This window comes from Myxacorys chilensis (genome assembly GCF_059505265.1).
In genome coordinates this window covers 1-57,671 of record NZ_JCACKG010000225.1, presented here as the reverse complement: position 1 = coordinate 57,671, position 57,671 = coordinate 1, and the positions used below count along the sequence as shown (strand labels likewise).

48 protein-coding genes and 1 tRNA gene (1 of these 49 running past the window's edge) are annotated in these 57,671 nt (G+C 48.5%); 28 read left to right on the top strand and 21 right to left on the bottom strand.

Translation table 11 applies throughout. The annotated features are described in order from the left end of the window. Positions 1 to 937, bottom strand: the 5' portion of a protein-coding gene (locus AC5JLB_RS22855) for an IS110 family RNA-guided transposase (protein ID WP_495876128.1). The gene continues 503 nt to the left of window position 1, outside the view; 937 of the gene's 1,440 nt are visible here — the first part of the coding sequence; it begins with the start codon at positions 935 to 937; its stop codon lies off the left edge, out of view. Between the two features lie 415 nt (positions 938 to 1,352). Between AC5JLB_RS22855 and AC5JLB_RS22850 the strand changes: the two genes are divergently transcribed. From AC5JLB_RS22850 to AC5JLB_RS22830, 5 genes are all read left to right on the top strand, one after another. Beyond that, positions 1,353 to 1,814 carry a hypothetical protein gene (locus AC5JLB_RS22850; RefSeq protein WP_495876127.1) on the top strand — a complete coding sequence of 154 codons (462 nt, stop codon included), beginning with the start codon at positions 1,353 to 1,355 and terminating at the stop codon, positions 1,812 to 1,814. Positions 1,815 to 2,354: 540 nt separating this feature from the next. Continuing rightward, the gene (gene der, locus AC5JLB_RS22845) at positions 2,355 to 3,722 is read left to right on the top strand and encodes a ribosome biogenesis GTPase Der (protein WP_495876126.1); all 1,368 of its coding nucleotides are present in this window, start codon (positions 2,355 to 2,357) and stop codon (positions 3,720 to 3,722) included. Between the two features lie 99 nt (positions 3,723 to 3,821). After that, positions 3,822 to 4,832, top strand: coding sequence for an energy-coupling factor transporter transmembrane component T family protein (locus AC5JLB_RS22840; protein ID WP_495876125.1), 1,011 nt, complete (start codon positions 3,822 to 3,824; stop codon positions 4,830 to 4,832). Positions 4,833 to 4,837: 5 nt separating this feature from the next. Then, positions 4,838 to 6,313 carry an anthranilate synthase component I gene (locus AC5JLB_RS22835; RefSeq protein ID WP_495876124.1) on the top strand — a complete coding sequence of 492 codons (1,476 nt, stop codon included), beginning with the start codon at positions 4,838 to 4,840 and terminating at the stop codon, positions 6,311 to 6,313. 199 nt (positions 6,314 to 6,512) lie between these two features. Further along, entirely contained in the window at positions 6,513 to 7,823 is a 1,311-nt protein-coding gene (locus AC5JLB_RS22830; RefSeq protein WP_495876123.1) for a glycosyltransferase family protein, read from the top strand. On the opposite strand, the gene AC5JLB_RS22825 is transcribed toward AC5JLB_RS22830, so the two are convergent. Continuing rightward, positions 7,784 to 8,173, bottom strand: coding sequence for a hypothetical protein (locus AC5JLB_RS22825; protein WP_495876122.1), 390 nt, complete (start codon positions 8,171 to 8,173; stop codon positions 7,784 to 7,786). The genes AC5JLB_RS22830 and AC5JLB_RS22825 overlap by 40 nt on opposite strands. A gap of 166 nt (positions 8,174 to 8,339) precedes the next feature. Continuing rightward, a complete protein-coding gene (gene pdxH, locus AC5JLB_RS22820; RefSeq protein ID WP_495876121.1) occupies positions 8,340 to 9,035 on the bottom strand; it encodes a pyridoxamine 5'-phosphate oxidase in 696 nt (231 codons plus the stop codon). Between pdxH and AC5JLB_RS22815 the strand changes: the two genes are divergently transcribed. Further along, positions 9,034 to 10,086, top strand: a complete 1,053-nt coding sequence (locus tag AC5JLB_RS22815) for a glucokinase (protein ID WP_495876120.1) — start codon at positions 9,034 to 9,036, stop codon at positions 10,084 to 10,086. The genes pdxH and AC5JLB_RS22815 overlap by 2 nt on opposite strands. Here the strand turns inward: AC5JLB_RS22815 and AC5JLB_RS22810 are convergent, their stop codons facing one another. Further along, positions 10,087 to 11,574: an ABC transporter substrate-binding protein gene (locus AC5JLB_RS22810; RefSeq protein ID WP_495876119.1), complete on the bottom strand. Its 1,488-nt coding sequence runs from the start codon at positions 11,572 to 11,574 to the stop codon at positions 10,087 to 10,089. It abuts the gene before it with no gap. A 91-nt stretch (positions 11,575 to 11,665) separates the two neighbouring features. Between AC5JLB_RS22810 and AC5JLB_RS22805 the strand changes: the two genes are divergently transcribed. The 9 genes from AC5JLB_RS22805 (at position 11,666) to rpoD (ending at position 21,428) form a co-directional block, all read left to right on the top strand. After that, positions 11,666 to 12,922 (top strand): ABC transporter substrate-binding protein, encoded by a 1,257-nt coding sequence (locus AC5JLB_RS22805; protein WP_495876118.1) that lies wholly within the window; start codon positions 11,666 to 11,668, stop codon positions 12,920 to 12,922. 2 nt (positions 12,923 to 12,924) lie between these two features. Continuing rightward, positions 12,925 to 13,827 carry a carbohydrate ABC transporter permease gene (locus AC5JLB_RS22800; RefSeq protein WP_495876117.1) on the top strand — a complete coding sequence of 301 codons (903 nt, stop codon included), beginning with the start codon at positions 12,925 to 12,927 and terminating at the stop codon, positions 13,825 to 13,827. A 4-nt stretch (positions 13,828 to 13,831) separates the two neighbouring features. Continuing rightward, a complete protein-coding gene (locus AC5JLB_RS22795) occupies positions 13,832 to 14,662 on the top strand; it encodes a carbohydrate ABC transporter permease (protein WP_495876116.1) in 831 nt (276 codons plus the stop codon). A 71-nt stretch (positions 14,663 to 14,733) separates the two neighbouring features. Continuing rightward, entirely contained in the window at positions 14,734 to 15,540 is an 807-nt protein-coding gene (locus tag AC5JLB_RS22790) for a YebC/PmpR family DNA-binding transcriptional regulator (RefSeq protein WP_495876115.1), read from the top strand. A gap of 152 nt (positions 15,541 to 15,692) precedes the next feature. Next, complete coding sequence (locus AC5JLB_RS22785) at positions 15,693 to 16,940, top strand: FAD-dependent hydroxylase (protein WP_495876114.1); 1,248 nt, start codon at positions 15,693 to 15,695, stop codon at positions 16,938 to 16,940. A gap of 64 nt (positions 16,941 to 17,004) precedes the next feature. Beyond that, positions 17,005 to 17,706, top strand: a complete 702-nt coding sequence (queC, locus tag AC5JLB_RS22780) for a 7-cyano-7-deazaguanine synthase QueC (RefSeq protein WP_495876113.1) — start codon at positions 17,005 to 17,007, stop codon at positions 17,704 to 17,706. A gap of 503 nt (positions 17,707 to 18,209) precedes the next feature. Continuing rightward, on the top strand, positions 18,210 to 18,596 hold the full coding sequence (locus tag AC5JLB_RS22775) for a response regulator (protein WP_495876112.1): 387 nt from the start codon (positions 18,210 to 18,212) through the stop codon (positions 18,594 to 18,596). Between the two features lie 69 nt (positions 18,597 to 18,665). Next, positions 18,666 to 19,343 (top strand): polysaccharide deacetylase family protein, encoded by a 678-nt coding sequence (locus tag AC5JLB_RS22770; RefSeq protein ID WP_495876111.1) that lies wholly within the window; start codon positions 18,666 to 18,668, stop codon positions 19,341 to 19,343. A 948-nt stretch (positions 19,344 to 20,291) separates the two neighbouring features. Beyond that, complete coding sequence (gene rpoD, locus AC5JLB_RS22765; protein WP_495876110.1) at positions 20,292 to 21,428, top strand: RNA polymerase sigma factor RpoD; 1,137 nt, start codon at positions 20,292 to 20,294, stop codon at positions 21,426 to 21,428. Between the two features lie 201 nt (positions 21,429 to 21,629). Here the strand turns inward: rpoD and AC5JLB_RS22760 are convergent, their stop codons facing one another. Beyond that, a complete protein-coding gene (locus AC5JLB_RS22760; RefSeq protein ID WP_495876109.1) occupies positions 21,630 to 21,812 on the bottom strand; it encodes a chlorophyll a/b-binding protein in 183 nt (60 codons plus the stop codon). Between the two features lie 288 nt (positions 21,813 to 22,100). Here AC5JLB_RS22760 and AC5JLB_RS22755 point away from each other — a divergent pair, with 288 nt between their 5' ends. Next, complete coding sequence (locus tag AC5JLB_RS22755) at positions 22,101 to 23,534, top strand: folate/biopterin family MFS transporter (protein ID WP_495876108.1); 1,434 nt, start codon at positions 22,101 to 22,103, stop codon at positions 23,532 to 23,534. 67 nt (positions 23,535 to 23,601) lie between these two features. Beyond that, the gene (locus tag AC5JLB_RS22750) at positions 23,602 to 25,131 is read left to right on the top strand and encodes a carotenoid oxygenase family protein (RefSeq protein WP_495876107.1); all 1,530 of its coding nucleotides are present in this window, start codon (positions 23,602 to 23,604) and stop codon (positions 25,129 to 25,131) included. Here AC5JLB_RS22750 and AC5JLB_RS22745 read toward each other — a convergent pair. The 4 genes from AC5JLB_RS22745 to AC5JLB_RS22730 form a co-directional block, all read right to left on the bottom strand. Continuing rightward, on the bottom strand, positions 25,128 to 26,126 hold the full coding sequence (locus tag AC5JLB_RS22745; RefSeq protein WP_495876106.1) for an NAD(P)-dependent alcohol dehydrogenase: 999 nt from the start codon (positions 26,124 to 26,126) through the stop codon (positions 25,128 to 25,130). The two genes, AC5JLB_RS22750 and AC5JLB_RS22745, sit on opposite strands and share 4 nt — an antisense overlap. Positions 26,127 to 26,207: 81 nt before the next feature. After that, positions 26,208 to 27,089 carry a formyltetrahydrofolate deformylase gene (purU, locus tag AC5JLB_RS22740; RefSeq protein ID WP_495876105.1) on the bottom strand — a complete coding sequence of 294 codons (882 nt, stop codon included), beginning with the start codon at positions 27,087 to 27,089 and terminating at the stop codon, positions 26,208 to 26,210. Between the two features lie 5 nt (positions 27,090 to 27,094). Continuing rightward, a complete protein-coding gene (locus AC5JLB_RS22735) occupies positions 27,095 to 27,898 on the bottom strand; it encodes a DUF4340 domain-containing protein (RefSeq protein ID WP_495876104.1) in 804 nt (267 codons plus the stop codon). Positions 27,899 to 28,277: 379 nt separating this feature from the next. After that, complete coding sequence (locus AC5JLB_RS22730) at positions 28,278 to 28,676, bottom strand: response regulator (RefSeq protein WP_495692018.1); 399 nt, start codon at positions 28,674 to 28,676, stop codon at positions 28,278 to 28,280. 210 nt (positions 28,677 to 28,886) lie between these two features. Here AC5JLB_RS22730 and AC5JLB_RS22725 point away from each other — a divergent pair, with 210 nt between their 5' ends. Both AC5JLB_RS22725 and AC5JLB_RS22720 read left to right on the top strand, forming a co-directional pair. Next, positions 28,887 to 31,460 carry a DNA gyrase/topoisomerase IV subunit A gene (locus tag AC5JLB_RS22725; RefSeq protein WP_495876103.1) on the top strand — a complete coding sequence of 858 codons (2,574 nt, stop codon included), beginning with the start codon at positions 28,887 to 28,889 and terminating at the stop codon, positions 31,458 to 31,460. 196 nt (positions 31,461 to 31,656) lie between these two features. Next, on the top strand, positions 31,657 to 32,277 hold the full coding sequence (locus AC5JLB_RS22720) for a GNAT family N-acetyltransferase (protein WP_495876102.1): 621 nt from the start codon (positions 31,657 to 31,659) through the stop codon (positions 32,275 to 32,277). Positions 32,278 to 32,472: 195 nt separating this feature from the next. Here AC5JLB_RS22720 and infB read toward each other — a convergent pair whose 3' ends face one another. From infB to rimP, 4 genes are all read right to left on the bottom strand, one after another. Further along, positions 32,473 to 35,592, bottom strand: coding sequence for a translation initiation factor IF-2 (gene infB / locus AC5JLB_RS22715; RefSeq protein WP_495876101.1), 3,120 nt, complete (start codon positions 35,590 to 35,592; stop codon positions 32,473 to 32,475). A gap of 343 nt (positions 35,593 to 35,935) precedes the next feature. Further along, positions 35,936 to 36,235: a YlxR family protein gene (locus AC5JLB_RS22710; RefSeq protein WP_495876100.1), complete on the bottom strand. Its 300-nt coding sequence runs from the start codon at positions 36,233 to 36,235 to the stop codon at positions 35,936 to 35,938. Positions 36,236 to 36,403: 168 nt separating this feature from the next. Continuing rightward, entirely contained in the window at positions 36,404 to 37,705 is a 1,302-nt protein-coding gene (gene nusA, locus AC5JLB_RS22705; RefSeq protein ID WP_495876099.1) for a transcription termination factor NusA, read from the bottom strand. A gap of 54 nt (positions 37,706 to 37,759) precedes the next feature. Further along, positions 37,760 to 38,224: a ribosome maturation factor RimP gene (gene rimP / locus AC5JLB_RS22700; RefSeq protein ID WP_495876098.1), complete on the bottom strand. Its 465-nt coding sequence runs from the start codon at positions 38,222 to 38,224 to the stop codon at positions 37,760 to 37,762. A gap of 269 nt (positions 38,225 to 38,493) precedes the next feature. On the opposite strand from rimP, the gene AC5JLB_RS22695 reads away from it, so the two are divergent. Continuing rightward, positions 38,494 to 38,564, top strand: a tRNA-Gly gene (locus tag AC5JLB_RS22695). A gap of 108 nt (positions 38,565 to 38,672) precedes the next feature. On the opposite strand, the gene AC5JLB_RS22690 is transcribed toward AC5JLB_RS22695, so the two are convergent. The 3 genes from AC5JLB_RS22690 to AC5JLB_RS22680 form a co-directional block, all read right to left on the bottom strand. Further along, positions 38,673 to 39,905 carry a BaiN/RdsA family NAD(P)/FAD-dependent oxidoreductase gene (locus AC5JLB_RS22690; RefSeq protein WP_495876097.1) on the bottom strand — a complete coding sequence of 411 codons (1,233 nt, stop codon included), beginning with the start codon at positions 39,903 to 39,905 and terminating at the stop codon, positions 38,673 to 38,675. A gap of 70 nt (positions 39,906 to 39,975) precedes the next feature. Beyond that, the gene (locus AC5JLB_RS22685) at positions 39,976 to 40,740 is read right to left on the bottom strand and encodes an anti-sigma factor (RefSeq protein ID WP_495876096.1); all 765 of its coding nucleotides are present in this window, start codon (positions 40,738 to 40,740) and stop codon (positions 39,976 to 39,978) included. 9 nt (positions 40,741 to 40,749) lie between these two features. Beyond that, positions 40,750 to 41,337 (bottom strand): sigma-70 family RNA polymerase sigma factor, encoded by a 588-nt coding sequence (locus AC5JLB_RS22680; protein ID WP_495876095.1) that lies wholly within the window; start codon positions 41,335 to 41,337, stop codon positions 40,750 to 40,752. A 236-nt stretch (positions 41,338 to 41,573) separates the two neighbouring features. Here AC5JLB_RS22680 and AC5JLB_RS22675 point away from each other — a divergent pair, with 236 nt between their 5' ends. Next, complete coding sequence (locus AC5JLB_RS22675) at positions 41,574 to 42,548, top strand: protochlorophyllide reductase (protein WP_495876094.1); 975 nt, start codon at positions 41,574 to 41,576, stop codon at positions 42,546 to 42,548. Positions 42,549 to 42,604: 56 nt separating this feature from the next. Here the strand turns inward: AC5JLB_RS22675 and AC5JLB_RS22670 are convergent, their stop codons facing one another. Together AC5JLB_RS22670 and AC5JLB_RS22665 are read right to left on the bottom strand one after the other, a co-directional pair. After that, entirely contained in the window at positions 42,605 to 42,901 is a 297-nt protein-coding gene (locus tag AC5JLB_RS22670) for a protealysin inhibitor emfourin (protein ID WP_495876093.1), read from the bottom strand. A 124-nt stretch (positions 42,902 to 43,025) separates the two neighbouring features. Then, complete coding sequence (locus tag AC5JLB_RS22665; RefSeq protein WP_495876092.1) at positions 43,026 to 44,030, bottom strand: M4 family metallopeptidase; 1,005 nt, start codon at positions 44,028 to 44,030, stop codon at positions 43,026 to 43,028. Positions 44,031 to 44,500: 470 nt separating this feature from the next. Here AC5JLB_RS22665 and AC5JLB_RS22660 point away from each other — a divergent pair, with 470 nt between their 5' ends. Then, on the top strand, positions 44,501 to 47,905 hold the full coding sequence (locus AC5JLB_RS22660; protein WP_495876091.1) for a phycobilisome rod-core linker polypeptide: 3,405 nt from the start codon (positions 44,501 to 44,503) through the stop codon (positions 47,903 to 47,905). A 153-nt stretch (positions 47,906 to 48,058) separates the two neighbouring features. Here the strand turns inward: AC5JLB_RS22660 and AC5JLB_RS22655 are convergent, their stop codons facing one another. Further along, positions 48,059 to 49,870: a protein kinase domain-containing protein gene (locus AC5JLB_RS22655; protein WP_495876090.1), complete on the bottom strand. Its 1,812-nt coding sequence runs from the start codon at positions 49,868 to 49,870 to the stop codon at positions 48,059 to 48,061. Positions 49,871 to 50,042: 172 nt separating this feature from the next. On the opposite strand from AC5JLB_RS22655, the gene AC5JLB_RS22650 reads away from it, so the two are divergent. Then, positions 50,043 to 50,321 (top strand): prevent-host-death protein, encoded by a 279-nt coding sequence (locus AC5JLB_RS22650; RefSeq protein WP_495876089.1) that lies wholly within the window; start codon positions 50,043 to 50,045, stop codon positions 50,319 to 50,321. 1 nt (position 50,322) lies between these two features. Beyond that, the gene (locus AC5JLB_RS22645; protein ID WP_495876088.1) at positions 50,323 to 50,604 is read left to right on the top strand and encodes a type II toxin-antitoxin system RelE family toxin; all 282 of its coding nucleotides are present in this window, start codon (positions 50,323 to 50,325) and stop codon (positions 50,602 to 50,604) included. 60 nt (positions 50,605 to 50,664) lie between these two features. Here AC5JLB_RS22645 and AC5JLB_RS22640 read toward each other — a convergent pair whose 3' ends face one another. Next, positions 50,665 to 52,089 carry an NCS2 family permease gene (locus AC5JLB_RS22640; RefSeq protein WP_495876087.1) on the bottom strand — a complete coding sequence of 475 codons (1,425 nt, stop codon included), beginning with the start codon at positions 52,087 to 52,089 and terminating at the stop codon, positions 50,665 to 50,667. A 214-nt stretch (positions 52,090 to 52,303) separates the two neighbouring features. Between AC5JLB_RS22640 and guaD the strand changes: the two genes are divergently transcribed. The 3 genes from guaD to AC5JLB_RS22625 all read left to right on the top strand — a co-directional run bounded on the left by guaD (position 52,304) and on the right by AC5JLB_RS22625 (position 55,703). Next, positions 52,304 to 53,662, top strand: coding sequence for a guanine deaminase (guaD, locus tag AC5JLB_RS22635; RefSeq protein WP_495876086.1), 1,359 nt, complete (start codon positions 52,304 to 52,306; stop codon positions 53,660 to 53,662). Between the two features lie 139 nt (positions 53,663 to 53,801). Next, positions 53,802 to 54,836: a Rieske 2Fe-2S domain-containing protein gene (locus tag AC5JLB_RS22630; RefSeq protein WP_495876085.1), complete on the top strand. Its 1,035-nt coding sequence runs from the start codon at positions 53,802 to 53,804 to the stop codon at positions 54,834 to 54,836. A gap of 120 nt (positions 54,837 to 54,956) precedes the next feature. Next, positions 54,957 to 55,703 (top strand): endonuclease III domain-containing protein, encoded by a 747-nt coding sequence (locus AC5JLB_RS22625; protein WP_495876084.1) that lies wholly within the window; start codon positions 54,957 to 54,959, stop codon positions 55,701 to 55,703. A gap of 12 nt (positions 55,704 to 55,715) precedes the next feature. Here the strand turns inward: AC5JLB_RS22625 and AC5JLB_RS22620 are convergent, their stop codons facing one another. Next, positions 55,716 to 57,092: a hypothetical protein gene (locus tag AC5JLB_RS22620; RefSeq protein WP_495876083.1), complete on the bottom strand. Its 1,377-nt coding sequence runs from the start codon at positions 57,090 to 57,092 to the stop codon at positions 55,716 to 55,718. 283 nt (positions 57,093 to 57,375) lie between these two features. Between AC5JLB_RS22620 and AC5JLB_RS22615 the strand changes: the two genes are divergently transcribed. Continuing rightward, positions 57,376 to 57,663 (top strand): hypothetical protein, encoded by a 288-nt coding sequence (locus AC5JLB_RS22615; protein WP_495876082.1) that lies wholly within the window; start codon positions 57,376 to 57,378, stop codon positions 57,661 to 57,663. Positions 57,664 to 57,671 lie beyond the last annotated feature (8 nt).

Below are 57,671 nucleotides of genomic sequence, written 5' to 3'. Positions count from 1 at the left end.
AATCGACCCCGGCCAACTGGTAAAGCACTCTGCGAAGATCGCCCTTTGGCTGATTCTTTTGAGGGCTACAAGGGCGGCGCTTTGGTGGAGGTAAAGGCTGCTCGTTCAGGTCTACCTGCGGGCTAAACGTGGCAAAGTGCTGTTCAATCTGGAGATCGCAGGCTTGTAATTTCTCGGTATAGACGTCATACAACTCGACTGCCTGTTGCAGGGCAAACACATGCTCGACTCGATAATCGCCGCAAAGCGATTTTGCAATTTCTGCTTGAGATTTGCCGCAGCGCCAGTCCCGGTGCTTGGCTAACTGCTCCGGGTCGCGTACGCCCGCAATGATGTCTCGAATAATCCGGAGGCCGGTCACCCCCGTGACATCGCTCAAAACATTGTTCAGCTTTAGATTCATCTGCTCTAAGGCCTTTTGGATATGCTGGATGTGACTCGCCCGATAGTGCAACAACATTTCACGCTGTCGGACAAACGAGCGTAAGACGCAGATCGAGTTTTCGGGACGAAACGATGCCTGCAAGAGTCCAAACGTGTGCAGTTGCTGAATCCACTGACAATCGAGCACATCCGTTTTCCGTCCGGGCACATTCTTCACCTGATGAGCATTGACCAACACGACGTCAAACCCTCGCGCTTCGAGAATTTGAAAAATGGGAATCCAGTACACGCCGGTTGATTCCATTGCCACCGTGGTGATTCCACAGTTCGCCAACCAATCCGTCAACTGTTGCAAATCAGCGGTAAACGTGGCAAACACGCGCACCGAGTGTTCATCTCGTCCTTGGGGAACACAGGTATAAATCTCGGTTGCCCCCACGTCTAAGCCTGCTGCATTCAGGTTGATCTGCTCAAGGCTATCAGGCTTCGCACTCTTCACAGCACGAGCAGATTTCCGAGCGCGTTCGCTCGAGGCTGAATTCGTGGACTTCATCGCATCACTCCTGTAACAACGACAAAAGAGTTCAGACCCGATGATGTTCTAGGGGTATCTAGTCTGCTAAACGGGGTCGAGGGTTCGCCACCAATAGTTCAACCATGCATCATCGGAACCAGGCTAAATTAACGGGCTAAACAGCACCAAGACTGAGGCGGTTTTGATTGTCTGAACGATTCGAGCCTATCATTAGACTCTGCCACGCACGTCATCAGGTGACGATTCTTCAGTTTCTTTCACACTCAAGACTTGCTTTGCAAAACTGCCCTGCTAAATAATAGTTATGCAGCTAATCCTTAGGCTGGAGTCAGAAAGGTTGATGGCTTGCAATTAGGCTGGTTGAAGATTGTTGATCACGCAAGCGTAATTAAGACAAACTAGTGACGTTGTGAACTTTGCTGGATGAGCCAAGATGCAACGATCAAACGATGCGAATATGCCAGAACCATTGAGCCGAGAACAACGTTGGGAAATCGTACAAACTTTGTTGCAACGAGGCAACCTGCGTAACGAGGCAAAGCAGGCACTCCGCCAAGCTTACCTTAATGCACCAGAGGAGATGCTAGAAACGGCTGTTTTTCATCTCTATGTTGATGGGATCGGAGCCGCAATTGACTGGTTGGTTGACTTAGAGCTATTTCTATGTGAACCCGACCGTAAACTTGATCTTAGTGTTACGTACCACTTGTTGTATCACCTTTACAATTGGTATCAATTTAGTGAACTGCTTGCAGACGGGAAAATAGGTGTGTTAGAACGCCTCAAGAAAATTAAAGAGTTGGTTGCAGATGGAGAGGTAGAGGCAATCCTTGCAACTGTTGAGGAGCTAGAAGCGATGTTTGGAGGCATCCGAAATTATCCTAATTTTCAGTAAGCGGCTGCATAACCAGTCAAACGCAGCGGACAGCCATAAGCTGCTGATAGCGCGTTCAAAGCCTTCTGCTGCCGCTGATTTGGGTCGTTACACATCATCAGAAATTGCTGCATTGTCTAAAACAGGCGTGGAGCTAGTTGCCTATCTGCAGCATGAAGGAATTGTAAATTCGCGACCTAATATTGCTGATGGTCAAGCTTACACCTGAAATCCGCGGAACGAAACCCAAACGAGATCGCAGAACTAAGATCCACGAGTTGTGAATTAAGATCTCAATGCGTAAAACACGGAATTGCGATCGCAGAATTAAGATCCACGGGTTGTGAATTAAGATCCGGGTGCGTGAAACACGGAATTGCGATCGCAGAATTAAGATCCACGGGTTGTGCATCAAGATCTGCGAGTTGTGCATCGTCAGAAGTTGCTGCTTAAAAATAATTGTCAACAGATAGAGAGCCAAACTCGCTACAATGAGACTCTGCTAAAAGCAGGATGCGACAAAACGCGCATTGCTTATTTTCTTCATTCCTTCTCAAATTTATGGCTTTACCGATCGTTGCCATCATTGGTCGTCCCAATGTGGGAAAATCGACCCTCATGAATCGCTTGTCACAAGTGCAGGACGCGATCGTGTATGACGAACCGGGCGTCACCCGCGATCGCCTCTACAAAAAAGCCTTTTGGCGCGATCGCGAGTTTCTCGTCGTCGACACAGGCGGACTCGTGTTTGGCGATGATACCGAATTTTTGCCGCTGATTCGTCAACAGGCGATGTTAGCCTTGTCGGAGTCTAAAGCCGCCATTTTCGTCGTTGACGGTCAGCAAGGGCTAAACGGCGCAGACGAAGAGATCGCTCAATGGCTGCGAGAACAGTCTGTTCCCGTGCTGTTGGCGGTCAACAAATGCGAATCGGTCGATCAAGGTATGGCTCAAGCGGCTGAATTTTGGTCGCTAGGACTCGGTCAGCCGTATGCCGTATCGGGCATTCATGGCAATGGAACCGGAGATTTGCTCGATGCGTTAGTAGAATATTTACCCACATACGACGAGCTAGAAGAAGATTCAGAAATTCGAGTCGCGATCGCGGGTCGCCCAAACGTCGGCAAATCTAGCTTGCTGAATGCTTTTGTGGGTGAAGAGCGCTCGATCGTCAGTCCAATTTCTGGCACAACGCGAGACGCGATCGATATGCTGGTCGAGCGGGCGGGCAAAACCTATCGGTTGATCGATACTGCTGGAATTCGCAAGAAAAAGAACGTTGAATACGGCCCCGAATTCTTCGGCGTTAACCGAGCCTTCCGAGCGATCGAGCGGTCGGATGTCGTGCTGCTGGTGATTGATGCGCTCGATGGCGTTACCGAGCAAGACCAAAAGCTGACCGGACGCATTGCCGATGATGGACGCGCCTGTGTTGTCGTCGTTAACAAATGGGATGCTGTCGAAAAAGATTCCCACACGATCTACGAATTCGAGCAAACCTTGCGGAGTCGGCTGTACTTTGTAGAATGGTCGAACATCATTTTCATCAGCGCCCACACCGGACAGCGCGTTGAAAAAATCTTTGACTTAATCAACACGGCGGCTGAACAGCATAAGCGGCGCGTTTCTACCTCTGTGATCAATGAAGTCATTGAGGAAGCCACAAAATGGTACTCGCCTCCGACCACCCGCCAAGGTCGTCAAGGCAAGATTTACTACGGAACGCAAGTCAGTTCTGGGCCACCCGCGATCGCGCTGTTTGTTAACGATCCAAAACTATTTGGCGACAACTACCGCCGCTATATGGAACGTCAGTTTCGTAAAGCATTAGGGTTTGAGGGCACTCCGATTCGCCTGATGTGGCGAGGTAAGAAACTCCGCGACTTTGAGCGGAACAGTTCGGTAAATCGGGCGACCAAGGTTAAATAAGGGATGAGGGAACCTTCGACCTGCTCCGCGAGGAAGGACGCCTCACGGCAACGATGACCTACCCTCATCCCTCATCCCTCATCCCTCATCCCTTCTCTAATGGATTTACTACGATCGCTGCCCCTCGGTCTGTATCTCGAAAACCCGGTGACTTGGCTTCACCGCCTCGATCCGCGAGTCAAGTTGGCTTGGCTGATGAGCTTTTTAGCGGCTCCCTTGCTGGCAACAGCAACTTGGCGGCTGATCTTGGTGGCGGTGCTGATTTTGCTGACTGTGGCGGCTCGCATTCCACTGCGAATCTGGCGTCAGCAGATGGGCTGGCTGTTGTTTTTAGCAGTTTATGTGTTTGCCTTGGTTGCGATCGCTCCGGATGGTTTAGGAGTAGATTCCCAGCCCCGTTTACCCCCAAACGAATTGGCTTTCACTCAGCAAGCCAGTACGCCTCTACCCTCAACGCCGAGTCCTGCCTGGTACAATCCCTTAAACTTTGGGCAAAAGCCTGATCCAGATCGGCAAGCAGCCGTGGCGAAGCTCAAACGCCCTGACTTGCCCCAGCCGACGGGCTATAGTTACATCGTATTTCAGCGGGGACTATTGAAAGTGTCGCGGCGATCGCTCGATCTCGCCATTCGCATTAGTACGCTCTTGTTTACGCTGATCTACAGTACGACGTTGTATCTGCTGACCACTGCGCCCGAAGAAGTGACCGCAGGATTGGAAGATTTGATGAGTCCGTTGCGACAATTTAATGTTCCAGTCACTGAAATTGCACTGACGTTAACCTTGTCTTTGCGCTTCATTCCGCTTGTCCTGGAAGAGTTTCAGAACCTGGTGCGCTCCATTCAAACTCGTGCCATTAACTGGCGCAAACTAGGATTGCGGCGATCGGCGCAAATCTGGATGTTAGTGGCTGAGCGGTTGCTCGAAAATCTTCTCCTGCGAGCCGAACAAATTGCGAGCGCGATGAAGGTACGCGGGTTTACCAGCCCAAACCGCCACCGGGTTCCGTGGCACGATCTCAAGATTGGTCGCTATGACTGGGTAGCGCTGGGCGTATTGGGCGTACTGTGGGCCGCGAGAGTGGGTTTCGGGCAGATTGGCAGCGGATGATCGGAATGAATACTCCTTCACTACCCCATTCCGTTTCGGCTTGGCATTGGCGATCGCGCCCTCTCAATCATCGGACTGGATCACAGGTGTTTGCGGCTTTGTTTTTGAATCAGGCGATTCCTTCGGAAGCTTGCGGAGCAATCGCAACCCTACTTGAAAGTCCTTATCCTCCATCGCCCGATTATCCACAGTTAGGACGGTATTCGATTTGTGCAGGTTCGCCCCGGTGCATCAATGGTCAGCCTCAGCTGTGGACACCTGCGATCGGGGAGGTGTTGCCCTTTCTAAACCATCTAATATCGCAGGCTGCTTCAAATGCTGAACGCCACGTTGAAGCAACGGCGTCGCTCCCGTTTACGGGAGGCTGGCTCGGCTGGCTTGGCTACGATGTCGCTTGGGAAATTGAGCGATTGCCTTATGTGAATTCTGATCTGTTGCCGTTCCCGATCGCATATTGGTATGAACCAGAGTGCTTTACTGTTTTAGATCACGAACAGCAGATCCTTTGGTTAGCGGCAACAACTCCAGATCAAATCGATCAGATGGAGCAACAGCTAGAAACTAATTCGAGCATTGTTTCTATGGCTGCTCCTTCGCTGATCCCCCAGTTTCAGCTGTCTCAAGCACCCCAGTTTCAACTGTCTCAAGTTCAGCATGAAGCGATCGTTCTCAAGGCGAAGCAACACATCGAAGCGGGTGACATTTTTCAGGCGAATTTGTCGCTGCGATTTGAAGTTGAAACCACGGCAGAGAGTTGGTCAATCTATCGATCGCTACAACAGATCAATCCTTCTCCCTTTGCGAGTTATTGGAAGACGCCTTGGGGCGCGATGATTAGCTGTTCTCCCGAACGATTGGTTCATTCTAGAGATGGCATTGCGCAAACTCGCCCAATTGCAGGCACGCGATCGCGGGGGCGATCGCGAGAGCAAGATCAGCAGCTTGCCGCAGAACTGCTCAGCAATACCAAAGAACGAGCCGAACATATCATGCTGGTTGATTTGGAACGCAATGATTTAGGACGGGTGTGTGAATGGGGATCGGTCGCTGTCAATGAACTGCTAGCGATCGAGCGCTACAGTCATGTGATGCATTTAGTCAGCAATGTTAAAGGCAAACTCCGCTCCGATGTAAATGCCGTCGATCTCATTCGGGCGTTGTTTCCGGGTGGAACGATTACAGGGTGTCCAAAAGTCCGCTGTATGAAGATCATCGAGGAACTGGAACCCGTCCGCCGCAATTTGTTTTATGGCTCGTGCGGCTACTTAGATTGGCGTGGCTATCTTGATCTCAATATTCTAATTAGAACGCTGCTCTATGCCCAGTCTACCCCTCACACCGCTGCCAAAGTTTGGGGGCAAGTTGGTGCAGGCATTGTTGCTGATAGCGATCCTGAACGAGAATGGCATGAGTCGTTACACAAAGCTCAAGCTCAATTGCAGGCGCTAGAGTTAGCGATGTCGAGCCTGATATCTGACTGAGAGAATTTCACCCGATCGCGCTGAGCAGGACAGGCAATCGGCTGTATACTCGCTTGAAACTCTGGGTCTTGAAACTCTGGGTCTTGAAACTCTGGGTCTTGAAACTCTGAGTTCAGTGTGACAGTCTCATACTCTTGATAGTCTAGTGATGGTCTAGTAGGGCGATCACAGCCTTTTGGTTCACTTCTACGTCTTACCTATGGCTCATGAGATTGACATTCTAATTCTCTCCAATGCTCCTGGTGAACTAGCAACTTGGGTAAAGCCTGTAGTGCGGGAATTACGGGCGCTATTGGGCAATGAGCGCGATGCCGTCAGAATCTCTGTCGTCCTGTCACCCTGTCCGAATGCAAGTGGTCAAGAAGCAGACATCGCGAGAAGTTATCCTGAAGTCGATCGCGTTCAAGCCGCCGATAAATTCTTTCCCTTTTTATTATTTGGCAAGACGGCAGAAAATTGGGAGTGGCGCGATCGCGGCGTTGTTATTTTCCTTGGCGGCGACCAGTTCTTTCCGGTAGTGATTGGCAAGCGCTTAGGCTATCGCAGCGTGATTTACGCCGAGTGGGAAGCCCGCTGGCATCGCTGGATCGATCGCTTTGCGGTGATGCGCTCTGAAATTGTCGATCGCGCTCCCCAACAGTATGCCCGCAAGCTAACTGTTGTGGGTGATTTGATGGCAGAAGTCGGAGCCTACGCGCGATCAGAGACTTCCAGTTCTTCTACTCCGCTCATTGGTCTGCTTCCTGGTTCTAAACCCGCCAAGCTCGCTCAAGGCGTTCCTTTTTTAGCCGCGATCGCAGAATGCATTCACGCTCAACGCCCCGACGCGCAATTTATTGTGCCCGTTGCCCCAACGTTAGATTTGCCAACCTTGGCTCAATATGGCGATCCGTCCCAAAACCCAGTCGTGCCTTTGATGGGCAACATTTCTCTAAAGCTGATTCAATCTGAAACAGGGCATGCCCATCTCGAAACCCAAAATGGCCTTTCTATCGAGGTTAAGGTCAATCCAGTAGAGCGAGTCCCGGCCTATGAGGTGTTATCTCAATGTTCTCTCTGCCTTACGACCGTTGGCGCAAACACGGCAGAATTAGGCTCTCTCGCCGTGCCGATGATTGTTCTCCTGCCGACGCAGCAACTTGACGCCATGCGATCGTGGGACGGGTTGCCCGGACTGCTGGTGAACTTGCCAGGGGTTGGCTCCAGTTTCGCCAAGATTGTGAATGGGCTGGCGTTGAAGCGGCTAGGATTACTGGCTTGGCCCAACATTTGGGCGAAAAAAATGATTGTGCCCGAACTCGTGGGAAAGCTTCAAGCGAAAGATGTAGCGGCGTTAGTGATCGATTATCTCGATCATCCAGAAAAGCTAAAAGCCATGCAGGAAGACCTGCGGCGGCTACGAGGAGCGCCAGGAGCCGCGAGGAAATTAGCAGAGATGGTTCAAGAGGAGATCAGCACGCTCGAAGGGAATCATTCTGAAGATCTCCCGTCGCGGCGTCCTAGCTCGTAGATGCCACAGCCAATACAGGCAACAATTCCAACACTGATGGCCCAACTTTGGCCTAAGCTCAACTCGACGCCAAGGCTACAGAGTGTGCCAACACCGAGAAACGGTAAAATGCTTAAAATCGAAGCGTAGAAAGCATTTTGAGATTCTCTAGCAGGGCGAGTTCGCTCAAATTCTTGCTCAGACGTGTAGAGCGATCGCTCAGCGTAATTGAACCAGCGACTCAACTGATGAGTGATCCAATCTCCGACGGGTGAAAACCCCAAATAGAGTGCCAGCGACCACAATCCGGCTCCCGCAATTTCGGTTGCGTCAATGTTAATTGCGAAGAGACCCAGATCGAGCGTGGTCATAGAAATGGTAAGTCAGGGGTTGAAAAATATTGTAACAAGCTAGACAAGCTAGTTTGCAATTCGTAATAGTAGTGTCCTCATCCTAAATCTAATAGTAGTGCCCTCACCCTAGCCACTTTCTGAGGGAGAGGAGACAAGAGAGAGGGAACAAGAGATTTGGCCTAAATTAGGGTGATAAGCGTTCGATGATCCACTGATCTTTATCGCAACGATAGCGTAGTCGATCGTGCAGTCGGTTCGATCGTCCTTGCCAAAATTCGATCTCAGTTGGCTTTACTCGAAAGCCTCCCCAGTGCGGCGGACGGGGAATTTCTTTGTGTTCGTATTGGGTTTTAAGTTGCTCTAATCGCTGCTCTAAAATGGCGCGATCGCGAATCACGTCACTTTGCTCGGATGCCCAAGCCCCAAGCTGGCTGCCCACGGGACGACTGTGAAAGTAAGCGTCCGACTCTTTTGACGCAATTTTTTCGACGGTTCCCACAATCCGGACTTGGCGTTCGAGTTCTTTCCAGAGAAACACGATCGCAGCGTTTGGATTCTCAACAAGCTGTTTGCCTTTGTCGCTGTTGTAGTTGGTGTAGAACACAAATCCGCGATCGTCAAATCCTTTCAGCAGCACAATTCGCGCTGAGGGAATGCCATCTCTACTAGCAGTTGCGACGGTCATTGCATTCGGTTCTGGCAAGCCAGCCTGCATCGCCTGATCAAACCAAATTTGAAATTGCTTCACTGGATTAGGATCAATTTCACTCTCGGTGAGTGCTTGGAGTGTGTAATCTTGTCTAAGATCAGCTATCGAGGTATCCATGCCTGCGCGGTTGAGTTCTAGTTGTATTGTATTTGCTCGGAGTGTTGAAGTCATGACGCTGCTACTTGCTGGTGATATTGGTGGAACAAAAACCATTTTGCGCTTAGTCAGAGCGGCGAACAGCGCAAATCAGGAAGCGGCGCTAGAGTCGCTATATGAGGTGCGCTATTCGAGCCATGAGTTTTTGGGCTTAGAGCCAATGGTGAAAACCTTTCTAAAAGCCGCTGAGCAAGAGTTAGGAGAGCCGTTTGCACCCGAAAAAGCTTGCCTTGCGATCGCGGGTCCCATTCTCAACAACAAATCGAAACTCACCAATCTCACCTGGACTATCGACGCAGATCTGTTTTCAGAGGAGCTTTCCATTCCAAAAGTGGCATTAATCAACGACTTTGCGGCAATTGGCTACGGCGTGCTGGGCTTGAGCGATTTAGATATCCACACGCTGCAAGTAGGCAAACTCGAGAAAAACGCCCCGATCGCTGTGATTGGCGCGGGTACAGGATTAGGTCAATGTTTTCTGGTTCACACGGGAGAAACCTATCAGGTCTTGAGTTCCGAAGGGGGACACGCCGATTTTGCGCCCAAAACAGAATTAGAGTTCCAATTGGCGGGATATTTGTTAGATAAAAATAATATTGAGCGGATTTCGGTAGAACGGGTGGTGTCAGGTCAAGGAATTGTGGCGATCTATCAGTTTTTACGCGATCGCAACTTCGCAACAGAATCTCCTGAAGTCGGGAATGTGGTTCGAGAGTGGGAGTCACAAGCGGGGCGCAGTGAGAAAAGCGCAGATCCAGCGGCGGCAATTTCTCAAGCTGCGTTAGAAGGCAGCGATCGCTTGTCCGTCAAAACGATGCAGATGTTTGTCGAAGCCTATGGCGCAGAGGCGGGTAATCTAGCGCTGAAGCTGTTGCCGTATGGCGGCGTTTATATCGCGGGGGGCATCGCGGCTAAAAATCTTTCGTTGATTAAGGAAGGTAGTTTTCTCTACGCCTTTACTCACAAAGGACGGATGGCTGGACTGATGGAGCGAGTTCCTGTTCATGTGGTGTTAAATCCTCAAGTTGGACTGATCGGAGCCGCTCTTTGTGCCTCTAGGCTGTAGTCACTTAAAGATTAGATCGAGGCGTTGTTGAGAGTCCGACAGCGCTTCTTGCGGAGATTTTCGATTTAATAACGTTGCCTCGATCGCACGTCCTAAGTTATCCGAAATCCGGTTGTAGCCCGGAAAAATTGGACGCGATCGCCCATATTTCGCTTGGCTAAGAAACACATCTACCGCTGGCTGTTTCGCTCTAAAGTCTCGGTAGGCTTGACTCTCTCGTGATTTAAGGTTAGTCGGGAGATACCCAGTCCCGATCGCCCATTCCGTCTGAAAGGCTTCACTCATCACATACTCGGCAAACGTAAACGCGGCGCGTTCTTGCTCTGGTGTTGATTTGAAGATGAACAAATTCTCACCGCCCATTGCTGTGCCTAGCTGCGCACCTTTAGGAATCGGCAGAACGCCAAAATCAGCCTTGCTTGCTTGCAGTTGTCCGAGCGTCCAAGGCCCTGATAGCTGCATGGCGACTTTGCCCGCCAGAAAGCTGTCTAACTCGTAGCCACGTTCGGGCTGAGAGAGAATTGCAGAGCCATCTTGAACGAGATTTTGCCACAGTTGCAGGGCTGCGATCGCGCCTGCATTGGCGATATTGATATCGGTCTGCACAACCGATCCTGAATTGATCGAATTGCCAAACTGGAGGACTGTTTTTTGCTGTGTCAAGTCACCGCCACCGCTCCACATAAACGGTAGCCACATAAACACTGTCCATTCTCCTTTTCCAAGCGGCAGCAGCATTCCGTGTTGATCAGGTCGTCCATCTCCGTTTGTGTCACGAGTTAACTGTTTTGCAACTTGCCGAAACTCACTCCAATCCTTCGGCAGTTTTTCAATTCCTGTGGCTTTGAATAAGCTTGGACGATAATAAATTCCAACATTATTTGTCCCAAATGGAACCGACCATGTTTGACCTTGATATTGAGTAGATTCTTCTAAAGCTGGATCAACTTCTGACTTGAGTGGTGATGCTGCTAACCATTCGTCTAAGGGTTTCAGCGCGTCAAGTTCGACCAGTTGCCCAGTAATCATCGGCGCATACCACAACAGATTTGGGGCAGCATTGCCAACAACAGCCGCCAGAATCTTAGGAATTTGCTGATCGCCTTGTCCCACGTATAGCGACTCGACTTGAATATCTGAATGCTGCTGATTGAATTTATTCACTAAGGCTTGCAACACATCGCGGTTTGGAGGCGGGTTCACGCCTTGCCAAAGCGTCAGATGGGTCACGTTAGAGGCGGGCTGGGGTTGACAGCCGATGAGGAGCAAACTGAGACAGAGGGTAAGAAAACAGCAAATGTGGAGCGCTCCGTTGAAAGGAGTTGTCCTCACCTTTTCCCAGTGGGAGAAGGAACAAGAATTGAATTGGCTCCCCTCTCCCTGTGAGAGAGGGGTTGGGGGTAAGGGCGAAGTTGCATCACTCAGCGAAATCAATACCCAACTTCGAGCGATCGCGCCCAAAAATTTGATCCATTTGTGAACAACCATAACCATTTGTCAGCACTCCACCACAGTTGCAGTCCCAAGAGTCATTATGAAAGATGAATTTACTCTTCTGACGGCGTAGTTCAATTTTGTTATGAAGAAACAGGTTGCAAGGTTGACTTGTCTCGGTTTGCTTTTACTGGTCTCCTCATGTCGCTCAAACTCTAGCGATACAAATGCACCGATCGAAATCACATTAAGTGGATGGCAAAGTAATCCCAACGAATCAAAACTCTTAACAAAGGTTATCAACGAGTTTGAGATCAAAAATCCCAACATTAAAGTTAAACGCGAAGTGATCAACAGCCAGTATATGGATGTGATCAGAACTCGCTTAATTGGAGAAGTTGCTCCAGATGTATTTTATCTAGAAGCATTTGAGGCTCCAACCTTAATGAAAAGCGGAGTCTTAGAACCGCTTGATGGTTACATTAAACCAGACTACGACATCAAAGATTTTGAACCGTCGCTGATCAATGCCTTCAAACGAGACGGAAAACTCTACGCCATTCCGAAAGATTTTTCGACGTTAGCACTCTTCTACAATACGACTGCGTTTCAGAATGCAAACCTTAAACAGCCTCCGGAAACGTGGGCTGAGTTAACCCAATTTGCGAAGCGGTTAACGGTTGATACTAATCGAGACGGCAAGCCCGATCGCTATGGTATGGGCGTCGCACCCGAACTACCGCGTCAGCTATTTATGATTAAAGCCTTTGGTGGAACTCTGGTCGATCAGCAGAATTATGCCAGTTTTGCCAGTCCAAACGGCGTGAAAGGGTTGCAGCTTGTGATTGACCAATATCGCCGAGATCGCACCGTTGCCCAGCCCTCAGATGTTGGCGCAAACTCTAACAGTGAAGCATTTGGACAGGGCAAAGTAGCCATGGCGATCGAAGGCGCGTGGGCAATTCCGTATTTAAAAGACACCTTTCCAGATCTGAAGTTTGCCACCGCAGAAGTTCCAACCATTAATGGTAAAAAAGGCACAATGGCATTCACAGTGGGATACGGAATGAATCGCCAATCGAAACACAAAGATGCCGCTTGGAAACTGATCGAATTTTTGACCAGCAAACAGGGGATGAAATCTTGGGCAACCGAAGGACTCGCGCTCCCGTCTCGCAAATCGGTCGCGGCAGCCCTGAGGTACGATCGCAATCCTCTTTACGCTCCCCTTGCTGCCGGAGCAAAGTACGCCACCATTTGGCAGTCGGGCGAAACGCTACCCACAGTGATGACGAGTTTTGACAACCAGTTTGTCAGCGCATTGTTAGGGCAACAACCTCTGAAAGATGCCATGCAGAAAGCCCAAGACACCGCCAATCGAGAAATTTATTTATCAAATTAGTCATGCTGAAAAGCAAGTTTTTTAATCGACGCAACGTTCGAGAAGCCCTTTCTGGATATTTATTTATGACCCCAACGATCGTTGTCTTGGGCGTCTTTCTGGCATTGCCTGTGTTGTATGCGATCGTGCTTGCCTTTCATAAAGTGAATCTTTTAGGCGACGTTAGCTACCGCTTCACTGGATTGAAAAACTTTGTTCGGATGCAAGATGATGAGCGAGTCTGGATCGCCTTGCAAAATACGGTTCAATATGTTGCGATCGTAGTTCCGATTCAAACTCTACTCGCGCTGGGATTGGCCCTCACTCTCAACACCAAAATCAGAGGTAGAAGCTGGTTTCGCGTCGCTTTCTTCTTACCTACCGTCACATCTTCAGCCGTACTAACGCTGATTTTCATGTGGATTTACAATTCCAATGGCTTACTCAATAGCGTTCTGAGTTTCTTTAGCTTACCGACGTACAACTGGCTTGGCGATCCTGAAGTTGCCCTTAAAGGCATCATGATCATGAATGTCTGGGCGACTGCGCCTCTGTTTATGGTGATTTATCTTGCTGCACTGCAAGATATTCCAGAAAGCTTATACGAAGCGGCGGCAATTGATGGTGCGACAACCTGGGAAAAGTTTTGGCACATCACCTTACCGTTTCTTCGCCCGGTTACATTCTTTGTGATTGTCATGGGTTTGATTGGAACGTTTCAATTATTTGACCAATCTTATATTTTCTCCAATGGTTCCGGCGGCCCCAACAACGCCACTCTTACTATTGTGCTTCTCATCTATCAATATGCGTTCAAAAATTTAGATATGGGATATGCCCTAGCATTAACCTTGATGCTTGCCTTTGTGATTATGACGGCTACTTTAGTGCAACGTCAGTTCTTTGGAGAAGAAAGTTTAGATTAACATTATGAAAAAATCTCTTCACTGGCCGATCGGCTTGCTCTATATTGGATTGATTTTATACGCCGTCATAACATTCATTCCATTTACATGGGCATTATCGGCGTCATTCAAATCGTTGGCAGAAATTTCATCTGGTGGCTCTAATTTCGTTCCTCAAACGTTCACGTTTGACAACTACAAGCAAATTTTCTTGCAAGAGCCATTGTTTGGACGGTGGTTATTTAATAGCGCGATCGTGGCGCTCATCGTGACGTTGTTCAACTTGTTGTTTAACTCAATGGCAGGCTATGCCTTGGCTAGAGTTCAGTTTCCCGGAAATCGCTTTCTGTTTTTCTTGATTCTGGCGGTTCTTGTTGTCCCGGCGCAAATCACGTTACTACCCAAGTTTTTGATCCTAAAATCGTTAGGCTGGCTCAATTCTTACCAAGGGCTGGTCGTTCCAACCGTCGTCAACGCCACGTTCATCTTCATGATGCGACAATTTTTTCTCAACTTTCCAAAAGAATTAGAGGAAGCGGCTGCATTAGATGGGTTAAATCGATTTGAAACGTTTTTTCAGGTGGTGCTTCCACTGGCCAAACCCGCTTTAGCGGCGCAGACCATTTTTATCTTTATGGGATCTTGGAATGAATTTTTACTGCCACTGGTTGTCATGTCAGATCCAACCATGTTTACCCTACCCATTGGCTTGAATGCCTTTAAAGGACAATACATTACCTACTGGAACTACATCATGGCCGCCTCAATGGTCTTTACACTGCCTGCACTGGCGATTTACGCATTTTTCAACCGCTACTTTATTCAAGGCGTCACATTTACTGGCGGCAAAAGCTAATCGACCACAATTTGCCCAACTTTGGATATCCTATATATCGAGCTTTGGTGTAATTTTGATCGGCTTCAGATATGGCAGGACACAGCAAGTGGGCAAACATCAAGCGTCAGAAAGCCAGAGTTGACGCGGTTAAAGGAAAAGTATTTACCAAAATTTCGCGGGAAATTATCGTTGCTGCTCGCAGTGGTGTTCCTGATCCGACGGGCAATTTTCAACTGAGAACAGCGATCGAGAAGGCAAAAGCGGCTGGCATTCCCAACGACAACATTGAGCGCGCGATCGCAAAAGGCGCAGGCAGTTTTGGAGGAAACGACACGCTCGAAGCCATTCGTTACGAAGGGTATGGCTCAGGGGGTGTTGCTGTTCTAATTGAAGCGCTCACCGACAATCGCAACCGGACGGCAGCAACGCTGAGAGAAGCCTTCAGCAAAAACGGCGGAAACTTGGGTGAAACGGGGTGTGTAAGCTGGATGTTTGAGCAAAAAGGCGTTGCCGAAATCTCATTTATTGCCAATGACACCGGACGCGGACGAGGCCGTTCGGCTCAAACCGAAATTGATGAAGAGGCACTGCTTGAAGCGTGTCTCGAAGCGGGCGCAGACACATATGAATTGAGCCACACCGAAACTGGAAAAATTGCAGAAGTCTTTACCGAAGTCGAGAACTTAGAAATGCTGAGCCAAACTCTTCAGGACAAGGGCTACACGGTGACTCAGGCTGAGTTACGGTGGCTCCCTCAAACGACAGTAGACGTTACCGATTCTGATCAGGCGCGATCGCTGCTCAAACTAATGGACGCTCTAGATGATCTCGATGACGTACAGACTGCTACGGCTAACTTTGATATGGCAGAAGAACTCATGTCTGCGGCTGTTTAACTTCATTCCTCAGTAACTATAGAGAAGCCTAACATTGCGCTTTAACCGACAACTGAAGCAGCACAACTCATCATTCAGAAGCGCTCATAGTTGATAGGTTTTAAGGTTTGAGAGAGAATAGGTGTAAAGTTTCGTATCGTTAGTTTAGAAAAATGGCGTTAGAGCAACTAGTCGCAAGCCAATCGGTCAGCCACTGCGATCGCGATGACTTTGACATTGCGATCGTAGGCGGTGGCATCGTCGGAACCCTTTTTGCTTGTGCGCTGAAAGATTCAAACTTAAAAATTGCTCTGATCGAAGCAGAAACCCAATCTCAGGCAGTTGCCAAAGCCCAAGCGTATTCCATCTCGTTACTCTCAAGCCAGATTCTACAAGGGCTTGGCGTCTGGGAAACCATTCGTCCGCAGATTGAAACCTACAAGACCGTCCGCCTGTCCGACGCTAACCATCCCAGCGTTGTCAAGTTTGCGCCAACCGACATTGGCACACAAACGCTAGGCTACGTTGCCGAACATCGAGTGTTACTGACCGCATTACAAGAGAGTCTTGAAACCTGCTCAAACGTCCTGCATCTTTGTCCTGCCAAGGTTTTGAAGACAGAATTTCGGGCAGAAGATGTCATTTTAGACGTTGCCATTTCTGATCAGATTCATTCTATTCAGACTCGGTTAGTCATTGCGGCTGACGGGTCGCGATCGCCGCTTCGCCAGCAAGCGAACATCCGCACCTACGGTTGGAAATACTGGCAAGCCTGCGTCGTTGCCACCTTTCAACTCGGCGCACCTCATAACAACACTGCCTATGAATGGTTTTGGGAAGGCGGACCATCGGGAATTTTGCCGCTTCCTAACAATCGCTGCCGCATCGTGTGGACAGTGCCGAAAACCGAAGCCGAAGCAATGCTGGCTCTCAGCGACAATGAATTTACAGAACGGTTCATTCAACGCTATGGAGCGCACTTGAGCGACCCCAAGCTGGAAGGCGATCGCTACGTCTTCCCCGTGCAATTGCTCCACAGCAGTCGCTATGTTGCCTCGCGATTAGCCTTGATTGGGGACGCGGCTCACTGCTGCCATCCCCTCGGTGGACAAGGCATTAATATGGGCATTCGAGATGCAGCAGCATTAGCGCAAGTCTTGCAAACAGCGCGCGATCGCAACGAAGACATTTCTAGCATTAAAGTTCTCAAGCGCTACGAGCGATGGCGTCAGTGGGAGAATCTCATTATTTTGAGCGTGACTGACGTGCTAAATCGAACGTTTTCTACTCAAATCGCACCTGTTGTCTTTCTCCGTCGGATCGCGCTTTGGATACTTGGAACCGTCCAACCCATCAAATCGCTAACCTTCCGTCTCATGAGCGGATTAGTTGGGCGTACACCAAACCTTGCTCGACGGTAAAGGAAACAGCAATTGGAAAGCGGTGAAACGATGAGAATATCAGAAAGGCGTTTCCTATTTGTTTATGGCTCCTAAAGCAATCGTTCTTTTATCTGGCGGTTTAGACTCTGCAACCTCGGCGGCTCAAGCGATCGCAGACGGATGTGAGGTGATTGCGATCTCGTTTCGCTACGGGCAACGGCACGATCGCGAACTCCTTGCGGCTAAACAAGTCGCTAGCCATTTGGGGATTCAAGAGCATTTCACTGTCGATGTGAATTTGGCTCAGTGGGGTGGTTCTGCCTTAACAGACGAAGCGTTAACCGTGCCAACTGAGGGCGTCAATCCTACTGAAATTCCTATTACCTATGTACCAGGGAGAAATACCGTATTTATTGCGATCGCTCTCTCCCTTGCCGAAGCCAAAGGAGCCGATGCCATCTATCTAGGCATCAACGCCGTCGATTATTCTGGCTACCCCGATTGCCGACCCGAATTTTTAGAGGCATTTCAAGCCTTGGCCAGCGTTTCCTCGAAGGCGGGAATCGAAGGCAGAGCGCCAAAACTCGTTGCTCCACTTGTGATGGATTCTAAAGTTGATATCGTGCATCGCGCCTTGCGCCTTGACGTGCCGATCTCGCTAACTTGGTCATGCTATCAGGGCGGAGAGCAACCTTGCGGCGTCTGTGATTCGTGCCGAATTCGCGATCGCGCTCTAATTGAAGCAGGACAGCCTAAATTAGCCACTCCTCAAGGTAGAGCATTCTATTCTTTGAAGTCGTCTTAATGATCTCGTTAAATTGTCAATGAAATAATCTATGATTTCATGCACAGAACATTAAAGCGATCACTCAAGGCTACTTCACAAATTTCCTTTCAATTCTAAAGAAAATCTATCTCTATTTTTGCTAGAGAAGGATGCTCATTTCGCCTTTAGTTTTGGCTGATAAAAGTATTAAAAATGAAGTAATTTTTAATAATGAGAGTAAGTACTTCAACAACAGTTAATCTTTCTACAACTTTTTCAAATCCTCTTCTAGCCTAGTTTTGGCTATTTCTAAAGATGTTCTTAAAATCTTACAAATCTTCTGCGAAGCATTAAAGGATTTGTGATTTGTTCCAAACATTCAAAGCAAAAAGCCATTTTGATTCAAACCCTAAGAAAAGTGGAAGCACTTAAATGCAAAAGAAGCCTGAAGAAGCAATCAGTGAAGCATTTATAGCGATATTTGCTCTAAAAAACAGCCTTTTGCGGTCGCTATATTAACAAGTAACTTGCTAAGGTTCACTATGATATTTGAATCCAACTACGTTCTGCTGTTATCACAACGGCGCGATGAGTTATACGGACTAGAATCACTTCTAGGACGGCTAAAGTTTCGTGTGCAAATCGCAAACTCGATCGAACACGCTGTTACTACAGTAAGGCAGGCTCCTCCTTGCCTCGTCATTCTGTACGGCAATGACTGGTCTGAGTTGCCTTTGCAACGACTGAGAGCGATCGCAGATTCAGAGAGTATTACACTTGTTGTTTTAACAGACTGTCATATGCCGCGCTGGTTGTATCAAGACCAAAATCCTGGTTTTGATGGCTTCCTGGTTAAACCGCTCAGTAGTGATATTCTCTCTTCTCTAGTTCAGTCTGCTTCCGCACGCCAACAGTGCTTAGCCTCTTAATCTCTATTTCGCTAAATTAACATTTTATTGAATTCGTGTCATTTGCCAGTTCTAGTACAGTTTTAGTAAATGTCCTTTGCTCCGATTTATCCTTTCTTGCATCGTCTTCTAAAGCCTACGTTTCCTCAGTGCCTTTGGTCAGGTCGTGACGATAGCCCTGCGATCGCGCTTACGTTTGATGATGGACCTCACCCGCAGTACACGCCCCTGTTACTAGATGTCCTTGACTATCACAAGATTTCTGCCACGTTCTTTTGGTTAGGGGCTTGTGTTGAAGACCACCCCGATCTAGCTCGCCAGGTTTACCAGCGCGGTCATTGGATTGGATTACACGGCTATGATCATCAAGCCTTCACTGGTTTGACCGCAACCGAGCTTAAAGCAACCCTAAATCTTACAAAAACTGCGATCGCTAAGACGTGTCAAATCAACCCTGAAACCTTGATAGATGTTCGTCCTCCCTATGGTCTGTTCGCTCCCCAAACTCTAAGCTACCTGCAACGCTGGAACTACCGCACTGTGATGTGGAGCATTATTCCTGAGGACTGGGCGCGTCCTGGTTCGTCAATTGTGGTGCAGCGAGTCTTAAACCAGGTTCAAAACGGCTCCATTATCGTTCTTCATGATGGTGCTGACGGTGGCGAAGACGTTGCAGAAACGGTTGATCGTCTCGTTCCTGAACTTCTACAGAAAGGCTATCGTTTTTCTACTATTGATCAGGTTTGGTCAGCATTGCCTCACCTTTAGTGATGCTTTTAGTAATTCTTTTTAAGCAGTTAGTACGACTGCTAATTAAGCCCTTTTAATAATGTACTTCTGAAACCATAAAACATTCTAATTTCTTAACAATCCACCCTGTTGCAGCTTGTATACTTTCGGATGAGGGGTAGGTCTTCTCAAAGCCTATTCAACTTAGGAGATGCAAAGCGGTTTTGCCATTGCCCCCGGTTTGTTTTGGGTCTTCCGACATTATCATCTAACTTAATATTTTCCCTAGTCTGATCCCCTAAATTTGGGCTACCGTATCATCATAGAGCCGTAATTCAGGATTCCGAAACCATCGAAAATGCTTTTGGAGATGCTATCAAGCAGGATGTAACTATGAATTCTGTTTCAGCTATTCCTGATTTGGCTTGCGAAATGGTTGTTTGCTTTGATAAAAGTGCTTCTCTTTCGTTCTCACATCACTGCTGTAATCCCAATATTGCGGAGTCATGTCTTTACTTGATGACTTTTTGTAAAGAAGCCCGGATAGTGATTTGATCGAGGTTTACGCTGCAAATGCGTGGTTCTATCGGCATTACTTTTCAGCCTCAGAGATAAAGGTTCATAAAATAGGTGCAACTTTTGTGAGAAAGGCTACAATCGGGGAGACATTACAACATTTATCAATTAAGATTTGTGCATTGGGACATCTGCCCAACGGTATATTTCCAGGGAAGCAGGATGCCCCATTTGCTTGCACAACTCCCATCAATATGATGAATGTCAGGTTTTGTGGTGCATAGTTCTACTTGTAGGCAATGCAGGCAAACCACGAAATGACCTCAATACTCGCCCTTGAGTCGCTTGATTGCTGACTCACTTAAGGTTGAGGTAATAGTTGGACTAACCAGATACTCCACTAGATACTGTTTCCGCTGCCACATTTTTTCGACTACTTTTTGACTACTTAAGGAGCATGAGGAACGCGGCATGACCCAAGCCAACGACGTACTACTTGAAGCACTCGATAGCACTCCTGCAGAAGATGCGTTTGAGAGTGATTTGGGGGGAGGATACGACGACATCGATGAGGATCAAGAGGATTCTGATGGCGTCGAAGAAGAGGGCAAGTCAGGCAAGGCTCGGGCTACCCGTCGCCGAACACAAGCCAAGAAAAAGCATTATACCGAAGACTCGATTCGGCTTTACCTTCAAGAGATTGGTCGAATTCGGCTCCTGAGAGCAGATGAAGAAATCGAACTTGCTCGTAAAATTGCTGATTTGCTAGAGCTAGAGCGCATCCTGGTCAAAATGACCGAGAAGCTAGACCGCATTCCGTCTGATGCGGAATGGGCAGAAGAAGTGAAGATGCCCTTGCCTCAGTTTCGCTATCGCTTGCACTTGGGTCGCCGCGCCAAAGATAAGATGGTGCAGTCGAACCTCCGGCTCGTGGTGTCGATCGCTAAGAAATACATGAACCGGGGCCTGTCGTTTCAAGATCTGATTCAGGAAGGCAGCTTGGGTCTGATTCGGGCGGCTGAAAAGTTTGATCACGAAAAAGGCTACAAGTTTTCAACCTACGCAACGTGGTGGATTCGTCAAGCAATCACTCGTGCAATCGCGGATCAGTCCCGTACCATTCGTCTTCCGGTTCACTTGTACGAAACCATCTCTCGCATTAAAAAGACGACCAAGCTGTTGTCGCAAGAAATGGGGCGCAAGCCAACGGAAGAAGAAATTGCGACTCGGATGGAAATGACGATCGAAAAACTGCGGTTCATTGCCAAGTCTGCTCAGTTGCCAATTTCGTTAGAAACACCGATCGGTAAGGAAGAAGATTCTCGCTTGGGCGATTTTATCGAGTCGGATGGCGAAACTCCTGAAGATCAGGTATCTAAGAACTTGCTGCGGGAAGACTTAGAAGGAGTTCTGGCAACCCTTAGCCCCCGTGAGAAGGATGTTCTCAGACTGCGCTATGGTTTAGACGACGGACGTATGAAGACTCTAGAAGAAATCGGGCAGATCTTTAATGTCACTCGTGAGCGCATTCGTCAAATTGAAGCGAAGGCACTCCGCAAGTTGCGTCATCCAAATCGCAACAGTGTTCTGAAAGAGTACATTCGCTAATTTCAATTCATCTTGATCTCTCTACCCGATGGTTTTAACTCCATCGGGTTTTTTATTAGCAATTTCCTGTTAACTAGAAGTCAATTGCTGAATAAAGTACGCTTTTTTTCCCTCAACTCCATAAAAAATTGGACGCTTCGCTGTGAAGCATCCGCAAGACTAGCTTTTAAGGTTAACCAAAAATTTAGAGGAGAAACTCAATTACATCAGACCTAAAAAACGTAGGACGCCTTCACCGGAAAAGAATTCGGTGAATAAAGCAGCAACAAAACCAATCATAGCGAAACGTCCATTCCACAATTCTGCTTGGGGAGTAAAGCCAAACTTCCAAGCGTTACGATCTTCTACAGCAGCAGGAGCAGTGATTCTTTGTGTATCTTGCATGGTAGTAATACTCTGGGGTGCATTGGCTATCGTTATATTAAACAATATTACGAAAAGTGTCAAAGTGTAAAGCAATATGTTTCTCTGCTTAAAGGTTGCAGTTTAGAAACTTGAAAAACGTATTGAGCGGCTGCAAACCTGGAGAAACTAACGGTTCTTACAGCTAATTCAACGAAAGATCACTTGATAAATATGTTCCGAAATGCTGACTTTAGGGTCTAAAGATTTTGAAAACTCGATATGGAGCTATCATAGGAACGATTGATTGATATTTGTAACGAATTGTCAATGATTGTTTCTGACTCTGGTTTAGCGAAGATTAAGGCATCTGTGACGGAGAAAATTTTCTTTGGTCACGAGCCAACGACTGAGTTAATCGCTATTTTGCTAGTCTATTTTGTCCAAGGCATTTTAGGATTAGCGCGATTAGCGGTCAGTTTCTTCCTCAAAGATGAACTGGCTCTGAGTCCTGCTGAAGTATCCGCTCTGTTGGGCATTGTAGCGATTCCGTGGATGATAAAACCCCTGTTTGGATTTATCTCTGATGGGCTACCCATATTTGGATATCGCAGACGGCCTTACCTAATACTATCTGGGATTTTGGGTACGTCGTCCTGGGTGATAATGGCAACGCTTGTTCACTCTCCTTGGGCAGCAACGGCAGCGATCTCGCTGGGTTCTCTTTCGGTTGCCGTTAGTGATGTCATTGTCGATTCGATCGTTGTAGAGCGTGCTAGACATGAATCGGTGAGCGGAGCAGGATCGCTACAGTCTCTGTCTTGGGGCGCTTCTGCTCTAGGCGGACTGATTACCGCTTACTTTAGTGGCCTATTGCTGCACGTTTTTGATACTCGCACTATTTTTCTAATCACAGCGACCTTTCCGCTCATTATTTCTGGTGTAGCTTGGTTCATTGCTGAAACTCCAGTGACTACGAAGTCAGATTGGTCGGTGGTACGGCATCAGTTAGGGCAACTGAGGCAAGCGGTGTCTCAAAAAACGATTTGGATGCCCACTGCTTTTCTATTTCTTTGGCAAGCCACTCCAACCGCTGAGTCTGCCTTCTTCTATTTTTCTACAAATGAATTGGGGTTCGAGCCAGAGTTTTTGGGTCGAGTCCGATTGGTGACTAGTATTGCTTCGCTCCTCGGCATTTGGGTGTTCCAACGGTTTTTGAAAACCGTCCCCTTTCGCACAATTTTTGGATGGTCAATTGTGCTGTCGTCGGTGCTAGGAATGTCGATGCTGCTACTCGTGACTCACGCCAACCGGACGCTGGGAATTGACGATCGCTGGTTCAGTTTAGGTGACAGTTTGATTCTCACTGTCATGGGACAGATTGCCTTTATGCCAGTGCTGGTTCTAGCCGCGAGATTATGCCCACCGGGAGTGGAGGCAACCCTGTTCGCGTTGCTAATGTCAGTTGTAAACCTGGCAGGGTTAGTTTCTTACGAATTTGGGGCGCTGCTAACGCACTGGTTAGGAGTGACCGACACTAATTTCGATAAGCTCTGGCTGCTCGTAGTCATTACGAATATCACAACGCTGCTGCCATTTCCATTGTTGGGTTGGCTGCCTAGTACGGTTGAAGCAACGTCAGTTGAACAGCCTGCGCCTGCTCTAGAATCTGATCCTGCAAAACCGATTGGACAATCTTTCTTGCCGAATTTGGTCTCAGCTTGGACTTCTAAACAGCCTGAACCTGTTGAGAAGCCAGAATGAAACTGTTCTTTGGCGGGTGAAGACAACCGCTTGAACCGCACAATTCAACTTTAGATATTCAGACGATATGCAACTGTTTGAACACGCTTCTACTGTCCCGATTACGTCATATAACACTGAGGAATGGCAAAAGGGATATCGATCGCTTCATCAAGAATATGAATACTGGATTGATGAAATAGAGGGTGAGATTCCTCAAGCGTTGGAAGGGACGCTGTTTCGCAATGGTCCTGGATTGCTCGATGTGAATGGGCAGCAGCTTCAGCACCCGTTTGATGGCGATGGGATGATTTGCGCGATCGCATTCAAAGATGGACGCGCTCATTTCCGCAATCGGTTTGTCAAAACGGAAGGCTATTTGGCAGAGCAGAAAGCGGGCAAGATTTTATATCGGGGCGTATTTGGTACGCAGAAGCCCGGAGGTTGGCTGGCGAATGCTTTTGATACTCGAACTAAAAACATCGCAAATACTCAAGTTCTGTATTGGGGCGGAAAGCTTTTGGCGCTTTGGGAAGCCGCAGAACCTCATCGCCTTGATCCACAAACGTTAGAAACGTTGGGACAGGAATACTTTGATGGTGTGCTGTCGAAAGGCGCACCGTTTGCCGCTCACCCGTGGATTGATCCGGTGAGCCAGTTTGATGATGGCAAACCGTGCTTAGTCAACTTTTCGATCAAAGCAGGGTTATCGTTTACGATCGCGATTTACGAACTCGATGTAAGTGGCAAGATTGTACGACAGCACGATCATCCCGTTCCAGGCTTCGCGTTTATTCACGACTTCGCGATCACGCCGAACTACTGTATCTTTTTCCAAAATCCAGTCGATTTTAATCCGATTCCGTTCTTAGCAGGCATGAAGTCCGCAGGGGAATGCATCAAGTTTCGCCCTGACAAGCCGACGCGCATCATTCTTATTCCTCGTGATACGTCTTCTGGTCGGCCCACCGCCAAAATTCTTGAAACGCAGTCAGGATTTGTGTTTCACCATGCAAATGCTTACGAACAAGATGGAGAGATCATTCTCGATTCGGTGTGCTACGAGAACTTACCGTCTGTTGAACCTGGCTCAGATTACCGGCGAACGGATTTCGAGGCGTTAGCGCCCGGTCAATTGTGGCGATTTAACCTCAATTTGGCAGATCAAACGGTCAAGCGCGAACTATTAGAGGAACGCTGCTGTGAGTTTCCGTTCGTGCATCCAGGTGTAGCTGGACGGAAGCACCGTTATATCTATATGGCAGCCGCTCATACCTCGAGTGGGAATGCACCGCATCAAGCCATTCTGAAAGTAGATGTGGAGTCGGGAGAGCGATCGTTCGCCAGCTTTGCACCGGATGGATATGTTAGTGAACCTGTGTTTGTGCCGCGCGATCGCCCTAATGAGTCTGGGCTATATACCCAGGTGCAGGGTGATGAAGATGACGGTTGGTTGCTAGCGATCGCATACGATAGCAAGCGCGATCGCTCCTCGGTGGTCATTCTGGATGCGAAGAACGTGGAGCAGGGTGCGATCGCGCGGCTGCACTTCAAGCATCACGTTCCCTATGGATTGCACGGCAACTTCACACCTCATTATTTTGAGTCAGAGGGTTAGACCATCGTAATGGCAATTTTGCCGACTACATGACCCTCCTCGCTATAGGCATGGGCAGCAGCAATTTCAGAAAGCGGGTAAGTTCGATCGATAATGGGTCGAATCTTGCCCGTTTCAATTTGTTCTTTGAGGTAGATAAGGTCAACGCGATTGGCCTTAGCAAGAATGACTTTGGCGGTTTGACCAGGCAGGACGCTAGTTAGCAATCCTTGGAGGTAGTTTTTAGGGTCGGGTTGCGTAGTGACGTAAATTCCCGTGCCGGTGAGAATGCGCTTGCAGTCGGAGTAGGGCTTTGAACCAACGACATCGAAGACCAAATCATAAGATGCGGCTTCTTGAGTGAAGTCAGTTTGCTTGTAGTCAATGACGCGATCGGGCGAAAAGCGGTTCACGAGATCAATGTTTTGTGTACTGCAAACTGCCGTGACTTCTGCCCCAAAGAGCTTTGCGATCTGCACGGCAAAAATGCCAACGCCGCCAGACGCCCCGTTGATCAGCACTCGTTGTCCAGCATTGAGCTTTCCTGCATCTCGTAAGGCCTGTAGTGCCGTTGTTGCAGCCAGTGGAATGGAAGCCGCTTCTGGATAAGACAAATTCTCCGGCTTAGCAGCCGTTACTTTCTCCGAAACTGCCGCATAATCGGCATAAGCACCGCCAGGAAACTGATTGGAGTAGGCATAGACGGCATCCCCGACGTTGAGATGTGTGACCTGAACGCCAGTTGCAACCACTTCTCCAGCAATGTCAAACCCTAAGACCATTGGAAACTTCTGCCCAGGTAGCAGTTTGAGCATTCCTTTCCGAATTTTCCAATCGATAGGATTCACGCTGGATGCATAAACTCGAATCAGGACTTGATCGGCTTTGACTTGAGGCGGCGCAATGTTTCTGATCTCAAACACGTCGGGCGATCCATATTGCTCTATGACTGCCGCTTGCATGGAACCATTAATGACAGTGGTTTCGGTCGGAGTCGGACTGGAGGAGGTGGTCATCGGAGTTACCTAAACAATAGAGAGCCTTGCCTCTGTAGTAACGAGATGCGTCACCGAAGCGCTTACCTCTTCAGACAGACTTCACCCAAAGACAACGGTACGATTTCCGTACACCAGCACACGATTTTGCAGATGCAATCGGACTGCTCTCGCTAAAACGACTCGCTCCAAATCTTTTCCTTTACGAATTAAGTCGGCGGTGTTATCGCGATGACTGACGCGAACGACATCTTGCTCAATGATGGGACCTTCATCTAGGTTCTCGGTTGTGTAATGCGCAGTTGCACCAATAATCTTGACGCCCCGCTCAAATGCTCGCTCGTAAGGATTTGCACCCGCAAAGGCAGGTAGAAATGAATGGTGAATATTAATCACCGTCGGAAATTTTGCAATGAAATCTGAACTCAGCACTTGCATATATTTCGCTAACACAACTAAGTCGATGTTGTATTGCTGCAAGAGTTCTAGCTGTTTTGCTTCTTGTTGAGCTTTTGTTTCTTTTGTGATGGAAACATGATGAAAATCGATGCCAAATTGGGCTGCGGTTTCCCTAAGAGGGAATTGCGAAGCAACCGCGCCCAACTTCTCATGGTTGCTGACAATCAATGGCACTTCTGCCCGCAACTCTCCCGACTGCTGACGCCAGAGCAAGTCAAATAAACAGTGATCTTGTTTGCTCACCCAAATCGCAATTCGAGGCGTCGTATCCGAAAAGTGAAGTTGCCAGGTGGCGTTGAGGGGAGACGCAATGGCTCGAAATGCAGGCTCAATCACCTCACGGGGCAACTGAAACCCTTCCAACTGCCACTCAATTCGATTGAGAAATAGCCCTGCTGAAAAGTCGGTGTGTTGGTCAGCGTGAATGATGTTGCCACCATTCGAGTAAATAAAGTTGGCAATCTTAGCGACTAAGCCTTTTTGGTCAGGACAGGAAATGAGCAGGGTAGCCGTTGGAGTACTCATTGAACTTATTGAGAGGGCGCAGGAGATGACGACGGAGTAGGACTAACGCTAGTTTGAGGTGCAGGGGGCGATGACGGGGTAGGACTAACGCTAGTTTGAGGCGTTGGCGATGGAATGGGAGAACTACTTGCTGAAGGCGATGGAGAAGGAGCAGGGCTACTGGCAGGGGAAGGGCTAGACGACGAAGTAGGACTGCTGGGGGAAGGGCTAGACGTTGCCTTAGAATCTTTCTTCGGCTTTTCTTTCTTCCATTCATCCAATGGACGATCGACAGCGTTTTGAAAATCGATCGGCACCAGCAACACAGCTAACTCTCCATTAGTATTAGCTGGAGTATTAGCTGGGGGATCGGCTAAAGCATACAAAAAGTTGCGATTGAAGTTTGGTTTACCAAGAACGAATTGATGAACCTGCTGATTGGCCAGTTTGACTTCAACTGTGGCAGAGGGTCGATCCAATCCAAATTCCGATTTGCGTGTGGTTGGAATGGTGAGAGTGCGATCGCTGCGCCCCGTTGCTAATAAATTCAGCAGAAATGCCACTGCGCCATCATCGGCTTGCGTTGGTTGTGGGGCAGTCATCTGCCAAACCGAAGGCACGACTCCCGGTTTCCGCTCAAATGCCAGCGTAGGTTGCTTCGAGGTTTTTACCGTAAAGCTAGTTACATCTGCCTCTTTGAAGTTAAAAATAGGCTTTGATGTGGACTGAGCTTCTTCTGTCTTGGGCTGTCTGAACTCTTGATAGTAAACAAATCCACCGAGCGCGATCGCTAGAAAGACCAGAATTAAAGAAGTACGCTGAAATTTCATAAGCTAATTCATCGGGCCTTGACAATCTCGTTCCTCAATTTGGTCATTCTACTATTCTGGTCTGTCCATTGAAGAAGTAACGTGCAGAAGTCATTGCAGCCTTGCTTAGTCTAATGTCAGGACATCCAAAAGGAGCTGCATTGCATCGCGCTCGATTTTTCTGCACCAGAAACAATGGATTAACATTTACTGGCAATTGCAGTTGATTCAACAGCGTACTAAGCGCGATCGCGACTGGCTCAGCCGTAAGTCAAACTGCCACCGCCCGCAATCCTCAATTATCTTGCCACCCTAGATAATCTTCTGCGATTTTGCCAAAAAACGCTTAAAGTAGTACCAATGTATGTTCTACTTTAGCCCCTGCATCTTATGCCCAACCTTATTCTGCTGGCAGCAACGCCACAATCTGATCGACAAACGCCTGATGATCGACCACTGGTTTTGAAATGTAGTCATCTGCCCCGCTTTGCTGAAGGAAATTCTCGCGATCGCCCTCCATTGCATGGGCTGTTACCAAAATAATGGGCAAATCAGCCGTTTGCGGATCGCCCTTCAGCAGTTGAGTCAGCTGAATACCATTCACCGATTTTCCTTGATAGGCACTCCGAGCGAGGGAGACATCCATCAAAATAATGTCCGCTTCACCGGATTGAGCAATTTGGATCACTTCATCCCCATTTTCGGTATGCTTGACCGCTAAACCGCCCCGCTTCGTCAAAATTTTCGAGAATACTCGCGCATTGATCAAATCGTCTTCTACAATCAGAACCGTTTTCATGAGGTGAGCCTCTATGGGCGATACACAATTTCAAGACCACGATATTTCAGGCAACATTCTCAAACAAACCACTAAAACAACTGATGAGGCAAAATAAGCGCTCTCAGCCTATAACGGATATCACCGCTTAAGGGACGCAATCCGGATAAGTATGACTACACTGAAGTTGCAGCACCGTATTCTAAAGCTCGGAACGAAGGGACAGGACTCATGGCGAAACAATTAAATATTCTCCCAACAGGACAGGTTATCACGACTGCCCTACATACGGAGATGCAGCAATCATATTTGGAATACGCCATGAGCGTGATCGTCGGTCGCGCGTTACCCGACGTGCGCGATGGATTAAAACCCGTCCATCGCCGCATTTTGTATGCCATGCACGAGCTAGGATTAACCCCAGACCGCCCCTACCGTAAGTGTGCCCGCGTGGTTGGTGACGTGTTGGGCAAATATCATCCCCACGGCGATCAATCTGTGTATGACGCCTTGGTACGGCTGGTGCAAGACTTCTCCAGTCGCTATCCGCTGCTCGCAGGTCATGGTAACTTTGGCTCTGTCGATAACGATCCGCCTGCGGCGATGCGGTATACCGAGACGCGCTTAGCAGCGATCGGGAACGAAGGACTGCTGACGGACATTGGAGAAGCGACGGTTGATTTTGTTGGCAACTTTGATAATTCTCAGCAAGAGCCGACGGTGCTTCCGGCTCAACTGCCGTTCCTGCTGCTCAATGGAAGCTCAGGAATTGCGGTCGGTATGGCGACAAACATTCCGCCTCACAATTTGAACGAAGTGGTAGACGGCTTAGTGGCGCTGATCGACCGTCCAACCATTAGTGATGACGATTTGCTAGCGTTGATTCCCGGTCCTGACTTTCCGACAGGCGGAGAAATCATCGAAACGAGTGGTATTCGAGAAGCCTATCTCACGGGTCGGGGGAGCGTGCCGGTGCGCGGCGTCACTAACATTGAAGAAGTGAACGTCGGGCGCGGCAAACACCGGAGAACGGCGATTATCATCACAGAATTGCCCTACCAGGTCAATAAAGCCAGTCTGATCGAGAAAATTGCAGACTTGGTCAATCAAGGCAAGCTCGAAGGGATTGGCGACATTCGCGATGAGAGCGATCGCGATGGCATCCGCGTTGTGATCGAACTGCGTCGGGATGTTAATCCTCACAAAATTCTCAACTATCTCTACCGTCAAACGGCTTTGCAAAGCAATTTCGGCGTCATTCTGCTAGCCATCGAAAACGGTCAGCCAAAGCAAATGACGTTGCGGGAGTTGCTGCAAGGCTTCCTCGACTTTCGGGAAGTTACGCTCACTCGGCAATATCGTCACGAATTTGAGCAAGCGGAGCATCAGCTTCACATTGTCGAAGGTCGCTTAACGGCACTTTCAAATCTGGACGAGGTAATCGACATTCTGCGCCATGCCCCGGATGGCAGCACCGCAAAACTCCAGCTACAAGAGCAATTGGATCTCAGCGATCGCCAAGCCGATGCCATTCTCTCAATGCCATTGCGACGACTGACTGCCCTAGAGCATCAAAGCTTGCAAACCGAGCGGGATGAACTCGCGACAAAGATGGCGGAATTAAACAAACTGCTTAAAGATCGCCGCGAACTGCTCAAAGCTCTGAAGAAAGACCTGCGATCGCTCAAAAAACAATATGGCGACGATCGCCGCACGCGCATCCTCACGGTCGAAGAACGAAACAGTGACGATCAATCATCATCCGCGACATCCGCTCCCCAATCGGCTGCCACCTTGTCGCCATTCACGCTGTCATTTGACTTCGAGGAAGACGTTCAAGAAACCGTTGTCGAAATGACCCAACGGGGATACGTGCGGCGGATGACGCCCAAATCTTACGAGCGCCAAAATCGCAATCGAAATGATGATACAGCGACTGCCGGGCTAGAAGACGGAGACGATTTCGCCGCGCAAACGCAATTTACCACGACTAAAGAAACGCTGGTCGTGTTTACGCGCAGTGGTAAAGCCTATCCAGTCAAAGTACGTGATATTCCACAAGCCACGGGCAAATCGAAAGGAACTCCCTTAGTCACGCTCTTACCCGCTGCTGCGCAAGGCGCTCCAGACACGATCGCAGGGGCATTCATTTTGCCAGAAACCCTCGATGAGCAATCTGTTTTACTACTCACTGGGCAAGGACGAATCAAACGCTTAGCGCTCTCCGAGTTTGCTGACCTTACCGGACGCGGGCTGACTGTTCTCAAACTCAAAGAAGACGACCAGCTTTTGGGCGTTAGCTTAGTGCAGTTGGGTGAGCAGGTTGTATTAGCAACGTCGAATGGGCGAGTGTTGCGCTTTGAAATTGTGGATGAGCAAGTTGCGATCGCCAGCCGCACGGCGCAAGGCAACATGGGGATGCGCGTTGGAAAGAAAGAAACAATCATTGGATGGGCGATCGCAACGAAAGCCGATACGTTTCTGATGGTGTCGCAACAGGGCTACGCCAAAAAAATGGCGATCGGATCGCTGCGCCGTGCCAATACAGGAGAGCTGGGTACTCAAGTCTTCCAGTTTGAGAATAAGACAGATATGCTCGCTGGCATTGTTGCGGTGCTACCAGAAGCGCTGGTATTTCTGTTAACAAATGAAAATCATCTAGCGCGAATTGAGGTTGATGCGGTTGCAGTGAGTCGGAAAGATGACAAGAGCGATCGCATTGTCAAACTTGGCAAAACAGAACGCATCACGAATGTTAGTCTTCCAATTCTCTATGGTAGTGCCACCGATGACGCTGAAGAGTAGCGATCGCGGAGGACGAAATAGACCAAAGACGTAGCGAATAGATTAAGTTGTCCAGCTTAATCTATTTGTTCTTGGGCAACGTGAAATCAAGAATGTCGTGAAGGCAACAAGTAGACTGTAACTACGCGAAGATTTTTGCGAGAAATCAAACTGTTCGTGCCAACCGTCACTAGTCTAATCACTGAGATGGGAAGTCATGCATGAAGTATTCGAGATACGGTTATTTCATAAGCAAGATGCTGAACAAGTCGCACAGTTATTCCATCAAACAGTGCGTGAAATTAATATCCGTGACTACTCGAATGCTCAGATCCAAGCATGGGCACCAGAAGACATTTACTTTAGAAACTGGGCTGAAATTTGTTCTGCCCGACATACCTTTGTGGCCGATGCAGCAGGCACAATCATTGGTTTCGGAGAGTTAGAAGCGAATGGTCACATCGACTGCTTTTACGTCCACAAGAGCTATCAACGGTGCGGCGTTGGCAATCAGATTTACCAGGCAATTGAGGCAAAAGCGTTAGAAATTGGGTTAAATCGGTTGTTTGCTGAAGTAAGCATTACAGCAAAGCCATTTTTCCAGCGCATGGGATTCTCGACGGTTAAAGAACAGCAGGTTGCCCGTCGGGGAGAACGCTTCACCAATTATGTGATGGAAAAGTTTCTAGACTGGGCTTTCGATTGCGATCGCACCAATCCAAACCTAACAATGAATCAAGATGTGATCGTGATGGTGACTCAAGGCTTATCCCACGGATTGTTTTGCATCAGATCAGCGTTGCCTTTGGCACAGCGAAGCTGCCCGTTGGACACGTAAATCCATGCACATGACCTCTACCAATTTTAGCCATCCAGGTAAATGCGATCCTTCAGAATTTCGCGGGCGAATTGCAGCAGGCTTGCGTTCAATTTGACTCAAAATTAGTTCAGCAATTCTTTACCAAAAAAGCTTGTAGACCACAACCTGCGTCAAGTGACAACAGACTGTGGTCTACAAGTCATAGAATTCAACCTATCTGGCTAGCGTTCTACGCTTCGTCACCATGCGGTAAGCCTCGATAATATCGCCTTCCTTCCAGTCGTTGAAATTATCTAAACCGATACCACACTCATAACCAGAATTGACTTCACGCGCATCTTCTCGCATCCGCTTAAGCGAATCCAAGTTACCGTCGTGAAGCATCTGATTACCCCGATGCACTCGCACCTTGCAGTTACGAATCAGCTTACCAGACTGCACATAGCAACCTGCAACCGCCCCGCGACCTACCGGGAAGACGGCACGAACTTCAGCCTGACCCAATGGTTCTTCAACCAGTTCAGGTTCTAGCAGACCTTCCATCGCACCTTGGACATCATCGAGCAAGTTGTAGATAATGTTGTACTCTCGCACATCGACCCCTGCTCGATCTGCCGCCTGACGTGCTCCTGTTGCCAGCGTTGTGTTGAAGCCAATAATGACCGCATCACTCGCCGCTGCCAGATCAACATCCGTTTCAGAGACTTCACCCGGAGCCGCGTACAGAACTCGGACTTGAACCTCGTTTTGCGGCAGTTGCCTTAGCGATCCCAGAATTGCTTCGACAGAACCCTGTACGTCCGCTTTGAGAACGAGATTGAGTTCTTTCAGTTCGCCTTCTTGAGCCTTCGCAGACAGCGTATTCAAGCTGACGCGGCGAGACGACATTGCTGCCAATAGCCGCGACTGACGCTGTTCGTCCGCTTTCGCCGACGAGACTGCCCTCGCCTGTTTCTCGTCTGGGAAGACCTCAAATTCATCCCCGGCGGCTGGAACGTCAGCCAAACCTAGAACCTCTACCGCAAAGGAAGGAGAGGCAGCTTGGACGCGCTGAGCGCGATCGTCAACCATTGCCCGTACCTTACCTAGCGATGAACCAGCGACCAAAATGTCACCGACTCGTAAAGTTCCATTCTGAATCAGCAAGGTGGCAACCGGGCCTTTCGCCTTATCAAGGTGAGCCTCGATGACCGTTCCTCTAGCAGCGCGGTCAGCGTTGGCATAGAGATCTTCGACTTCAGAGACCAGCAGGATCATGTCGAGCAGCGTATCAAGGTTATCCCCTGTAATCGCGCTAACGGGAACCATAATCGTTTCACCGCCCCACTCTTCCGGTACCAAACCGTATTCTGTGAGTTCTTGCTTGACGCGATCGGGCTGAGCGCCTTCTTTGTCAACTTTGTTAATCGCCACGATGATCGGCACTTCTGCCGCCTTCGCGTGACTAATTGCCTCGATTGTCTGAGGCTGAACCCCATCATCAGCAGCTACAACCAGAATGGCAACGTCTGTGACTCGCGTACCGCGTGCCCGCATAGCCGTGAAGGCTTCGTGTCCCGGCGTATCGAGGAACACAACCTGTTCTGGTTTGCCGTTGTGCTCGACATCCACGTGATAGGCTCCGATGTGCTGAGTGATGCCACCTGCTTCACCTTGCGCCACTTTCGTTTTACGGATCGAGTCAAGGAGGGTTGTTTTACCATGGTCAACGTGACCCATGATCGTGACTACCGGAGGACGCCGTTGAAGCAGTTCGCGATCGGAAGCATTGACCATCTCGGTCACTTTCTTAGCGGCAGCCTGTTTCTCACTCTTCTCGACCAGAATGCCGTACTCTTCGGCAATCATTTCGATAGTTTCGACATCCAGGGTCTGAGTGATCGTGGCCGCCGTTCCTTTCATGAAGAGCTTCGTGATGATTTCAGTCGAAGAGACTGCCAACAGATTGGATAGCTCTTGCACAGTTAGACCACCTGTGACTTCAATGATCTCTGGCCGCTCAACCTTAGTTTCCTGGTTACGGCGATCGCGACGATCGCGGAGGCTGCTTCCTCCCTTTTTGCGCTGGGTTGGGGCCGCGATCGCAGCTGGCTTAGCTGGCTGACCCGGCAAGCCTTTAGGCTTAGCAGGACGCGCTAACGACAAGCTCACCTGAGTCGAAGTCACACCGCTTGCATCTTCTTCATCCAGCAAGTCGAGATCATCGTCATCCTCATCAATTCGAGGCTGAGCACGGCGCTTCCCTTTAGCAGGGGCCTTCGCTGACTCTTGATTTTCTTCCTCTTCGTCTTCCCAAACCTTCCCGCGCTTAGGCTTAGGAGGGGTCGGACGATTAAGCTGAAGCTCAGCCGCCTCTTGGGGACTGGTGGGAGGCTTAACTGGGCGATCTGCCTTCAGAATCGGCTGAATCACAGAAATCCCATCTTGGATGTCCTCACTACCTGCCTGCATCGGTCTAGGACGACGCAATTCAACTACCTGCTGGGGTCTTGCCCCTTCAGCAGGCTTTGCGGGTTGACCCGGACGTTTGCCATTTGGAGGCGCAGATCGTTGAGGTCTAGCGGTATCCCGCTGATTGCGTCCTTCCTGCGGAGCCTCAGCACTCTCAATGGCTTCAGGCTGGCGATCGCGCTTCAGAATTGGCTTGCTATTCAAGCTCGGTCGCGATGGGGGAGCCGGACGAGGGGGAGGAGAGGCCAAAGGCTGCTTCCGGGCTTCTGGGGCGGGTTGAGGAGCCACGGGCTGAGGCTCAACAGCAACTGGGGCAACTGGAGGCGCTTCCTCGACTGGAAGAGGCGCTTCATCAGCGGGCTGAGGCTCCACCACTGGAGCCGGGGTTGGGGCAGGCGGATTAGCGGCCACGGGTGGGTTGGCAGCCGCAGGCGGATTAGCAGCCGCAGGCGGATTAGCGGCTGCAGGTGGGCGGCTTGGCTCACTGGGTTTAGCAGGAGCACTTGGAGCTTGTGCCACTGGAGCTTGAGGAGTAGAAGGCGATCGCAATTCGGGAGCCTGCTCAGGTGGGGCTGAGCGGGTGATCGGACGGCGAATTTCTAAAATTTGCTGTTTCTTCTGAATATTCAAGGGCGTTTTCTTTCTAGAATCGACAGATGGGGAATGGGAGGCTTGACGGGCAGGAGGTGCCTTTGTCGAAGCAGGATGGCTGGCAGCGTATTTTTCTGCCGCAGATCGGATGCGCTCGGCTTCCGTCTCGTTGATGGTGCTGCTATGGCTTTTGACTGCGATATTTAGTTGTTCACAAATAGCAAGAATATCTCGATTGTCCAAATTCAATTCTTTCGATAGCTCGTAAATTCTGACTTTGCCGTTGTTCATCCACTCTTCCCTCGTTCGATCCACGTGTTGTCACATAAGTTGCCTTCTGTTCTGACTAAAACGACATCTGATTTGATCAGTTGGTGGCAGTGGCTTCGCAAATGAAGCCCGTAAGAAACTTAACTTGAAAGCCGCCCAGAAGATTTTAGCTAAGCAGCCTTCTACAGACTAGCCTATCTCATACCATTAGAATTTCACTCTACTTTAGAATTCTAGACGAATGAAAGACGGATAGATTGTATCAGCGATTTTGAGATCATCTTAGCGTTTCGATTGTTTTAGTCTATTAAGTTTCGCAATTATAGCGAGTGTTGGACGACAGTTCGCTTCTAGGATTCTGCCTTTATTCTATCGCAAGTCTATCATTGCCCAATCGCTGGCACTTGACAGTGGGTAGAGACTCAAGCTGCTGTGTAAGCGCTTGATAAAGGGACTCAGGAACAGGAGCTTTTAGAACCCGGCTGAGCCGATCTTTTTTACGAGCCGTCTGAAGGCAGCCACTCTGTGGACATAAGTACGCCGATCTTCCCATTCCCTGATTCAGCGCGATTTCATGGGAAGGATAGAGGCGGACGACTCGAAGAAAGGCTTCTTTCGGAGCAACTTTGCGGCAACTAATACAGCGACGGTAGTTTGGCAGCATGATGGCAGAAAAGAACTGGAGGGATAAGGGAGGGAATGCCTCGCAATTAGCGCAGAGTGCAACTCTGTAGGAACCGCGAGAAGGGATGAAAAAAGTAATCAAGACTAGTTTTCTCCCTGTTTGCGAAGTGTCACCGTAGGCGTCCCTCACCCTTTGCCTAATGAAGCACTACTCTGACTCCAATTCGTCTTGAGCAGCAACCTCCACAAGCGGTTCTTGAGGCTCAGTTTCGGGCGCTTCATCAGCCTCATCCAAATATTCTTCCTCCTCTTCGTAGGCTTCTTGCGTCTGACGACGGGCTTCGATCGCGGCTGAGATCTTCTCGCCTTCTGCTTCTGCGTCGTACTTCTTGGTGTCTTTGATATCAATCTTCCAGCCTGTCAGCCGTGCGGCGAGTCGGACGTTTTGCCCTTCTTTACCGATCGCAAGACTCAGCTGATCTTCTCCAACCAGGATATGTGCTTGTCGCCCTTCGGGATCAACTAAACGCACCTCGTCCACGCGTGCGGGACTTAATGCATTGGAAATATAGGTAGCTGGATCAGGCGACCATCGAATCACGTCTATTTTTTCGCCCCGTAATTCATTCACCACGGCTTGAATTCGAGAACCGCGTGCCCCAATACAAGCTCCTACGGGATCGACATCTCGCTCTAAGGTATCTACCGCAATTTTGGTGCGAGGACCGACATAGCGAGATGGAGGATTGGCTTCTCGCGCCACCGCTACGATTCGCACAATATCATCCTGGATTTCAGGAACTTCGTTCTCGAATAGGTAGACGACCAAGCCTGCGTCCGCTCTAGACACTAAAAGCTGAGGGCCGCGATGAGAGCCTTCACTCACTTTCTTGAGATACACTCGGAACGTAGCGTTCGCCCGATAGTTATCATTAGGAAGTTGATCCCGCTTGAGCAGTTCTGCCTCAACTTCGGGCTGACCAAAGCCACTGTTGACCGCCATGATCACGGACTGCCGCTCGAAGCGTAATACTCTCGCCTGAAGAATAGTGCCTTCCAAATCTTGAAATTCTTCTTGCACTAATTTGCGCTGTTGATCCCGCAGTTTTTGAGCCAAGACTTGTTTGGTTTGAATGGCGGCCATCCGCCCAAACTCGCCTTGATCGGGTGTAACATCTAGCACAACCGTATCTCCAGTTTGAGCTTCAGCTGCAACTTCCTGAACTTCTTTTAGCCCGATCTCGTGATCTAGATTTTGAACTTCATCGACGATCGTTTTCGTTGCCAACACGCGAAAACCTTCTTCTTCGATGTCTAGCTCAACCTCGAAGTTATCAAAATAGGTTTCATCAAACAGATTGCTATCCATCTTCTGAGTCCGACGGAAGCGCTCGTAGCCTTTGATCAACGCCTCACGCAGGGCAGCTTGAACCGATAGCTTAGGCAGGTTGCGATCGCGACTAATGCCATCGATCATGTCTTTGAGTCCGGGCAAAGCGACCATTGACATAAAATTAATCTCCGTAGTATTGAGTTGTTAGAAGTATTGAGTTGTTAGAAAGAGTTACTCTTCGCCATCAGCCAAGTGAACCGTTTTCACTAAAGAACGAGGAATTGCGATCGAGCGTCCTTTTAAGTTGATGTGAACTGCATCCTCGTCTCGGCGCACTAAATTGCCGCTCCATTCGGCTCGGTGATTGAACGGCTCAGAGGTCGTAACGATGACTGGAAACCCTCTAAATGAGGTAAATTCTCGGTCAGTTGTCAGCGAGTTTGGAATTCCAGGGCTTGAAACCTCTAAAACATAAGCATCAGGAATCAGATTGGACTCATCCAAAGCTGCTTCTAGAGCGCGACTCATCTGTTCGCAATCTTCCAGTCCCGTATCGTCCTCTTGATTCCGCACATCAACCCGCAAAACAGGCGGACTCTGATGGGTATGAAATACGGCTGTCACCACTTCTAAGCCCAATGACTGAGCTACCGGAGCAGCTAGATCCAGAATTTGGGGAATTAAAGGATGAGCCATCGACAAATTACCCTCCAAATAAAAAAAGTGGGGGACACCCACTTCTCATGAAACGACTGAATTTCATGAAATTTAGTGACAAGCAAAACAATTGCTCTCACTGACTGCCATTTTAGCGAATTAATTTAGAAATGATACAGTCAGAATGGAGATGTAGGTAAAGTCAAAACATCAGAAGGCAGTACGAGTATTCAAGCAGCAAGGTTGCGGGGGTAGGAATGCAGTAATAAACTGTGTTATTATGGCAAACAGCGAAATGCAAAACGTTCGCGGGCATAGTTTAGTGGTAAAACCATAGCCTTCCAAGCTATTGATGCGAGTTCGATTCTCGCTGCCCGCTTTTTAGTTTTTGAATAAAGTACTCCACCATTTCGAGCATAGCAAAATCATTCTGAGCAGCGCTTTTGAGCATTAAAGCGCACAGCAATGTTAGCAAGCCGTTTTTTAGCTACTGACTCATGGCTTGTCCCGCTAACCAACCTGTCGTCCACGCGCTTTGGAAGTTAAATCCACCCGTTACCCCATCGATATCTAATACTTCTCCTGCGAAATAAAGTCCAGAGCAGCATCGGCTTTCCATTGTTTTGAAGCTGACTTCCTTCAAACTAACGCCGCCACAGGTTACAAATTCTTCTTTGAAGACGCCTTTGCCCGCGATCGCATAGCTGCCCTGCGTAAGTTCTCCAATCAAGGCGGTCATTGTTTTATTAGAAAGTTCTGCCCAACGCATTTCGGGATCAATGCCAATATTGGCAACGAGTTTCTCCCACAGACGGCGAGGAATCATCACCGGACAATTTGCCGCGATCGTTTTTCTCGAAATTTGGTTTCTCACTGCCGTTAGCTCTTGTCGCAACGTTTCAGGGTTGTGCTGCGGCAACCAATTAATCTGCAATGTAGCTCGGTACTGATGCTGATGCAGAAATCTTGCACTCCAAGCCGACAGTTTTAGCACTGCCGGGCCGCTTAAGCCCCAGTGGGTTACCAACAACGCTCCAGTCTGCTCTAGCTTCGTTTTGCTGTCCTCTGTTTGCAACCGCAATCGAACTGGATCAACCGCTACGCCTGCAAGATCTCGCAAGCGCTCATCCACCACGTTAAAGGTGAACAGCGATGGAACAAGTGGTTCAACCGTATGTCCTAGCGCTTGCGCAAACTGATGTCCGTTTAGATTGCTGCCTGTGGCAATCAGAACGCGATCGGCGCTGAGGATTTCACCTGAACGTAACTCTAGTTTGAAGCCATCATCTTTTTTTACAACTGACTTTACTGCCGCACCAAGTCGGAGAGTGAGGCCTAACAATTTGGCTTGGTCGAGCAAGCAGGTAGCAACCGTACGGGCATCATCAGTCACGGGAAACATCCGTCCGTCAGCTTCGGTCTTGAGGGCAACGCCGCGATCGCGGAACCAGTCCACCGTATGCTGCGCTTGAAATTGCGAGAATGCCCCTCTTAACGCTTTTCCGCCCCTCGGATAATTTTGTACAAGCAAGGCTGGCTCAAAGCAGGCGTGCGTCACATTGCAACGTCCGCCACCTGAAATTAAAACCTTCGAGAGGAACTGACGCCCAGCTTCTAAAATGGTGACATGAGCTTGAGGATTGGAGTTGGCACACGCAATTGCGCCAAAAAATCCTGCCGCTCCACCTCCGATCACCACAACTTGTAGTGGCTGATCCATGCTTGTAAACTCCGTCAAACCATCCTCTCTAAGCTAACGCGGTTTGGGAAGCCTTGCGGATCGACAAATTTTATAAAGCTGCCACTAGGATGGGCTTATTCTGGTGCTTTTGAGGCGCAGCAGCATCCTCTACTGTGACAGCAACGGCGGCAACCCATTCTCTAGAACGATGAACATCACACACAGTAAGCGCTTGAGCGGCATTGCCTTGAGCATCAACTTGAAACACATTCGTTAAAATCGCATTTTGCGGGTCGGTGGTGAAAGGCGCTCCTGGCTTCAGAACGGTCCACAGGGCATAGACCTTCCCTGGAGGTAAAGGAGGCAAATTCTTCGCCGTTAGCGTTCCTTCTAAACTGTCGGAATCGACCGCAACCGTAGCGACGGCTGACAGATCCGGAGTCGTGCTGCGCAGGGCGTAAGTCAATCTATTCTGAGACGGGACTAGACTTTGAGACGCCTGTTGAGATTGTCGCAACTGATAGTTATTGATTGCTAGAGCAATAATTAGCCCTGCTGCCAGAAGTTCTAAGATTTGTCTGAGCCGAATCGGGAATTGACGGGTAGAGAACAGACTCGGAGCAGCCGAAACCCGACTGGCATGGGAAGCCCGATTGGCATTGAGAATGGTATCACGCAGGTGAGCAGGCGGCGCAACCTCGGACGGCGCAAAGGAGAGTTCTAGCCCATCTTGCATTTGCGCGACGGCTTGCGCGATCGCAGGATCGGTTGCCAAGAGCCGCTGAAATTCTTCTGCCTCTTCAGCATCCAAATCTCCCAACACATAGCCTGCAACTAGTAGCTCTATTTCTTCTGACGGCAGCGACCCAGCCATAGTAAATGCTTACCTCGTGTAATCTGTGAGCGTTTGGCGCAGCTTAATTAGCCCCCGCCGGGCTCTGGTTTTTACTGTGCCCAAAGGCAAGTTGAGTTGCTCAGCAATCTGAGACTGACTCAGCCCCTCGTAGTAAGCCAATCGCAAAATTTGCTGCTGATCGCTAGAAAGCTGAGCGAGAGCGGCTTGTACCTCCCGAGACTGTTCGAGTTGAGAGGCATACTCTGAAGGAGAATCGACCCCACCCTCCGGAGATTGGTTAGTCTGCCATCGTCTCAAGGATTCGCGAGAGCTAGTGCGCGATCGCAGCCGGTCAATCGAGCGCGAGCGCGTCAAAATCGCAAGAAACGTTCTTAGTGACCCGCGCTCCGGATCATAGGAACATCTTTTAGCCAGCATTAAAAAAATGTCTTGAGTCAAGTCCTCCGCCTCTTGAGGATCAGTCAAAATTTTGATTGCCGTTCCATAGACTAGTCCTACATGACGATCATAGAGAATTCCTAAAACATCCGCCTGTCCAGCCTTCAACAAACGGTAGAGTTCCGTATCAGTTTGTTGAGAGGAACTATCGGGGCTATTAGATGACTCAAACTGCATGATGCACAATAGTGAAACTCAAATGAAACGCCAACGTAACGCGCTCAAGAGGGTAGTCACATTATTGAACACAAACGGCAAACTGGGAATAGTTGTGAACATTTCTAGTACGGCGATCGCGGCTAATTGGATGCACAAATCTAGAAATCTTTCATTCAGAATCGCGTCCCTCGACTCACCCACGGTATGAGATCCTAAAGGTAATCACTTGCGCTTATTGTTGGAGTTTAGGCAGCATGGAACAGGATCGAAAGTCAACGGTTGTTATTACAGGCGCATCATCAGGCGTTGGTTTGCAAGCCGCAAGAGCGCTTTCGCAGACGGGGCAATGGCATGTGATCATGGCATGTCGAGATCTTCCGAAAACGGAGAAAGCCGTTCAAGCGCTTGGGATGTCGCCCGACAGCTACACGATTATGCATCTCGATCTCGCTAGCTTAACGAGTGTTAGGCAGTTTGTAAAAAATTTTAGAGAAAGCGGTAAACCTCTAGATGTTTTAGTGTGCAATGCTGCCGTATACATGCCGTTATTAAAAGAACCGTTATACAGCGTCGATGGATATGAATTAAGCGTTGCAACCAATCATCTTGGACATTTTCTCTTGTGTAACCTCATGCTAGAGGACTTGCAAAAGTCTGGCGCTCAAGAGCCGAGGCTGATTATTTTGGGTACTGTAACTGCCAATCCGAAAGAGTTGGGCGGTAAGATTCCGATTCCTGCACCTCCCGACCTAGGCGATCTCAAAGGTTTTGAGGCAGGCTTTAAAGCGCCGATCGCTATGATTGACGGCAAGACGTTTAAAGCAGGCAAAGCTTACAAAGACAGTAAGCTGTGTAACGTGCTGACGATGCGGGAGTTGCACCGTCGGTATCACGACTCAACGGGCATCACCTTCAGTTCTCTCTATCCGGGATGCGTCGCGACAACAGCGCTGTTCCGCAACAGCTACCCGTTGTTCCAGAAGATTTTTCCGTGGTTTCAAAAGAACATCACGGGCGGATATGTTTCTGAAGAATTAGCGGGCGATCGCGTAGCAGAAGTGGTTGCCAATCCTGAGTACAACACGTCTGGTGTGTATTGGAGTTGGGGCAATCGCCAGAAGCAAGGGCGTCAGTCATTTGTGCAGGAAGTGTCTGATGAAGCGAGTGACGACAACAAAGCGAAGAAAATGTGGGACTTGAGCGCCAAATTAGTCGGACTGGCGTCGTAAAACCTAATAAATCTTGGGTTTCCTAAACTGCCCTCTCCCAGCGAGAGGGTATTCTACTAACTGCCCCTCGCTTTTTCCATGCACCAGTTCAACAACGGACGCAACGATTCAGGAACACTTGCCTCTCCGACTCTTACCGTATGATGCTGGTTGCCATCTTCAACCGTAATCTCATACTGAAATCGATCCGGTTGTGCAGCAGCCGGGATCTCGGCGGGCAATCCAAAAAAGTTTGCCGACTGAACAAGCTGCTGGAGGTGCTCGGTTTCAGTAGCAGGTAAAGTTGCCGTGTCTACTGAAGTTGTCACGATTAACCCAGCAAATCCACCACTCCGCTCAAAGGTGACACGCATAGACGAATGAAGGGATGAACAAGAAACAAGTAGAAGTACCGCAACAATAGCGCATAACACTGCTTTTCTCATGTTTTCATCCCAGTGTTTTCATCCTAGTGTCTTCATCTCAGTTCAAACTCTACTAAACTACTCCGACTGTCTTCCAAGCCTTTTCAACGGCTTTCTTTTCAGCGCTGTCGGGTCCGTACAACTCACCTGCGATCGTTACCGTCAGGTTGGCAGCACGTTTGAAGTTAGATTGCGATCGCAGCCGATCGCACAGCGCGATGTACCAAATTTTTCCGGCTTTCTCCCAAGCATAGCCGCCCATCTCGCTAGCAGCCAGATAAAAGGCGCGATTCGGAATTCCAGAGTTGATATGAACGCCTTCATTATCTGCTTTTCCGGTATAAATTTTGCTCATGTCCGCAGGCTGAGGATCTTTGCCCAACACTTTATCGTCGTAAGCGGTTCCGGGCGCTTTCATTGATCGCAGCGCTGTGCCGTCTACCTTGTCAGTTAAGAGTCCTGCACCGATAAGCCAATCCGCTTCCTCGGCAGTCTGATTCAAAGTACGCTGCTTGATCAAGCTGCCAAACACATCGGACATAGATTCATTTAACGCGCCTGGTTGCCCCTTATAGACTAATCCAGCTTCGTGTTGCGTAACGCCGTGAGTGAGTTCGTGCCCAATAATATCAATCGAGATTGTAAAGCGATTGAACAACTCTCCGTCGCCATCACCATAAACCATCTGGCTTCCATTCCAGAAAGCGTTGTCATACTTCTGATCAAAATGCACCGTAGAATCTAGGCGCATTCCCAAGCCATCGATTGAGTTGCGCTCGAAGATGTCGTAGAAAAAGTCGTAGGTTGCGCCTGATCCATCGTAGGCTTCATCTACCATTACATCTCCCGTTGGCGGATCGCCTTCTCCGCGGACTCGCTTTCCAGGCAGATCGGTTCCTGTACTCGCGTCAAAGATAGTGCGACGCTTCTCTCCTACAGTTGCCAGGTTAAATGCCGCATTAAGGTTGAGTGCCCCTACGATCGTCCGCCGCTCCCGAAACTGCTCCGACGCCCGAATACTTTGCAGCGCCCATTCTTTTTGCGTTGAATCCCCATTCAGAACAATCTGATCGTTCATGTGGGGCGGCAGAATGCAGCAGATCGGACAAACATGATTGAGCAAAGGCTTACATCTCTTGTTTCTCGCCATCAATCCTCTCCTAAACTAGAATGCATCGGCAGTCAGTAAGGATTACAACACCATTTTTCAATTTTCCCTACGCTTAGCCGCAACTACGGACAAGCGATTACTTTGTTACATCTATTGTTACAAAACTTATATTTATTCTCATATAGATTTTCTCTTCTTTTATGATGATTTAGGCAGTGAAACGCAGGTTTTCTACACACTTGTTAATAATCGAGTGTTGGACACCGAATCGTTTTACTCTAAGAGTGAACTGGTCGCGCCTGAGTACTTGTTTACCACTAACTTTTTTAAGCTGACGCTGTTCGCGAATGGTGATTTAGCAAAAAACGACAGTGCCAGGTGACATGCTGGTCAGATTTAACACAGTAACGATCCGTAATGGGAGCTTTAGGAATCTAATGAGTGTTAAGGCAAGTGGTGGAAGCTCGGTTGCACGCCCGCAACTATACCAAACAGTCCCCGTCGCAACAATTTCGCAAGCTGAACAGCAAGACCGTTTCCTCCAGAGAGGTGAGTTAGATGAACTAACGCGCTATTTCGGGTCTGGAGCCAAGCGTCTAGGCATTGCTGAATTGCTGACGCAAAAAGCCGAACTAATCGTGTCTCGTGCGGCAAATCGCATCTTCACGGGAGGTTCCCCAATGGCCTTTTTAGAAAAGCCACAAGAAGAGCCTGTGAAGTCGATGGCAGGCAAAACGATGAACACCGAGGAGGGCATGAAGCTCGGAACTGTAACCTATGCAGAAGGGTCTGGGGGCGGCTTATTTGGTGGCATTCGGAATTTCTTCCTGACACCTAGCGCTGGGGCCATTCCTCCCGGGTTCCGGGCGATCAACGTATCGCGCTATGGTCCGAGCAACATGGCCAAGTCGCTGCGAGACATGAGTTGGTTCTTGCGCTACACGACCTATGCGATCGTAGCGGGAGATCCCAATATCATTGCTGTCAACACGCGTGGTTTGCGCGAAATCATCGAAAACGCCTGCTCTGGAGACGCAACGGTCGTTGCCCTGCAAGAGATGAAAGTGGCGTCGATGAGCTACTTCCGCAATGACGAAGAAGCCGCCACGATCGTCAGTCAATATTTTGACGTGCTAATCAGCGAGTTCAAAGCGCCGACGCCCTCTGATAAGCTGCGTCCGCGCACTTCTCCTGACCTGCAAGGTCTGCAACTGCCGCAAATCTACTTCAATGCTGCCGAGCGCCGTCCGAAATATGCAATGAAGCCCGGTCTGTCGAGTACCGAGAAGAATGATGTCGTGAAGGCAGCTTATCGTCAGGTGTTTGAGCGAGATATTACTCGTGCTTACTCGCTCGGCGTCTCGGATCTCGAGTCGAAGGTGAAGCAAGGCACGATCTCGATGAAAGAATTCATCCGCCGCCTTGCTAAGTCGCCGCTTTACCGGAAGAATTTCTTTGAGCCGTACATTAACAGCCGTGCTTTAGAGTTGGCATTCCGTCACATTCTCGGTCGCGGCCCGTCCTCGCGCGAAGAAGTGCAGAACTACTTCTCGATCGTCTCGGCAGGTGGTCTCAACGCGCTCGTTGATGCCTTGGTCGATTCTCAGGAGTACAGCGATTATTTTGGGGAAGAAACGGTTCCCTACCTCCGTGGTCTGGGTCAGGAAGCTCAAGAATGTCGCAACTGGGGTCCGCAACAAGACCTGTTTAACTACAGTGCGCCCTTCCGCAAGGTTCCTCAATTCATCACGACCTTTGCGTCCTACGATCGTCCGTTGCCCGATCAGCACGTGTATGGCTCCGGCAACGATCCGCTCGAAATTCAGTTTGGTGCAATCTTCCCGAAAGAAACCAAGAACCCCAGCACTCGCCCTGCGCCATTTGGTAAAGATACCCGCCGGATTTTGATCAATCGCGGTCCGGGAATCAACAACCAGTTGAGCAATCCAGAAGCACGCGGCGTTTCTCCAGGAACGCTCGGTCCTAAAGTGTTTAAGCTAGACCAAGTTCCTAGCTTCACGGGCAGCTTCGCAAAGCGTGGCGGAGACTCGAAAGGCGTTAGCGTTAAATTCTCGGAAAGTTCGACTCAAGCGGTGATCCGGGGGGCGTACCTGCAAGTGTTTGGACGCGCCGTATATGATGGTCAGCGGCTCAAGGTCGATGAAATTAAGCTTGAAAACGGTGAAATCACCGTGCGTGAGTTTGTCCGTCGCCTTGCGAAGTCGAACCTCTTCCGCAGCCTGTACTGGGAAAAACTCTACGTGACTAAGGCCGTAGAGTACATCCACCGCCGGTTGCTCGGTCGTCCTACCTACGGTCGTCAGGAAATCAACAAGTACTTCGATGTCTGCTCGAAGAAAGGCTTCTATGCGCTGATCGATGCCATTGTCGATAGCGCTGAATATAACGAAACCTTTAATGAAGATGTCGTGCCTTACGAGCGCTACCTGACTCCGGGTGGAGTTTCATTAAGAAATAGTCGCGTTGGCTCGATCGCTGATACCGGAATGCGCATCGATCGCGAAGAGACCCCACGCTTCGTGGAACTTGGTGCAGTGAGCAACATGCGAACTGAACCTGACATTCAGTTCCGCGTCAATCAGGGCGTGAGCAAGAAGCGCGAACAAACGAAGGTCTTCAAGCTGACGCAAGTGAGCGACAAGTCGAACCTCAAGGTTGTGATTGGTGCAGCGTATCGCCAAGTCTTTGAGCGGGATATTGCACCCTACGTCGCTCAGAATGAGTTCAGCGTGTTGGAGAGCCGACTCGGTAACGGCGAAATCAGCCTGAAGGAATTCATCGAAGCGCTTGGCTCGTCTAGCCTGTACATCAAGGAGTTCTACACACCGTATCCGAATACCAAGGTGATTGAACTCGGTACGAAGCACTTCTTAGGTCGTGCGCCGCTCGATCAGCAGGAGATTCGCAAGTACAACCAGATTTTGGCAACTCAAGGTCTGAAGGGCTTCATCAATACAATGGTTTCGAGCGCAGAATACGGCGAAACCTTTGGGGAAGATACGGTTCCATACAACCGCTTCTTGACCTTGCCTGCGGCAAACTTCCCGAACTCGCAAACCTTGTATAACAAGCTGACCAAGCAAGATAAGAAGCTTGAAGTTCCAAGCTTTGCCCCGACCAAATCTCGCATGGATGCGGCGAAGATGCCGATGACGGCGTTGGCAATGCAAAATATTGCGGCGCAAGCGCGACAAATTGATAAGAGCAAGCCGCTCTTTATTGAATTGGGTCGATCGCACGCGAACGGCGGGGGTCAGTCGGTTGAGGTTGGAGTTGGCACAACTCGCCGTAAGCCTGCTCGCATTTACCGAATGAATCCGGGCATGGGTCAGGGCGAAAGCGAACTGGTGATCAACGCGATCTACTGCCAGGTGATGGATGTGTTTAGCGGTCAAGTTCCCGATCAGTTCAAGCGATCGGATCTTGAAAGTAAGCTCCGCAATGGCGACATCTCGGTTCGCGAGTTTGTTAAGACATTAGCTGGTTCGGAGATCTATGTCCGTCGCTTCTATGCGCCGTATCCGAATACGAAGGTGATTGAGTTCTTGTTCCGTCACTTGCTCGGTCGTGCCCCGGCAACTCAGTCTGAGATCCGTGAGTACAACAAGATTCTAGCGGGTCAAGGTCTGAAGGCTGCGGTAAACGTGATGGTGAACAGTGCGGAGTACGATCGCTACTTTGGTGAGGATGTTGTGCCCTACAAGCGCTTCCCGTCGTTGCCTGCGGGTAACTACCTCGGTAGCGTTCAGGCGGATCAAGACTTGGTGAAGCAATCTTGGTCGGATCTGTCTCCTTCATCTGTTACAAGTGGTCTTCGCTAATTTGAGTTAAGCGAATAGTTTGAAGCCCTCGATCACATATGATGCGATCGAGGGCTTTGTTTTAAAGAACAATCCTGATTGAATGTCAAAGATTCAACGCTGGTGTTCATCAATCGGCGACTTGTTGTAAAAATAACGCTGAAAAAACTCAGATTACAAGGCTGGGTGTGATAAGAGATATTTCAGGAACCAGTCTCTTGAAGTATCACATCCTCGGCTCACTAAGAAAGGGAACTGTCCTGGTAACGCTCTACCAAGTACTAATTTTTCAAGCTGCAATGGAAATTCATAATCTACAAGACTCTCCAAACTCCAGCCAACATGTCTATTGAATTTTTGTCTGGTCTCAAAATCAGCATTTAAGTTACCTCCAAGACTCTGCCAAATCCGTTTCTGGACACTGAAACCAAATTTTCCGTAGCTGTGTTTGGCCCATAGGTGATTAATGATTAGCAAGTGACGGGACGGAAAATTGCTGACGTTTTCTGCTGTGAGCCAGTAATCTCGATTAGCAATACCAAGCATAATGTCTAGTGTTTCAAAATCAGCAGCCTTCCAATTAGCCGCCGCTAATAATTTCTGCAAACTGCTGTAATCTATTCCAGTTTCAGATATCCATTCGGAACTTGTTTCTAGGTCAGTTAGTTTTTCAAGCTGCTTCAAGATTTGAATCTGAGCCAGCAGCATCTTTTGATTGTCAAATTTCTCTTGCAATTCGTAAACTTCAGCAGCTTTGGTTAAGTCTTTAATTGCTCTCGAACAGTCGCCAATTCTAGATTTAGCAATACCTCTGAACTTATACGCTTTAGTGAAAAAAGGAGCAATATTTAGCGCAAGATCAAAGTTATTAATAGCCTCTATGTATCTCGCTCTTTTAGCATTCTCTAATCCAAATTGATATTGGTTTTCTGCGTATTTTTCTTTCTCGATATCCTCTAACTCAGTTTGGTAATCTACCTCATAAGATACTTTCTCTTCTTGCGCTACATTTAGCTGCTCTTTCTTCTCTTGTGTTGCTTTGTATGACTGCTCTCTACTTACAAGTGTATCTAGCCATGCATCCTCTAATTTAATTTGGTTGTTTAATTCATATGATTTCTCTTCTTGTGCTACTTCGTTTAGCTGCTTTTCACTTATTAGCATATTTAACCATTCACGCACTGTTTGAGGACGGTCTATTACCTCCAGTGCCATACCTTTCACAATAGCTCGGCTAACTTGACTAGTAATGTTTGGATTGATTTGTTGTGGTAACTTTAGAGGATCGACTTTACGTTTTAGTAAAACTCTTTCCCTTTCAATCGCACAAGCAGGAACTTCTCCAGTTAGAAGAGTATAGAGTGTTGCTGCTAGAGCGTAAACGTCTGTGAAAGCTCCTCGTTCTGCGCGTTCTTCATATTGCTCTAGAGGAGCAAAACCTTCTGTAAGCAATTGGGTTTGAGTTTGTTGAGTCAAGTTAGGGATAAATTCGCGGGCTATTCCAAAATCAATTAAAACAGCGTTCCGTTCTTTGGAACGTATCACAATGTTTTGCGGCTTCACATCGCGATGCAAAACTGGTGGTTGGCGACTATGAATAGATATCAATGCATCAGCAACCTGCTTGATATAATGAAGTGCTTCTAGCTCTGATAGAGTACCTCGGCTTACTAACACATTGGCTAAGTCTTCACCATCGATATACTCCATAACCATGCACCATAAGTTTTCTTCCTGAATTACTTCATGAATTTGAACTATGTTGGAATGGCTGCACTTGGCAAGTCGTAGCGCTTCATTCAGGAAATCTTGCTGAAATTTAACGAAATTGCGATGATGCTGTATTTCGCTATTTAATGTCTTTATTACGACTTTTTGTTTAACCAGATCTTGAGCAAGATAGGTTACGCCGAAGCCACCTTCCCCTAGTTTGCGCTTAATAATGTATTTGCCGTTCTGCAATTTCTTGCCTGGAAGCCAAGCCATAATTTTATGCATTAGTTGAGCCTATACGCTCAAAATTCCCATTAGCTAAGTTCAGATTTGCACTCATTCTCAAGATTCGGTGACTTCAGTCAGTGTACTTGGGTGGCAATTAGGTGCGATCGCTTCAACCACCCAAGTACAATACTTAAAGAACATTCAGGTTTGTAACATCATGCAAAGCTATTCCCTGAGAGAAGTTCGTGGATTGCAAGACGAAGTTTTAGAGAAAGCTACCGTTGAGCCAATTCTGCTGACGGAAGAATCTAAACCGGGCTATGTCATCATGTCAGCTCAGAATTACCAGCAGTTGCTCGATAAACTAACGGCTTTAGAAGATCGTGCATTGGGTCAACTGGCAGAAACGGCGCTCAAAAATTCTCAAATGGTAGGTGTAGAGACGTTTACAGCCGAGCTTCAACGTTTAGCGAGTTTGGATAGTAGCGATTTGTAGAATGGCAAAGCTAGATGGTCTTGAAACTGTTCTCGATTTTCTAAAAAGATTACAGCCGAAAATTGTTGCCCAAATTGCTAAAAAAGTATTGGCACTTAATATCGATCCGCGACCCGCAGACAGCAAAGAGTTAATCGGATATCGAGGATATTACCGCGTGGACAGTGGCGAATATCGAATTGTTTATCGCTTTGATGCTGAGGAAGACTTGGTAGAAGTCATCCTAGTGGGTAAGCGGAATGATGATGAAGTGTATAAACAACTGAAGCGGTTTTTAGGATAGATAACTTGTGATGCGATCGATATTGCCAGGTTCTGAAGGATTGCTCTGCCTACAGGCTCCCTAACCGCGACCAAAGCGTAAGGTCATAAAAACGAACCGAGCAATAAAGATACCCGCAATGATCCAAGTGGCGATCGGAACTTCCCGCGCCTTGCCTTGAAACGTCTTTAAGATTGGATACGTGATGAAGCCGATCGCTAATCCTTCTGCGATCGAGTAGGTGAGCGGGATCATAAAAACCGTGAGAAACGCTGAGATTGTCTCTGCCATGTCATCCCAACGAATTTCTCTCACCTCTGCTAACATCATGGCTCCCACAATTACCAATGTAGGAGTGGTTGCAAAAGCAGGAATCGCTTTGAAGATCGGAATGAAGAATAGCGCGATCGTAAATAATGCAGCAATGACGATCGCGGTAAATCCCGTCCGTCCTCCCTCAACAACCCCGGCTACAGATTCAACATAGGTCGTTACGCTAGACGTTCCAACTAATGGACTTATGGTGGTTGCCACGGCGTCTGCCATCAGCGCTCTATTTGCTCTCGGTAACTCGCCATCAGCCCCGATATATCCTGCTCGCATTCCGACGCCAGTGAGCGTGCCAATCGTGTCAAAAATGTCCACAAACAGAAACACAAACAGAACAGCTAACCAGTCGATAAAGTTCTGCCCATTCAGGCGAGATAGCCCCCCGATCGCGTGTCCGACAATATCTTTTGGCAGTTCTGGAAAGGCAAACCATTCGGTCGGCATGGATGCAACTCCCAAGAGCCAGGCAAGCCCCGCTGTGATCAAAATTCCCAACAACAGCGCCCCTCTGACTCGTCGCACTACCAATGCCCCTGTAATCAAGAGTCCTACTGCTGCCAGTAGAGTATTCGGCTGAGCGAAGGTTCCAAACGCTGTCTTTGTTGCATCATTGGCAACAATCAGTCCCGCCCCGCCTGTGGTGACATCGCCCGACAATCCGATATAAGCAATGAATAACCCAATTCCCCCGGCTGTAGCGTGTTTGAGGGAAACAGGAATCGCCTTGATCAGCAACCGCCGAACGTCGGTGAACGTCAGAATGATGAATACAATTCCTTGAACGAACACGCAGGACAGCGCAAGTCGCCAATCAATTTTGAGTCCGATTACGACAGAGAAGGCGAAAAAGGCATTTGTGCCCATGCCAGGAGCGAGTCCAAACGGGTAGTTGGCAAACATGCCCATGCAAAATGTACCGACCGCCGCCGCGATCGCAGTTGCAACCGCAAGCTGAGCGAACAAATCGCCCGATGTTTGAAGAAAGATTGCATTTGAGAGAATGATCGGATTGACGACTAGGATGTATCCCATCGTCATAAACGTAGTGATGCCCGCTATAATCTCGGTGCGAAAATTGGTGTTGTAATAGCCAAATCTGAAGTAACGAGCGATCGCGGCTTGCCAACGGGTGTAAGACGGATCGCTGGGGGGACGCTCGGAATCGAATGAACTCATTTGTTGGCGCTCCGGATTTGAGTATGATCCCTACATTAATGAAATTTAGAAGTCGCTTGTAGCCCCTTATTCTATTTTTTTAATAAAAATTTGATTGTTCTTTTCATTACTTATTGAGAGAATCAATTGATTCACAATTTTGAATCAATCGCTCCATTTCGTTAGTGAAATCGCTTTAAACAAGAAGTAGCTGTAATTGATTTTTGGTAAGCCTATGCTGTCAACAAGCAATCCGTCATCTCAGGCAATTCGAGGCGCTTTTCTTGATTTTGCGAACGACCCATTTTATGTGTCTGATGCCGAGAGTGTGCGCTATATTCCTGATGGATTGCTGATTGTGGAGAATGGTGCGATCGCAGACTTTGGATCGTATGCTGATCTTCAAGCCAAATATTCTGAAGTTGAAATCGTAACGTATCCTGGCAAGCTGATTATGCCGGGATTTATTGATACTCATATTCACTACCCGCAATCCGAAATGATTGCTGCTTATGGAGAACAGCTTCTAGAGTGGCTCAATAAATATACCTTTCCAACAGAACGAAAGTTTCGAGATAAAGCTTATGCTCAAACCATTGCTTCCCTATTTTTAGATGAATTGCTAAAGAATGGAACCACCACTGCTCTAGTATTTGCGACCGTTCATCCTCAATCAGTTGATGCTTTTTTTGAGGAGGCGAACCGTCGTAATCTGCGGATGATTTCAGGAAAGGTCTTGATGGATCGAAATGCTCCTGACTTTCTGACTGACACACCCGAAACTGCTTACGAAGAGAGCAAACAACTGATTCAAAAATGGCATAACAAAGGTCGTTTACTGTATGCAATTACGCCCCGATTTGCCATTACTTCCACTCATGAACAACTGCGTTTAGCCGGAAAATTACTGCAAGAATTTCCCGATGTTTATCTGCACACCCATCTTTCCGAAAATCTTAAAGAAGTAGAGTGGGTTGCCGAACTTTTTCCTGAGTGTAAAGACTATCTTGATGTGTACGATCGTGCTGGGCTGGTTGGGGAAAAATCAGTGTTTGCTCATGGAATCCACTTGAGCGAGGATGAGTTCAAACGGCTATCAGCCGCAAAAGCGGCGCTCTCCTTTTGTCCAACCTCAAACCTATTTTTGGGCAGTGGGCTGTTCAAACTGCACAAAGCCAAGTCCCTCAATCAGCCTATAAAGGTTGGTCTAGGAACCGATGTTGGCGGAGGAACTAGTTTCTCAATGCTGCACACTCTAAACGAAGCCTACAAAGTAGCCCAGCTTCAGACTGAATCTCTCTCCGCCTTCAAAGCATTATTCTTAGCCACGCTCGGAGGGGCAAGAGCGCTTTCGTTAGAAGACAAGCTGGGTAACTTCGATCCGGGCAAAGAGGCAGATTTTGTAGTCCTAGACTTACAAGCAACGTCGATCATGGCAACTCGCACGGGAGGTTTATCTACCCGATTAGCACAAGGCTCAACAGAGACGGAATTGCAAGAAGAACTGGCGGAAAAAGTGTTTGGCATGATGATGTTAGGTGACGATCGCACCATTCATGCCGTTTATATTGCGGGTGAATTGGTACACCGTTGATCGCTTTACAGAGGCTCGTCCAAATTAAAGTTTACGGTTCAGTAGCAAAGGTAACTGCGATCGCGCCACTCACGCCTGATATTGTATAGCCTACATGTTGCTGTCCGTGCGTGTTCTAGTCGTCAGCCGTCATACACATATGGTTAACACCGTTCAAAAAGCGACCTATCCTAGAGGGTGTACCTTTGCCCCATCCGATTGGGATGCCCTGGCTCCGTTTTGGTATCCGATCGCATTTAGCCGTGAGGTCAACGAGCAGCCGATCGCAGCAACGTTGCTCGACCAGCGCTTAGTCATTTGGCGAACCTCGGCGGGTGTATCAGTGGCAAATGATCTGTGTCTGCATCGCGGCGTTCCCCTCAGTATGGGGCACCTGAGCGACGATCAACTGGTGTGTAAGTATCACGGCTTTCACTACGCGGCAGACGGTCGCTGTGTGCTGATTCCAGCCGATCCAGCGGCCAGCATTTCCGCAAAACTTTGTCTCAAAACGTATCCCGTTAAAGAAGCCTATGGCTTGATTTGGACTTCTCTCGCGGGAGGTGAACCTCCCTTGCCTGAGTTTCACGAGTGGAATGACCCGCATTATCAGCAAATTCTGCCCAGTGCTGTTGATCTCGATGCAGCCTCAGGGCGACAGATGGAAGGCTTTCTGGACGTGGCTCACTTTGCCTGGGTTCATGCCGAGTCGTTTGGCGATCGCAACAATCCGCTGGTTCCCCGCTATGAGGTGGAGCAGACCGCAACCGGGATTTGTGCCCGATACCTCAGTACCGTCAGCAACTTTCCCAAAGGGTTGCAAGATTTAGCGCCTGCTGACTTTCAATGGCTGCGTGTGTTTGAAGTCTTTTTTCCGTTTACCGCTCGGCTCACGGTTCATTTTCCAAACGACGGACGGCTTTGTATCCTCAACGCGGCCTCTCCCGTTTCTGCCCGCAAGACACGGGTGTTTTGTCCTATTTGCCGCAACTTTGATCAAGACATGCCGCTAGAGCCAGTGTACGAATTCAACCATCAGATCTTTGCTGAAGACAAGGAAGTGGTAGAGGCGCAGTACCCGGAGGATTTGCCGCTCGATCTGTGTGCAGAGTTTCACATTGGGGCAGATCAAACCTCGATCGCCTACCGCCGAGGATTAGGCAATCTTGGACTCGGCAGATCCTACACAAGTTGAGGAAAGTCTCGCTCTAATCTTCTCTACCATCTAATCTCCAATCTAAGAGGGATGAATCATAGAGTCTATAGCCCTACAACTAAAGGGTCTTTGCGTTTCGTTTGATCTACAGCTATGGGTGTGAGAAAACTGGTACCACTCACAGTGACACCAGAACTTCAGCAGAAGTTGATTCAAATTCACGACCGACTTTGCCAAGAATATGGGTGCCCGATCGCCTATTTTCACGATCTTGATCCGCTGAGTGAATTAGTGTCTGCGCTGCTTTCTCATCGGACTCGCAACGCTGATTCTGCCCATGCCTTTGCTCAACTGCGAGAACAGTTTGAAACTTGGGAAGCGGTTCGAGATGCACCTGTAAAAGACGTTGAAGCCGCGATCGCGCGGGCAACCTGGGCAGATCAGAAAGCGCCGCGAATTCAACAGGTTTTGAAATTAATTAGCGATCTCCTCAGCCGTGATCACCCTACTGCTCCGTTTTCTCTAGACTTTCTGGCGGATATGACTGAAATTGAAGCTAGAGCATGGCTAGAAGCCCTTCCCGGTGTTGGACCAAAAACGAGTGCCGCCGTTCTTTCATTTAGCTGCTTACGGCGTCGTGCCCTACCTGTCGATAGTCATCATCATCGCGTTGCGTGTCGTTTAGGTCTCATTCCTGCTAGCGTTGCCGTCGGGCCGTCTCATGCCATTCTCGAATCGCAACTGCCTACTGAGTGGGATGCTCAACAGGTTTACGACAACCACGAAGTGCTAATGCTGCACGGGCAGCGCTGTTGTTATTATCAAAAACCAGCGTGCGATCGCTGTATTGTTCTCGATCTCTGTCCGTTTGGTCAAAAGATTTACTCATCGAAAACTGGCGGGTAGAGAGTCACCGAACTACTCTTTCTGACCTTGTAAACTACTCAAACTTCGACTAGCAACATCTGCACTTAAGCCCCAAAGAATTAACCCTAGATAATCGGGGAAGGGTCTTGCTCCAAACGTCGCTCCGTTTTGCACATAAAGCGTGTTGAGACCAACAAGCGATAAACCTGCTAATAGAATGAGCGAAAGCACAGGGCGCACAACCCAGTAGGTGGCTTCCGCCCGAATCTGATCTGACACGCCAGACAGCGTGATCAAGAATTGTCGGAAACGCTCCCATCCGCTCGGCTCTTTGATCAAAACGGGTGGATTTTTGAGGTTCTGCTCTAAATTTGCTGAAGCCTGTCTGACGGTTTCACTAATTTCTGACTCTTCGCCGCCTCGGATACCAACTGTATCGAGCAACTCGCTCACTTGATCGAGCAATTCCTTTGCTTTACCATCGTCTTCTTGAGCAATTCGCGATCGCGCTTGAGCAATGGTTGCGATCGCGTCTTCAATCACATCATCTGGCAAAGGTTCAACTCGTTCTTCCAAACCTGTTTCAATGAATCGTAATTTAGTTAAAACATCTAAACGATTTCTGATCGCTGTGGCGTTGGCTGTAGCAGGTTCAAGCTGTTCTCGAAACACTTGCTTTCGCGTTTTAGCAATCATTCCTACCAGTATTTTTTGATCTTCAGGATTCGCCGCTGCAACGTCTGCTTCAAGGCGATTCATTTCCTGAAGTGCTAAGGCTTGCGGCTCGCCTCGCTTTTCCATATATTTAATCAGCCGACCGAGAACAATGCCAAACAGTAAGACGAGCAACGGCATGAGCGGACCACTCCTCACACTCAAGTCAATTGGTAGAATGAGACGGTTTCGCTGGTCGGCTAATGTGAGATAGACGGCTCCAGTGTACTGATCAGGAGGCATTTTGGAGCGATTGAAGGTCAGATTTAGACTGCTAATTTGGTTTGCGGGCAGCACTTTAGAGTTTTCTGACAGCGCGATCGCAGCACAAGGTAGTTGACTCGACTGTGAACAAAGAGGCGGTTGACTTGGCAGTTGATAATTTGTCAGATTGCCTTCAATAATTACGGCTGAACTGACAACGTTGACAGGTGTTAGGGCAGAATTATCGAAATAGAGTTCGGTATGGTCAGTAATGACACTTTGTGGAAGCAGAAGACTAGCTAGAGGGCAGTCCCACGTACAATTCACTAATTGAAGTTGAATTTGCCCGGTTCGCTTTAGTAGCGTTAACGTTGGTGGTGCAACAGCAGGTGTCGTGAGGGCGGGTTGCGGTTGGGCAGGACGGTTGTTGTCTCCCTCATTGGTTTGCGCTAACGCTGAAGGCTGAAGCATTGCTAGTGGAATGAGAAATGTGAGTATCCAACGTTTCATTTTTGTATCTTTCAGCGTTAACTTAATCTGGATAGTCGCGAGACGCTTTTGATTACAAATAAGCGTTTTCAACTTTATATTCTATTTTTGATTGTTTGACAAATCTAAATACAAAAGTTAGCGATTTTCTTTAGAAGCGATGCTTTTTCAATAAATTTCTTCACCACGTTTACGCTTAGTTAAACTTGGCATCTCCAATCTTTAATTAATTCTTTGATATTGAGAGAGTAGCCAACTTTGGATTTAGAGTTTCTTTCATACTACTGATCAGGAGTGCTGAAAAATGCCGCCTTGCAAAGATCAAGCAATTAATCATTTAAACGGTCTCGGCTACAACGTAATTCGGCTACCAAAAGCAGGAATTACGCCGTTACTTGTTTTGTCTCGTGCGCCTAATGCTTCGACTTCAACAATTTATGGTCACATTACCGATCTTGTAGTTGATCCGGCTCCACCTTTACCGAAAGTGTTTGAAAATATTGAAGCGGGAACCATTAGTGGTTTAAGAACTAGCAAATTAGAGTTTACAGCCTTTTTCGATCTAGTCAGGTACAGTAGCAGCAATGCGTGAACCAGGCT

Bases quoted from the DNA above. Each gene is read 5' to 3' on its own strand.
- AC5JLB_RS22660 (WP_495876091.1), top strand. From the start codon at position 44,501: ATGAGTGTTAAGGCAAGTGGTGGAAGCTCGGTTGCACGCCCGCAACTA.
- AC5JLB_RS22735 (WP_495876104.1), bottom strand. From the start codon at position 27,898: ATGAAATTTCAGCGTACTTCTTTAATTCTGGTCTTTCTAGCGATCGCG.
- AC5JLB_RS22850 (WP_495876127.1), top strand. From the start codon at position 1,353: ATGCAACGATCAAACGATGCGAATATGCCAGAACCATTGAGCCGAGAA.
- rimP (WP_495876098.1), bottom strand. From the start codon at position 38,224: ATGGCTCATCCTTTAATTCCCCAAATTCTGGATCTAGCTGCTCCGGTA.
- AC5JLB_RS22680 (WP_495876095.1), bottom strand. From the start codon at position 41,337: ATGCAGTTTGAGTCATCTAATAGCCCCGATAGTTCCTCTCAACAAACT.
- purU (WP_495876105.1), bottom strand. From the start codon at position 27,089: ATGAGTACTCCAACGGCTACCCTGCTCATTTCCTGTCCTGACCAAAAA.
- AC5JLB_RS22785 (WP_495876114.1), top strand. From the start codon at position 15,693: ATGGCGTTAGAGCAACTAGTCGCAAGCCAATCGGTCAGCCACTGCGAT.
- AC5JLB_RS22645 (WP_495876088.1), top strand. From the start codon at position 50,323: ATGGCAAAGCTAGATGGTCTTGAAACTGTTCTCGATTTTCTAAAAAGA.
- rpoD (WP_495876110.1), top strand. From the start codon at position 20,292: ATGACCCAAGCCAACGACGTACTACTTGAAGCACTCGATAGCACTCCT.
- AC5JLB_RS22810 (WP_495876119.1), bottom strand. From the start codon at position 11,574: ATGGTTGTTCACAAATGGATCAAATTTTTGGGCGCGATCGCTCGAAGT.
- AC5JLB_RS22640 (WP_495876087.1), bottom strand. From the start codon at position 52,089: ATGAGTTCATTCGATTCCGAGCGTCCCCCCAGCGATCCGTCTTACACC.
- AC5JLB_RS22655 (WP_495876090.1), bottom strand. From the start codon at position 49,870: ATGGCTTGGCTTCCAGGCAAGAAATTGCAGAACGGCAAATACATTATT.
- AC5JLB_RS22800 (WP_495876117.1), top strand. From the start codon at position 12,925: ATGCTGAAAAGCAAGTTTTTTAATCGACGCAACGTTCGAGAAGCCCTT.
- AC5JLB_RS22630 (WP_495876085.1), top strand. From the start codon at position 53,802: ATGGTTAACACCGTTCAAAAAGCGACCTATCCTAGAGGGTGTACCTTT.
- AC5JLB_RS22685 (WP_495876096.1), bottom strand. From the start codon at position 40,740: ATGGCTGGGTCGCTGCCGTCAGAAGAAATAGAGCTACTAGTTGCAGGC.
- AC5JLB_RS22755 (WP_495876108.1), top strand. From the start codon at position 22,101: ATGATTGTTTCTGACTCTGGTTTAGCGAAGATTAAGGCATCTGTGACG.
- queC (WP_495876113.1), top strand. From the start codon at position 17,005: ATGGCTCCTAAAGCAATCGTTCTTTTATCTGGCGGTTTAGACTCTGCA.
- AC5JLB_RS22795 (WP_495876116.1), top strand. From the start codon at position 13,832: ATGAAAAAATCTCTTCACTGGCCGATCGGCTTGCTCTATATTGGATTG.
- AC5JLB_RS22815 (WP_495876120.1), top strand. From the start codon at position 9,034: ATGACGCTGCTACTTGCTGGTGATATTGGTGGAACAAAAACCATTTTG.
- AC5JLB_RS22620 (WP_495876083.1), bottom strand. From the start codon at position 57,092: ATGAAACGTTGGATACTCACATTTCTCATTCCACTAGCAATGCTTCAG.
- AC5JLB_RS22730 (WP_495692018.1), bottom strand. From the start codon at position 28,676: ATGAAAACGGTTCTGATTGTAGAAGACGATTTGATCAATGCGCGAGTA.
- AC5JLB_RS22665 (WP_495876092.1), bottom strand. From the start codon at position 44,030: ATGAACGATCAGATTGTTCTGAATGGGGATTCAACGCAAAAAGAATGG.
- AC5JLB_RS22840 (WP_495876125.1), top strand. From the start codon at position 3,822: ATGGATTTACTACGATCGCTGCCCCTCGGTCTGTATCTCGAAAACCCG.
- infB (WP_495876101.1), bottom strand. From the start codon at position 35,592: ATGAACAACGGCAAAGTCAGAATTTACGAGCTATCGAAAGAATTGAAT.
- AC5JLB_RS22750 (WP_495876107.1), top strand. From the start codon at position 23,602: ATGCAACTGTTTGAACACGCTTCTACTGTCCCGATTACGTCATATAAC.
- AC5JLB_RS22690 (WP_495876097.1), bottom strand. From the start codon at position 39,905: ATGGATCAGCCACTACAAGTTGTGGTGATCGGAGGTGGAGCGGCAGGA.
- der (WP_495876126.1), top strand. From the start codon at position 2,355: ATGGCTTTACCGATCGTTGCCATCATTGGTCGTCCCAATGTGGGAAAA.
- guaD (WP_495876086.1), top strand. From the start codon at position 52,304: ATGCTGTCAACAAGCAATCCGTCATCTCAGGCAATTCGAGGCGCTTTT.
- AC5JLB_RS22760 (WP_495876109.1), bottom strand. From the start codon at position 21,812: ATGCAAGATACACAAAGAATCACTGCTCCTGCTGCTGTAGAAGATCGT.
- nusA (WP_495876099.1), bottom strand. From the start codon at position 37,705: ATGTCAATGGTCGCTTTGCCCGGACTCAAAGACATGATCGATGGCATT.
- AC5JLB_RS22710 (WP_495876100.1), bottom strand. From the start codon at position 36,235: ATGCTGCCAAACTACCGTCGCTGTATTAGTTGCCGCAAAGTTGCTCCG.
- AC5JLB_RS22670 (WP_495876093.1), bottom strand. From the start codon at position 42,901: ATGCGTGTCACCTTTGAGCGGAGTGGTGGATTTGCTGGGTTAATCGTG.
- AC5JLB_RS22835 (WP_495876124.1), top strand. From the start codon at position 4,838: ATGAATACTCCTTCACTACCCCATTCCGTTTCGGCTTGGCATTGGCGA.
- AC5JLB_RS22675 (WP_495876094.1), top strand. From the start codon at position 41,574: ATGGAACAGGATCGAAAGTCAACGGTTGTTATTACAGGCGCATCATCA.
- AC5JLB_RS22825 (WP_495876122.1), bottom strand. From the start codon at position 8,173: ATGACCACGCTCGATCTGGGTCTCTTCGCAATTAACATTGACGCAACC.
- AC5JLB_RS22790 (WP_495876115.1), top strand. From the start codon at position 14,734: ATGGCAGGACACAGCAAGTGGGCAAACATCAAGCGTCAGAAAGCCAGA.
- AC5JLB_RS22775 (WP_495876112.1), top strand. From the start codon at position 18,210: ATGATATTTGAATCCAACTACGTTCTGCTGTTATCACAACGGCGCGAT.
- pdxH (WP_495876121.1), bottom strand. From the start codon at position 9,035: ATGACTTCAACACTCCGAGCAAATACAATACAACTAGAACTCAACCGC.
- AC5JLB_RS22615 (WP_495876082.1), top strand. From the start codon at position 57,376: ATGCCGCCTTGCAAAGATCAAGCAATTAATCATTTAAACGGTCTCGGC.
- AC5JLB_RS22650 (WP_495876089.1), top strand. From the start codon at position 50,043: ATGCAAAGCTATTCCCTGAGAGAAGTTCGTGGATTGCAAGACGAAGTT.
- AC5JLB_RS22720 (WP_495876102.1), top strand. From the start codon at position 31,657: ATGCATGAAGTATTCGAGATACGGTTATTTCATAAGCAAGATGCTGAA.
- AC5JLB_RS22805 (WP_495876118.1), top strand. From the start codon at position 11,666: ATGAAGAAACAGGTTGCAAGGTTGACTTGTCTCGGTTTGCTTTTACTG.
- AC5JLB_RS22770 (WP_495876111.1), top strand. From the start codon at position 18,666: ATGTCCTTTGCTCCGATTTATCCTTTCTTGCATCGTCTTCTAAAGCCT.
- AC5JLB_RS22830 (WP_495876123.1), top strand. From the start codon at position 6,513: ATGGCTCATGAGATTGACATTCTAATTCTCTCCAATGCTCCTGGTGAA.
- AC5JLB_RS22725 (WP_495876103.1), top strand. From the start codon at position 28,887: ATGGCGAAACAATTAAATATTCTCCCAACAGGACAGGTTATCACGACT.
- AC5JLB_RS22745 (WP_495876106.1), bottom strand. From the start codon at position 26,126: ATGACCACCTCCTCCAGTCCGACTCCGACCGAAACCACTGTCATTAAT.